Raw genomic sequence first — 57,671 nt, 5'->3', positions numbered from 1 at the left:
GGACAGAATTGCTCAGCTTCCTCCCGTCAATGAACAAGCTCGGCTTGCCCGATGACGGCAAAACAACAAAGGACAATGGCAAGGGTGTATGGGACACATCAGAACCGCGAATATTCAGCAGCCAGGCAATAGAATCAGGCTGTGTCAGAACGCAGGCATCGGCTTCCTTACCCGTAAGAGCAGTTTGAATATCAGCAATCTTGTCAGCAGCTGACCGTCCCGCCAAGGCTTCGCTGTGCAAGGATACTGCGCCGAGTGGAGCATCAGGACGCCCTTCCCAAACAGCGTCGACCGGGTTGCTGTCCAATCCAACCAGTTCAGCCCCAGCCTTGTCGCAGACCGCCTGAAGTCGGCGGACCTCGCGCACCGTATGAAGCATTGTGTCATATCCGAGCCGTTGACCAGGCTTCAAACGTTTGGCCAGCCAGTCAGTCGCCGGTTCAGTGATCAGATGCTGCGCGGGAAAGGTCTGCATATCCACCTGTTCTCGCACCTGAATGGTATAACGGCCATCAACGAAAATAGCAGCATCATCGCCAAGCACAGCCGCCATGCCGGCTGATCCCGTAAAACCGGTCAGCCACTGCAAGCGACAGTCACTTGGCGGCACATATTCACCCTGATGCGCGTCCGCTCTCGGCACCAGAAAGCCGTCAAGGGAGTGACGCTTGAGTTCGGCCCTGAGAAGCGCGGCATGCGGCGCTCCACAGAAAGGATCATTGAGATCATCGAATGTCTGAAACATGAATTGAATCTAAGTTGCCCGGCGCAATCGATCAAGGCAGAAAACATAACGCAAAGGCACTTCAAAGCACGCCAACTTGACAATGCCGCGATGCAGCATTCATCTCGCACATGCGAAAAATGCAGAGCTGTCATGCAAGATAAGCTCTGGTCGCATAACACGAATGGTCTCATATTAGTCATGACGAACAAAGAGGCAGCCGACCTTGTGAGGATGCACTCGACACACAAGATGCTTTGGAGAGATCAATGGCTATTGCAACAACGACAATTGGCGGAACAAGCCGCTCTTCCGAAGGCTTCGTGCGTCGCGCCTTGAGCCGTATGCTTGAAGCCCGCGAAAAGCAGGCTCGCCGCTATGTAAATGGCTATCTTCTGTCCCTCGATGATGCAACGCTTGCATCTCATGGACTGGATCGCCGCGAACTGGAACGCGAAGGCACCGCTGCAATGATCTTCTAAGAAGATCATTTTGAAATGCAAAAAGAGCGCGATGGATCTCTCCATCGCGCTCTTTTTTTGTCTGATAACCAAGGGTCAGGCCCAATCAGGCCTGCTTGCGTCCACGCACCAGGGTCAACGTTAGCCAACCGTCTTTTTCACCACGACGCGACAGGTGGAAACCATGGCAACCATAGGCAAACAGGATACGGGGGCCATCTTCGATACGCAGACCAGACAGCACAAGCGTAGATGTCCGCATCATTTTGGCCGCAATTGATTTGGACATTTGCATGAGTGGCCGAGCCAGAATATTGGCAACCACCAGATCAAACGGCCCAAATTCCCCGAAACGTCGGTCTTCCATGCCATTGGCAGTGAATGTGCTGATCAAAGGGGCAACCCCATTCAACTGGGCATTCTCGGCAGCTGTCTTCGTTGCAATCGGATCGATGTCCGTCAACAGAACGTGCTGCTTTGTGAGCCGCGCTATTGCGATACCAAGAACGCCGGTACCGGTTCCAAGATCAAGAACCTGGTAGTACTCACGCATGGAGAACAACCGGTCGATCTCTTCAAGACACCCAGCCGTCGTGCCATGGTGGCCAGTTCCAAAAGCCAGCGCCGCCTCGATTTCAAGCCCGATAGCGCCGCCAGGGAGTTTTTCCTTGTCATGAGAGCCATGTACAAAGAACCGACCGGCGCGAACCGGCTTCAGACCTTCAAGGCTCTTTGCCACCCAATTGATGTCCGGCAGGATTTCCGCCTCAACGGGCGCACCAAAGGCATCAGACCCGACGCGGTTCAAGACCAGTTCTTTGGCCTCTTCCGGCTCCATCTCGAACATCAAAATTTCAGCCGACCAGATCTTCCCATCCGCCGAAGTTTCATAGATTGTCACCGGATTGCCTTCGTCTTCGAAAACACGTTCCAGCACATCCGCAATGCGCTTGGCTTCCAGCGCTTCGGCAGTGATCCGAACTCTGACGGTCTGCATGATTTCCTCGACTCTCAAACTTAAGTCTGCCGGGGTATATCCGGGCTTTGTTCAAACAGCTAGGCTTCGGATCCATAAATAAGGCATCAAGCCTCGACCAATGCAGCCTTTTGATTGGAACTTGGAGCCAACGGAATCACAATCCGAGCGGTCAACCCACCACCCGGGGTCCCGAGAAGCTCGAGTGAGCCACCATGTGCCAAGGCAATTGCGTTGGTGATCGCAAGTCCAAGACCGAGACTGGCACCACTTTCGATCGGCCGCGCCACATCCCCCCGCTCGAAAGGCTCCATCAACCTTTCACGCTCTTCAACAGGAATACCCGGCCCATGGTCGATAACATCGACGTGCACGAAAGCAGCATCCGCAAGGACAACGTGAATCGACAGCTGATCGTCATAGCGGCGAGCGTTTTCGATAAGATTGGAAAAGGCTCGGATAAGTTCGGTGCATCGCGCTTCCACGGTAAGGCCAGTCGGACAGACCAGAGAAACGGTTACGCCCATATCCTCGTACTGATCAACAAGTCCTTGTAGAAGGCTCGGAAGATCAATCCGGTTCGTTCCCTCACCTGTGCGCCCCTCCCTCAGATAGGACAGAGCGCCATTCAGTTGGGTTTCCATCAAATCCAGATCAGCAAGATTACGAAGCTTCTGATCTTCATCCGTCATAAGCGCGATACGCAATCGCAACCGCGTTAGCGGCGTACGCAAATCATGCCCAATAGCTGTCAGCATGCGCGTTCGCCGTTCAATCAAGTCCTGGATGCGCGCCTGCATCCGATTGAATGCTCGAGCAGCTTGCTGAACTTCCAAAGATCCTGATTCTGCAATCGGCACCGCCTGAGTTGAATCCATGCCGAAACTGGCCACAGCATTCGATAGTTCTTCCAATGGCCGTACCAATGTACGCGCCCGCCAATCCAGCAGCATGACAAGACAGATACTCAACCCCAAAACGAGAAGGAGAACAGGATTACCGTAAACCGGCGGGCCTTCAGGCCGGGTCAGATCGACGCACAAATATGTACCATCGCGAAGACGAAAAAACAGCTGGACCAGTGTCTCATCGCCCTCCTTCGCGCCCCCAAGCCGTGAGGTCAGAAGTTCGATATCATCTCCGAGCGCCCCTTCGCCGTAAGGCCAAAATATTGGAGCTTCCCGCATGGTCAAAGTAGGCATCGAAATATCGTCTAAAAGACTGATACTCAATGTAGGATCAGCCACTTTCATCGATGAGAGGACTTCTTGACGTAAAGATGCATCCGTCTCATTCAAGAGAGTAACAGCCACCACATGCCTCAGAGCAAGATTTCCAAACTCCTTGTCCGGAAAATCTTCTTTTACATGATAATAAACAACCGCGAAGATCAATGCCATGATCACCACTGTGATCATCATGACCATCAGCAACTGCCCCGCAATACGTCTTGGGACCAGTCGGTCAAACAGCGATCTCATACTGACGTCACTTCGGCAATGAATTCATACCCACCTGATCGCACGGTCCGAATAAATTGGTAGGTTGCACCTCCCAACTCGAACTTGCTCCGCAACCGGCTGATCAGAATGTCAATGCTTCGACCTGTCCCGGACTGACCACCGCCATGGGTCAGGTCACTCAACTGCTCCCGGCTCAAAACCCGCCCCACGCGCTGGCACAGGACCTGAAGCAGATCGAACTCGGCCGGAGTCAGGGACACAACCGCCCCTTCAGGATTGGTCAGAAGCCGTAAATTACAGTCCATTCGCCATCCTTCGAAGCCAAGCACTTCGGCGGCCACGGTCGGGCTTGCCATGCCCATATCCATACGCCTGAACATTGCCCGAATACGCGCAATCAACTCACGTGGATTGAAGGGCTTGGCAAGATAATCATCTGCTCCGACTTCAAGGCCAATGACCCGATCGAAATCATCCGACTTGGCAGACACAATAATAATAGGAATGGTGCTCGTGGCTCTCAGGCGACGGCAAATGCTCAAACCATCTTCACCAGGCAGCATTAGATCAAGAATGATCAGATCGAGCCGCGCCCCAATCATGATCCTCTCCATCTCACGCGAATCTCGGGCAAGGCTGACTTTCCAGCCATTCGACGAAAGGTGCTGCTCTATCAGCGCACCAATTTCGGGGTCGTCTTCAACGACAAGAATATGCTCAACACGTGTCATAGCGCCAATATGCAGCTTTCATTTTGATTTTCACCCCTCAATTGATGAAAATGATTTCTGTACTTTTCTATAATGAACTACAGAATAACAAAGAAACATATAATAACAAATCTTAGTAAATTAGTATTCGATAATAAGGTTGAATATTAAAAAACAACGAATAGAATATATAAAGGCAACCAGTTCTTCATTGTCTAAGCATTGATGCAATTGGTGAGTGCTCGCGCGCATTCTTTGGAAATCCCTACCGACACCCCCATTATTCGGCAGGGAAGAAAAGCCGATCATCATAAGATGGTCGGCTTTTTAACGCAGCCCTCGGTATGAGGGTACAGGATTGGGAAAGCTTTAAGAACCTGCCTTGCATCGGTCAAGAACCTTGACAGCACGCAGCCGCTTCAATGCCGTTCGACAAAACTGTCGATCACCTTCTTCTGGCCCGCTTTTTCAAAGTCGATGGTCAGCTTGTTGCCTTCGATCCCGACAATCGCCCCATAGCCAAACTTGATGTGAAACACCCGCTCGCCCTTGGAGAACTCCGAGGCTGCCTCGCTGAAGGACTTGGCCACCAACTCGCCCTCGATGGTCTTTGGTCCCTGTCGCTTGGTGCCCTGCGCGCGAAAGTCGCCCCGTTCAAACACAGCATCCTGCGCAGCCTTGGCTTTTTGAGCGCGCTGCCAGCCTGGCGTAGAGTAAGAGTTCTGGAACGGCTCCTGATTGACGAACCGGGATGCACCCATGCCACTGCGGCCATATCCACCGCCGCCGCCATAACCGCCATAGTTGGAAGACTGTTCGACGATTTCGACGTGATCTTCCGGAAGCTCATCCAGAAAGCGGGATGGGATCGAAGACTGCCATTGGCCATGAATACGCCGGTTTGATGCAAACCAGATCTTGGCCCGCTTTTTCGCACGTGTGACCCCAACATAGGCAAGGCGGCGCTCTTCCTCGAGACCTGCACGGCCGCTTTCATCCAGCGCCCGCTGATGGGGGAACAACCCCTCTTCCCAACCAGGAAGAAACACCGTGTCAAACTCAAGCCCCTTGGCCGAATGCAACGTCATGATCGAAACAGCGTCATGACCTTCTGCCTTGTCCTTGTCCATCACCAGCGAGACATGCTCCAGGAACCCGGCCATGGATTCAAAATCTTCCATCGACCGGATCAGTTCCTTGAGGTTGTCCAGACGGCCCGGCGCTTCAGCGGAGCGATCCAACCGCCACATTTCCGTGTAGCCGCTCTCATCCAGAATGATTTCTGCCATATCCGTATGGGACTTGCCGTCCATCTGCTGGCGCCAGCGATCAAAACTCGCCAGAACGTCCTTTAGGGCATTGCGCGCCTTTGGCCGGATTTCTTCCGTCTGACACAGCTGGTTGGCCGCCTGTATCAACGGCATGCGCTCGGCCCGCGCCAATTCATGCACAAGCTTCAATGTTGCATCACCAAGACCACGCTTGGGTGTGTTGACGATCCGCTCAAATGCCAAATCATCGGCTGGCTGCACAACGCAGCGGAAGTAGGCCATCGCATCGCGAATTTCCATGCGCTCATAGAATCGCGGACCGCCAATGACCCGGTAATTCAGGCCAAGCGTGACAAAGCGATCTTCGAAAGAGCGCATTTGAAACGACGCCCGCACAAGAATGGCCATATCGTTCAGCGCATGGCCATTGCCCTGCAGCGCTTCGATTTCATCGCCGATAGACCGGGCTTCTTCTTCTGAATCCCAACAGGACGCCACCGATACCAGATCATTTTCCGGGTCATCAAAGTCCGTGAACAGCGTCTTGCCCAACCGGCCCTGATTATGGGAAATCAGATGGGAGGCTGCTGCCAGAATATGACTGGTGGAGCGATAGTTCCGCTCCAGACGGATCACAACCGCGCCTTTGAAATCATGATCGAAGCGCAGGATGTTATCCACCTCTGCGCCGCGCCAGCCATAGATCGATTGGTCATCATCGCCAACGCAGCAGACGTTCGGATTGCCCTGCGCCAGCAATCGAAGCCAGAGATACTGCGCAATATTCGTATCCTGATACTCGTCCACCAGCATGTAGCGGAACCGGCGCTGATAGTCCGCAAGCACATCAGGATGGGTCTTGAACAGGGTGATGACATGCAACAGAAGGTCGCCAAAGTCACAGGCGTTCAGGATGGACAACCGGTCCTGATATTCTTCATAGAGCTTGCGGCCCCAACCATTTGCGAAGGCCCGCGCTTCGCCTTCCGGGATTTCCTTCGGCGTCAGCGCCCGGTTCTTCCAGCTGTCCATCATCGACGCGAAAGCCTTCGGCGTCCAACGCTTCTCATCGAGACCTTCGGCCCTGATGATCTGCTTGATCAACCGTAGTTGGTCATCCGTGTCGAGGATGGAAAATCCGGATTTCAGGCCGACAAGTTCAGCATGACGACGCAGGATCTTGACGCAGATCGAGTGGAATGTGCCCAGCCATGCCATGCCCTCGACATTGCCGCCAATGAAGCGCGCGATCCGCTCCTTCATTTCGCGGGCAGCCTTGTTGGTGAAGGTCACCGCCAGGATCTGAGAAGGCTGGGCCGAGCCGGTTGCCAGAATATGTGCAATCCGGGTGGTCAAGACGCGGGTTTTGCCCGTGCCAGCACCAGCCAAGACCAAAACCGGACCATTCAGGGTTTCAACCGCTTGCCGCTGTTCCGGGTTCAGGCCCTCCAGATAATCAGGCGCATGCGACTGTCGCGCTGCCATGGCGCGCGCTGCAATCCCGCCGCCGCCAGAAGCGACCACGGGAGCAAGAACGTGAGCTGCAGCGTTCGAAGGCGCAACATGTTCATCAGAAGAGACCTCACCAGCACCGGGTTTTCCAGCATCAGGCCGCGAAGGTCTGTCTCCTGGAAAGCCATCATCGTCGAACCCTTCGACAAATGTGTCGCCAATGTCGTCGTGATACCCGTTGGGGTCTGCCATATGCGCCGCGCTATGATTCTTGTGTTTTGTATCAAGAACAATATAGCAACAAAACTGACCGTTGCGAGGCGAAGCTTTGAGATTGTGCTGGAAAAGGCCTGCGCGCAGGCACAATAGCAGCCAGCAACAGCCAGCAGCAGTACGACAATCGCTAAAAGATGCCAAACTGGCTGGCTGCCACCTGGCGAACCTGAGGGCCAGCGCGGCCCTCACGCCTTGCTGGCTATCGGCTCATATTGCAGGCTTTTTCAGCCAAAGCCTGATTCCCAGGATCAAGCATCAAGGCAATTGCGGAAACCGCGCAATAGGCTGAGGCAACCGAGCCTTCCTGCCAACCCGGCCAGTAGCTCCAGGTGTCACCTGCACAGAAGAACGGCAAGGTCGGCGTGAAGGTCGTGATCTGCTCATAGACAGCCGGATTTGTCGTCGAGGTATCGGAGGCCCATCCACCAACCTGATTGGGCATGTATTGCCAGGCAATGGTCATGCCGCGATCGATGTAGATGTCCTTCTCGTGGCCCGGATGCAGCAGACCAAGCCCCGCAATTCCCTTGTCGAGCCGCGTTTGCTGATCAAAAGCTGCAAACTCGACGGCACCGCCACCGCGATTGTAAGCCCCTGTCAGGATACCGGTATGGGCCGTAAAGTCCTCTGAGGGGTACCAGATCTGGCTGATGATATCGTCAACCCAGGAAATCCCGCCGTAAATCTGGTCATCGGTTTCCCAGAAACGGTTCTTGCCCTGCCAGCCGACCTTGATCGCAGGCGTCCAAAGATCCGGTGTCGGATCATTGCCACTTGGGGTGAATTTGTTCCAAGCCCCTGTGACACTAAAGGCGTTCAGACCTGCAATGAATTCCGGCGGCATACTGTTGCGATCAAGAATATCATTCAGCAGGGATGGCGCCATGCTCGATACGCAGAAATCAAAGCGCGTCGGTGCATCGGACCAGGTCATTCCCTGATCGCCCCCATCCAACACAACGACCACGCCACCTTCATCCGCCTGGATTCGTGTCGCACGCGTATTGAGATACACAAGATCGCCAACCCGGGTTCCGCGCCCGCCGACCGGCAGGTGGGTGAACATGGGCGCTGTGTCCTGAACATCCTGCAGGAGCAACTGCTGCCAGATCCGGTCCATCCCGCCAATCGGCTGCATCAATGCAGGCTGCCAATCAACATTATAGCTGTTGAACAGGAAGGACCCCGGTGACAACTCCGGATTTTCCTCTGGATTACCGATAAAGCCGGAATCAAAGATCGACTCTATCGGCACGCGCTGACGCAACTTGCCTGCGTCACGCCAACCGCCAGGAACATCCTGAAAGCCAATACGCGAAGAACCGTCATTCATGATCAGGTTGCAAGGGTCATTGGGATCTTGCCGGGCCAGATCACCAAACAGTTGCGAGAGTTCTGCAATTTGAACGGACGTATTGCCCTTCAGTTTACAGGCTTCCATGTTGACCTTGGCAATCATCTCCGCCATCTCGGAAAACAGGCTGAAGGTCACCTGTCCCATTGGAATGGGCTGCCCGCCATTGAACTTCTCACTTTGCATGACATTCGACATGGACTGGAAGAAATATGGCTCCAACCCCACACCGATCTCCTGACACAGGGCGATCAGGTTCTCATGATTGGACGGAATACGGCCCGGCCCTGCATTCAGGAACAACTCGACCGGATCCCCTTCATAACCACCGTCTTTCCAGGCATCATCCATAAACAGGCAAACCTGCTCTTCTGGCGCATCGCTGTCCGGGCGCTCCTGGTAGCGGTCGTCATACATTTTCGGGAATAGTTTCTGAGGATTGTACTTAGAGAACCACCAGTCCTTGTAGTTCTCATCAGACGGCCGTGCGGTCAGGCTGCGTCCACCATACCGGTTATCGGCCTCAAAGACCGCAACCTTGAAGCCAGCGTTGGCCAAAACCAATGCAGTCGTCAATCCGGCAACACCGCCGCCCAAAATCGCAACCGTTTTGCCCTTGCCAAAGTCCTCGGGCAAGTCAGGACGTGTTGTCTCATATCCGGCCCGCGCCGGACTGAACCCGGACAACAGTGGCGGCATGGACAAGCCCCCGGAAAGCGCCGTCAAACCAGTTAAAAAATGTCGTCTGGAAAGACCATTCATTTTACCAATCTCCTTGCTTTCGCCCAAACGTCACGCAACTAAAAGAAGTGTAAATTAATACATCAATCTTTAATTGCGCGCAGACGGTTGTAGGATTAGGCTGTTTTACGAAGAGTTCCATTTACGGACATTGTCTGCGCCGCAAGTATGAGCTTCAAAAAATTCCATGAAAAAACCCGGCCTTGAGCGTCAAGGCCGGGACTAACATTTTCAAAAAAGTGCTCGACAACCGCCTTAGGCAGCGGCCTTTTGATTGGTCACTTCATTCAGGAACGTATCAACAGCCGTTGAGAGTTCGCTGGCAACAGATCCTAGCCGTTCAGCAGACTGATTTACGTCCGAGGACTGCTGCTTGGTCTGATCAATGGCACCAGCAACACCGTCAACATTCTCCGATGCCGTCGCACTTCCATTCGCAGCAAGGTTGATGCTCTTGGTGATCTCGCTTGTGGCTGCATTCTGTTCTTCAACAGACGCGGCAATCGCGTTGGTCACATCCTGAACTTCGTCGATGCGTTCGACAATCGCCTGGATCGCACCCACTGCATTCTTCGTCGAAGACTGAATGTCAGTGATTTGCACCGCAATCTGGTCCGTTGCCTTGGCCGTCTGGTCTGAAAGCTCTTTAACCTCAGCTGCGACTACGGCGAAGCCCTTGCCAGCCTCTCCCGCCCGAGCCGCTTCAATGGTCGCATTCAAGGCCAGAAGGTTGGTCTGCTCCGCAATCGCGCGAATCATACCCACCACTTCGCCAATCTTGTCGGCTGTTTCGGCAAGCGTTGCGACATCCCGGTCCGTAGCCTTGGCGACTTCAGAAGCTTCCGAGGCCATGGTCAATGCCGTGCTGGACTGTCTAGAGATCTCTTGAATTGAGGCTGACAGTTCGGTCGCTGCAGAGGCAACCGTTTGCACATTGTTCGAGGCAATTCCTGTCGCATTATGCGCAGCATCAGCGGCACCGCTGGCACCTTCTGCAATATCGACCAAACGGCGCGCCGTTTCACTTACAGAGCGGGTCTCATTGCCCAGCATTTCCTGAATCGAACCAACGGATGCCCGGAACACCTCAATCACATTTTCCATGTGTTTCTTGCGCTCACTGTCGGCAACCAGGTCTTGCCGAGCGGTTTCCTCAAGCTCTTGACGCGCAATTGAATTTTCACGAAACACAACTGAAGCGCGCGCAATATCACCGATTTCATCTGGCCGATCCGTATAGGCAATCTCAACGTCGAGACGGCCATCGGCCAAGCTGGAAATCGTGTCGCGCTGGTTGCTTAAAATCCGGGACATCGAGCGGATTTGATAACCTACAAACACAGCACTTCCAAGCACACTCAGGACTGCGAAAACGGACAAGATCATGATTTGAGTTTCAAGGCGTCCCACATCAAGGTCTGCAGCATCTTCAGCCCGATGAATCAAGTCGTCAGATAACTGCTTCATCAAATTGAGACGCTCAGTTGCAGTAGCAAACCAGACATCCGGCCCAAGGTCACCAGCATCCATGGTCTGCGGAAGCTTTTGCAATGTTCCCCGCATCGTCATGGCCTCAACAGCTTTCGGCGTGGACAACACTTTGTTCAGCATTTCAATCTGGTCCGGCAAGCCAATTGATTTGTATTCGCCCAAAAATGCTTTTTCACCACCGTAGTTGGCAACAAATTGCAAAAAGGTATCATGGTCAATTTCGCCGGTAGTGCGGAATTCATTCAGCAGGGCCGTGCCTGTAGCACGCTCCAGCCCGCCAGATTCCATAGCCTCGACAAGTGCCAGATAAGGAAACAACTCTGCAGTGATCGCTTCGGAAGGACTGGCCTCAACCGCCACACCGATCAAATGAACCAGAGCCTTAATCTCATGGGAATAGCCTGCAACAACATCCCCAACATCAATCATCTGGTTGTCAATCTGCTGGCGTAAGCTTGAAACTTCGTGCACGGCATCAGAAACCTTTTCAAGCTCCTCGACCACATGTTTATTGGATATTTCAAGCGAAGCAACGTGATCATCGAATGTTGCGATTACCTTGTCGACCAAGGCACGTTGATCAAAAACGGCGGGTCCTTGCTCGGCCATGAAGCCCGACTTCATATAGGTTGCGGTCTTGCCACGCTCCTTTTGCAGCTCATGGACAACATTTCCAGCATCCTCCGCAATCCGGGTCAGTGGTTCCATGAAGGCGTGATGGTGAAGCTCGACGTATTTCTCATAAACGGCAACACCGGCAAAAATCGCCATTGCGACCATCGGCAAAGCCGCCAAAACTGCGATCTGTATTTTTATATTTTTAAACATCAGCGCCCCTCCAGTGCTTGTTCGCACATTACGCTAATAGAGACACGCTCAACCTTTAATATAAATTAAATTCACCGCCTAAACTAAAATATTAAAACACATTATATATTATTATTGACATAACTACGTATAAAAATTTATTGAAAACAACCAAAAGTAGGCGTTATATATAACATCACGTAACCAGAATTCGACAAAATCACGAAAAACAATCATTTCATAAGACAAATACTTAAATTTTACTCGCCCAGAAACCATACCTCGCTTGAATAAGCGATCACACCCCGACTAAGTCGAACCACGCGTCCTCGGAAATCACTCCAACGCCAAACTCCTCTGCCTTTTTCAGTTTGGAGCCTGCCCCCGGCCCGGCAACGACCAGATCTGTTTTTTTCGACACGGAACCAGACACCTTGGCCCCGAAGCGCTCTGCCATTGCTTTGGCTTCATCCCGTGTCATGCGTTCCAAAGATCCGGTAAAAACAACCGTCTTGCCCGCCACGGGACTATCACCAGCGTCTATTTTTTCAGCGTCTTTGGGTGTCACTTCGGCAAGCAGAGCCTGCAGTTGTTCCAGATTGTGGTCCTCGGCGAAGAATTCTGTCACAGCATCCGCCACAATCGTTCCAACACCATCAATGTCATTCAGCTCACGCCACGCGTCACTTGCCGGATCACGTGCTGCAATCATGGCAGCTGAAAAACTGTCCCAGGATCCATAGGCCCGTGCCAGAAGTTTGGCGTTGCCTTCCCCCACATGGCGGATACCAAGAGCGAATATGAAACGATGAAGGTCGATGGACCGACGGTCATTGATCGCTTCAAATAATTTGCGGGCAGACACCGCACCAAATCCCTCGCGACTGCGCAGCTTCGTCAAGGACAGCTTGTCCCGCGCTTCAAGCGTGAAAATTTCGGCAGGACTTGTGACCAGCTTATCAGCATAAAAGGCATCAACCTGCTTGTCGCCAAAGCCCTCAATGTCAAACGCATTGCGGGAGACAAAATGCTTGAGTTTCTCCGTCGCCTGCGCGGGACAGATCAGACCACCGGTACAACGCCGTATAGCATCCTTGCGCCCGGTCTTGGCATTTTCCTCTCGCACCGCATGGCTGCCGCACGCGGGACAGACATCGGGGAAGACAAAGGCCTCTGCATCTGGCAAGCGCTTGGCCAGATCAACATCAACGATCTGCGGAATGACGTCCCCTGCCCGCTGGATCTTGACCGTGTCCCCCGCACACAAGTCCTTTCCCCCGCGCAGTTCTTCGCCGTTCGGGCCAATGCCTTTAATATAGTCTTCATTGTGCAGCGTTGCGTTGGACACAACCACGCCGCCGACGGTGACTGGCTCCAGCTTGGCAACGGGTGTCAGTGCTCCGGTGCGGCCAACCTGAATTTCAATCGCATTGAGAACCGTAAAGGCCTGCTCTGCCGGAAATTTATGGGCAATCGCCCAACGCGGCGAGCGCGATACGAACCCGAGCCGGGTTTGCAGGTCAAGCCGGTCCACCTTGTAGACGACACCATCGATATCATAGCCAAGTGTTGCCCGTGTTTCCTCGATGCCATGATAGACACTGACCAATTCCTCAACGCTCTCGCAGCGGCGCATCAGTTCGTTGACCGCAAAACCCCAAGCCTTGAAAGCCTCGACCATGCCCATCTGCGTGTCAGACGGCATGTCACTCATCTCGCCCCAGGCGTAAGCGAAAAACCGCAAGGGGCGCGAGGCTGTGATGTTTGAGTTCAACTGGCGCAAGGACCCGGCTGCTGCATTCCTCGGATTGGCGAAACTCTTGCCGCCATTGGCCTCCATACGCGCATTCAAGGCAGTGAAATCCGCATGAGCCATATAGACCTCACCCCGGATTTCCACGATCTCCGGCACGTCTCCGACAAGCTGCTGCGGAATATCGGAAATGGTGCGGGCATTGGCCGTAACATTCTCGCCAGTAGACCCATCACCGCGGGTTGCAGCGCTGACCAGTGTGCCGTTCTCATAACGAAGCGACAGGGACAGTCCATCGATCTTGGGTTCAGCTGTAACCGCCAGAGCCCCCATCAGCGGATCATATTTCAAAAACCGGCGCACCTTGCCAACGAAGTCCCGCACATCATCGTCGTCAAAGGCGTTGTCCAGCGAGAGCATCGCAACTTTATGGGAGATCTTGCCAAATCCGGCGGCCGGCTCTGCTCCAACCTGCTTTGAAGGACTGTCGGCACGGACCAGCTCAGGAAACTGCGTTTCGATCGCCCCATTGCGCCGACGCAAAGCATCATACTCGGCATCAGACACAGTCGGTGCATCTTCGCCATGATAGCGCTTGTCGTGCTCTGCGATTTCAACGGCCAGCCGTTTCAGTTCCTGGCCAGCCTCATCCGGCGTCAGGGTCTCAACAGCAATCTCGGCAATCGAAGTGTCGGTCATGGTCACATCACGGGTCGGAAGTTGGAATACTGGAAATGATGGTAGACCAGTCAGGTTCAGGTCGCCAAATAGCGCTATTCAGCGGCTTCCGCGATCAACTTGCTGGCTGCGGCCCGAGCTTCTTCGGTAATCGTGCTGCCTGCCAGCATACGGGCGATTTCCTCGCGGCGGTGATCTTCGTCGATCCGGCGCACCCGGGTGGCAACACGTTCCTTGTCGGCTGCTTCCTTGGCGATCAGGAAGTGTCCGGCGGCGCGCGCTGCAACTTGCGGTGCGTGGGTCACCGTCAACACCTGAACTGTTGCGGCCAGACGCGCCAGACGCACCCCGATAGCCTCAGCAACAGCTCCCCCAACGCCTGTATCAATTTCATCAAACACAAGCGTGGGCGCTGAGCCCTTGTCCGCAAGCGAAACCTTGAGCGCCAATAAAAACCTGGAGAGTTCGCCGCCAGAGGCAACTTTCATGATCGGACCCGGTCGTGTTCCAGGGTTGGTCTGAACATGAAATTCCATCTGGTCGATTCCGGTTCGCCCCCGGACCTCGGCATCACTGCTCAGCTCCACGATGAACCGTGCCCGGTCCAGCTTCAACGCCGGAAGCTCGGCCCCAACAGCTTTTTCAATCGCTCGCGCAGCCTTTTCCCGCTTGGCAGAAAGCCGCGCTGCCTTGGCATCATAGTTCTCACGTGCCTTGACCGCAGCATCTTCAAGCGCGGCCAACTTGCCCTCGCCTTCATCAAGATCGGCCAGATCACCGCTCATGCGATCACACAGGTTTGCCAGCTCATCCACGGGAACAGAAAACTTTCGCCCAGCGGCTCTGAGAGCGAACAGACGCTCTTCAGTGGACTCCAGCTCGCGTGGATCAAAGTCAGTCTCGCGCAGTGAGGCTTCCAGACCGCTTCTCGCATCCTCCAGCGCGTCCAGCGCGGACCCCAGCGCTGCGACCGGAGCATTCAACAGATGCGGCACCTGATCCGCCTTGCGTTCCATTCGGCGCAGCAGACTTGAGAGTTCGGGAATAGGAGATGAATTGCCATTCAGCGTTTCAAACGCATCGCTCAGATCACCCGCGACTTTTTCCGCCTGCATCATGGTGGTTCGGTGAGTCGCCAATTCCAAGTCCTCACCGACGCGCGGTGAAAGCACCTTCAGCTCATCAACCGAAGCCTTTAGATAATCAGCTTCCTGCCGTGCAGCTTCAATCCGGGATCTGTGATCTTTGACTGCTTTTTCAGACGCTCGCAGGGCCGTATAGGCAGACCCGATCTTATCCACATCACCCTGTAGGCCTGCGAAGCTGTCAACCAGCTCCCTGTGGCTTTCCGGGTCGACCAGAGCCCGATCATCATGCTGGCCATGAATTTCGACCAACAGGCTACCAACCTGACGCATAAGGCCAACGCTGACAGGCTGATCATTTATGAAGGCACGGGTGCGGCCATCAGATGTCTGGATACGGCGTAAAATAATATCACCGTCATGCTCGACATCATTGTCCTTGAGCAATTGCCGAACCGCATGGGTGCCAGCCACATCGAACACAGCAGTGACCTGCCCCTGCGCCTCGCCATGACGAACGAGATCCGCATCCCCCCGGCCACCGATGGCCAGGGACAGTGAATCCAGCAGGATGGACTTCCCGGCCCCTGTTTCCCCGGTCAACACCGACATACCAGTCGAAAAATCGAGGTCGAGGCGGTCAATCAGAACGATGTCACGAATGGCCAGCGTCACGAGCATGGGCAAAAGGCTCCGGATCCGGGTATGCAGTCCAATAGATCAGAAGGGATTAATATCCTTGAATGCCTTACTGATCCAGCTCCCGCTATCTTCAGAGGGTTCATATCCCCCCTTGTTCAGCAGGGAGTAAGCATCCTTGTACCACTGAGAGTCAGGATAGTTGTGGCCCAGAACCGCCGCAGCTGTCTGCGCTTCACTGATAACACCCAGAGCATAATAGCTTTCTGTCAGGCGAAACAGCGCTTCTTCAACATGGCGGGTGGTCTGATAATGGATGACCACAGCCTTGAACCGGTTGATCGCCGCAATGTAATTGCGCTTCTGCAGATAGTACCGGCCGATCTGCATTTCCTTGCCGCCCAGCTGATCCTGTACGACACGAAGCTTGGCCGTTGCATCCGGGGCATATTCCGAATCAGGGTACCGCTGCAGAAGCTCTTCAAAGGCTGACCTTGCCTTCTCGGTGACTTCCTGATCACGGGTGATGTCAGGCATCTGGCGGAAATAGCTCTGGCCGATAATATAGAGCGCATAGGCTGCATCTTGATTGCCAGGATACAGCGTCAAGAAGCGGTTTGCCGCACTGATCGCTTCGGCATATTTGCCTCGGGAGAAATCCACATAGGCCATGTTGACCAATGATTTCTTGGCATATTCCGAATAGGGGTAAAGCTTGTCCAGTTCCGCGAATTTCTGGCTTGCAGGCTTGAGTTTGCCCTGAGCCCGCAGCGCCAAGCCTTCGTTGTAAAGCACTTCCGGCGGCGTATCATTGAGCTCGAGATCGTCTAGGTCGTCCTTGGAAGAACAGGCTGCAAGAGCCAGGGGGACCGCCAGGGCCGTCATCATGAGGAAACCTCTAGCCAGGCCACCCCGTCTGTCCGTTAGGCGCAGATCCATCAAATTCACCCCAAGCACTCCTAATCCTGCACGTTTTGCCCACAAGCTTCACGGCAGGTTCAATTGGCAACATTCATAACTGAAGGTGTTTAGCGGAAAAACCATGCCTCCGTCACGTCTCACAGTTGCCATGTGTCGCTTTTTTTGAGCTTTTTTGTGGCAAGCGCAAAAATACGACCCCGCAAGACGCGAAAAGTCAGGTCAAAAACAGGTGTCAGTTCAGGAAACGTCCGGACCGAAAGCCGCTGCAGCAAGGCTTACAGTTTCAGCATGGCCGGCTTCGCGAAAGGCAGGCGCTTCAACGATTTCAAACGCGTCCTTATCGTCAAACAGCTTCACAAGAATGGAGTGGTTCATCTTGTGGCCACCCTTGTAGGACCGGTACTCACCCAGGATAGGCAAGCCAGCGAGGGACAAATCGCCAACCGCATCCAAAGCCTTGTGGCGGGCGAATTCATCGCTCCAGCGTGTTCCTTCAGGGTTCAGAACCTTATCATCGGAAATCGCGACGGAGTTTTCCAAAGAAGAGCCGAGCGCAAAGCCCATCTTCCAAAGCTGTTCAACATCCTTCACATTGCCGAATGTCCGGGCACGGGAAAGCTCATCGCGGAACACGGCAGGCGTCATGTCAGATGCAAAACGCTGACGCCCGATCAAAGGCGTATCAAACTCGATTGTAATATCAAAAAACGATCCGTTATAGGGACGCAGTTCACACCAGGCACCGCCGTTGTCAACGCGCACAGTCTTCTTGATCCGAAGATAACGACGGCCGCGATCAAGACGCTTCAGTCCGATCTGGTCAATGGCCTGAACGAAAGCGGCACTGCTGCCATCCATGATCGGCATTTCAGGGCCGTCAATTTCAACAGTCAGATTATCAACACCAAGTCCATGAAGAGCTGCCATCAGGTGCTCAACAGTCGACATGCCATTAGCCGACGGATCACCCAGAACAGTTTGCAGGGAGGTCTGTGTCACTTCGCTCCAGTGGGCGCGCATTTCAGCTGCATCATCAACATCAGTCCGCTGGAAGACAATGCCAACGCCTGCATCCGCAGGAACCAGGGTAATGGAAGCCGGTTTGCCTGAGTGAACACCGATACCCGTCAGGGTCACCTGATCTGCAAGAGTCGTCTGGCGATCAATATGATGTGTCATGCGGCTACCCGGTTTTGTTGAAGCGGATCGCTAATTCTCTCAAGGGGGCTTGTTCCCCTTACAAATCGTTAACGACCATCAGTTTGCCAGAACATACCCACAACAAGGCCGGACATGAAATAAAGCTTTATTACGCTTTGTAACGTTCATTGCGCCTTCAAGATATTGAAATTCAAATGATTTTCCCATCAAACAGAAACAGCCCGACACATATGTATCGGGCTGCTCTGCCTAGGGAAGTAGGGTTCTTGCGACGAATCAGTTCGCCTGGCGTCTCAGGAACGCAGGGATTTCCAACTGTTCGTCATCACTGACCATCGCAGCTTTAGGGCTCGCGCGGCCGGTGGCGTCCAGCTGACCTGCTGCGCCATGTGCTGCAGGACGTTGGACTGGACGCGGTGCTGGAGCTGCAGCTGCCGCTGGACGTGGTGCCGGAGCAGGTGCACTTACCTGCTGAGCGGGAGCTTCCTGGTATATGGCATCCTGCTCATCCTCATGCTCGTCCTTGCGGCCAAGACCGCTGGCAAGCCTGCGCAAAAGACCCATTGGACGACGCTCGTCGTCATGCTCTTCAAACTCAGCATCGAATGTCTTTGCTGGCTGAGGAGCCTGAGCAACTGCAGCCGAAGCCACCGCAGCTGGCGCAGGCGCCGGGGCTGATGCAGGCATTGGAGCTGGTGCCGTCTGGGACAGGATTTCACGCTGAGCGAACGGCGGGAAATCTTCCACGCGTGGCATGCGCGGCGAAGTCGCATGATGTTCAGCCACTGGCGGAATATAAGGCTTACTGATCGGTTCTGCTTCAACGCGCTGCGTTGGGGCATCTCCATCCAGATTAACAAATGGCGTCTTTTCATTCATCAGCTCTTCAGAAGGCTGATACGGCTTGATCTCAACATCAGGGTCGCTTGCTGCAGCGACTGCCTTTCGAGGAGGCAAAGACAACTCACGCTCAAGACTTGCAACAGCACTTGCTGCAACATCATTTGCCACCGGCTTCGCTGCAAGAGCTGCCGGAGCAACTGGCTTGGAGACGACGACCGGTTCGGCTTCAGACTTTCCCTGCGCGGCCAGTTCTGCCTCGCGGTCAATTCCGGTTGCAACAACAGAAACGCGGATGATGCCATCAAGGTTTTCATCAAATGTCGCGCCGAGGATGATGTTCGCATCGGAATCCACTTCTTCGCGGATCCGGGTCGCAGCTTCATCAACTTCAAACAGCGTCAGATCATTGCCACCAGTGATCGAAATCAGCAGGCCCTTGGCACCCTTCATGGAGGATTCGTCAAGGAGCGGATTCGCAATCGCAGCTTCAGCAGCCTGCTGCGCACGGTTTTCGCCGCTCGCTTCGCCGGTGCCCATCATCGCCTTGCCCATTCCGCGCATAACAGAACGCACATCGGCAAAGTCGAGGTTGATAAGGCCTTCCTTGACCATCAGGTCAGTGATGCAGGCAACACCGGAATAAAGCACCTGATCGGCCATTGCGAAAGCATCCGCAAAGGTCGTCTGCGCATTGGCAATCCGGAACAGGTTCTGGTTCGGAATAACAATCAGTGTATCGACGCTGCGCTGCAGCTCTTCGATGCCAGCTTCCGCAATCCGCATGCGCCGTGCGCCTTCGAACTGGAAAGGCTTGGTCACAACGCCAACAGTCAAAATGCCCTGTTCGCGTGCAGCCCGGGCAATCACTGGAGCCGCGCCAGTTCCCGTACCACCGCCCATACCAGCGGTGATGAACACCATATGGGATCCGGACAGGTGATCATTGATTTCATCGATCACTTCTTCAGCCGCTGCGCTGCCAACTTCTGGCTGCGAACCGGCTCCAAGACCTTCGGTCACCGCAACGCCCATCTGGACGAGCCGTTCTGAATGGTTCATGGCCAGTGCCTGGGCATCCGTATTGGCGGCGACAAAGTCGCAGCCCTGGAGACCAGCAGTGATCATGTTATTGACGGCGTTACCGCCAGCTCCGCCGACACCGAAAACCGTAATACGCGGCTTCAGCTCCTGAATGTCGGGCATCTGCAAGTTGATGGTCATATTGTCCTCGCGACCCTCTGGGGTTCCCCCTGCGGGAGTTCCCTTTTCTTCCCTGATTTCGTCAACCGTTTCCGGCAGTTCTTGTCCTGCGCTCATCTCGTTAGAAGCTTTCCCTGATCCATTGCCCAACGCGGGCAAGATAACCAGATTGCCCCGCCCACCCGGTTCTGCGGTTCCTGTGCTCGAACTGCTCGACCTGGGCGACTTGCGGGTAGATCAGGAGGCCAACAGCAGCGGCAAAAGCCGGGCCCTTTGCAGCCTCCGGTAGACCGGCAATACCAAGCGGCCGGCCAAGACGAACGTTGCGCCCTAGGACCTGGCGCGCAACTTCACTCAAACCCGTGAGCTGACTGGCACCGCCGGTCAATACGATCTGTTTGCCAACACGCCCGGCAAAGCCGGAGGCCGTCAAACGATCTCGCACGAGTTCAAGGATTTCTTCCACGCGAGGGCGAATGACGCGGGTCAAGGCCGAACGCGGGATTTGATTGGGCAGATCGCCATCAACTTCCAGCGGCGGAACCGTGAGCATGTCACGATCATCCGAACTGCTGGCAAGAGGGGATCCGTAAAGGGTTTTCAGACGCTCTGCGTCCTGCAGACGCGTGGCAAAAGCCCTTGCGATATCTGTCGTCACATGATGCCCGCCAACGGCGATCGCATCCAGATGAACCATGTGACCTTCAACGAACACGGACAGGGTCGTGGTTCCGCCGCCCATGTCGATACAGGCAACACCCAGTTCAGTCTCGTCATCCACAAGGGTCGACAGACCACTGGCAAACGGCGTTGCAACCATCGTTTCAACGTGCAGATGACCACGGTTGATGCAGAGTTCAAGATTACGAACAGGGGCCACTTCCGTGGTGACAACCTGCATGTCAACGCCAAGCTTCTGCCCCATCATACCGCGTGGATCGCGCATACCGCGACTGCCATCGAGGGAATAGGAAATCGGCAAGGCATGAGTAACAGCACGCCCCTCGACCACCGAGTGAGAAGACCCGGCTGACAGGACCCGCTGAATGTCCGCTTCCATGACGGATTCTCCCGCCAGTTGAACGCTGGCAGAAAAGATCTCGCTTTGAAGCCTGCCGCAGCTGACATTGGCAATCAAAGACTCAACGGTCACACCCGCCATCCGTTCGGCAGAATCAACAGCCAGACGAATGGCCTGCTCTGCCGCATCCATATCGACGATGACGCCGGATTTGACACCGCGTGAGCGCTGATAACCGTAACCAAGCACTTCGACCGAATGAGACCGACCGGCCAGAATGCCACCATCTTCGCGCGGCGTCAGCTTGGCAATCAGGCAGCAAATCTTGGTAGAGCCCACATCCAGGACGGACATGACAACAGCGCGGCGTCCCGGCAACGGGCGCATGCGCGGAAGATACAGCGAATTCTGAGACCGGCTCATGTGTCGCGCCCCAACTTCACGAGACTTTCCGAGCCATCATGCCCCGATTTCCGGCGTTCAGCCGCTTCGTCCGTCAAGCGGACGACCACCCTGTCCGAAAGACGCATGTCGACGGCAGCAATGTCACGAGCCAGCAGCCCGCTGTCCGCATCCATCTTCACCACATTGGCGAGCGCCGTTTCCATATCGTTTTCGGGCAGGCGAATAGATATGCCGTTTTCTAGCATGAGATCCCAACGGCGTTGTCCGACCAGAAATGCAGCGCGAACCCTCGAGCGCAATTCTGGAACGGTTTTAAGAGCACCCAGGATTTCCCCGGCGCGGCGCTGTGCGCCATGATTCACCACCAACAACAGGTTGGCGTAGCGTCCGTCGACTTCATCAGTGATCACATCGCCATTTTCATTGATGATCGAAACCAGATCGCCGCGTTGCCAAAGCGCGAAAGGCACTCGCTCTTCCAGAGTGACCTGCAAGGTGCCCGGATAAAATTTCGTCACCGCGGCGTTCTTGACCCAAGCGATATTAACCAGCCTGCTGCGCGCAGCTTCTGCATCGAACAGAGCAAGAGACGAACCCTCATGAATTTCCAGAGCCTCAAGGATCTCAAAATCCGTGGTTTCGTGTTGACCGGACAACTTGACAGTTTCGATCCCCAAACCGCCGGCAGACAGCAGGGCCTCGGAGACTTCACGGCCCAAACCGCCCAGAGCAATTCCGTAGGTGATGGTGAGGGACAAAAACGCAAGCGCAGCAACTGAACCTGACCAGCGCGGCAAGTCAGCCAAGCGACCAGCGGCACGCCAAAGAGGTTGGCGATGCAGGCGCGAGACACCACGCCCACGCGGAGCCAGTTCGACTTCCATCGGGGAGAGTTCATCTCGTTCGTGTTTGCGCCTTAACGACAGCAACTTGCGTCCTCTACCATCCAGCTCACCAGCTCTTCAAAGCTGATCCCCTCATAGGCCGCGAGATCGGGCACCAAAGAGGTCGGCGTCATGCCTGGTTGCGTGTTCACTTCAAGACAAATCAGTTCGCCGGTACCGTCTTCCCGCTCGTTGAAGCGGAAGTCCGCACGCGAGACACCACGGCAGCCAAGAGACTGATGCGCCTTGAGTGCCAGTGTCTGTACTTCTTGGTAAACAATCTGTGAAATTTTTGCAGGAAGAGTGTGTTTTGATCCTCCATCCGCATATTTCGCATCAAAATCGTAGAAGCCGGGGCCCGGTAGCTCGATATCGATGACCCCCAGTGCGCGATCTCCCATTACGGCGCAGGTCAACTCCCTGCCGGGGATATACCGTTCGCACATCAAAACGTCGGGATACGGCCAATCAGAGCCCATCAATTCCTGCGGCGGATATGCCAGATCTTCACCCACAATCAGCACCCCGAAACTCGATCCTTCGTTGATCGGTTTGATCACATAAGGCGGTTTCATCGGGTGTTCAGTGCCCACTTCGTGGCGTTTCACAATTAAGTGTTCGGTAACCTTAACGCCCGCTGCAGCCATGACCGCCTTGGCCTTGATCTTGTTCATTGCAAGTGCGGACGCCATCACACCCGAATGCGTATAGGGAATGTCAAGGAACTCAAGAATGCCCTGAATGCAGCCATCCTCGCCAAAAGGGCCATGCAGTGCGTTGAACACAACGTCAGGCGCAAGCTCCTTCAAAACCGCAGCAATGTTGCGATCAACATCCACCCGGCTGACCTGATAGCCCGCCCTTTCCAGCGCATTGGCACAATCTGCGCCAGACGACAGACTGACCGGGCGCTCATTAACCCAGCCGCCCATGAGAACGGCAACGTGTTTTCCCGACATTCAGGTCACTCCAGTTAAATTTGATCGCCATTTCCAAATCAGAGCAGCGTGATCCACGCTTGTTGATCGCTCTGGCGAATCACTTGGCTTACGAATGCTCCAGAAAAGGAGCGATTGCCCCCTCGGCCCCAGGTTGCCCAAGCCGCTTGATTTCCCATTCAAGCCGGATACCTGAATGTTCAAACACGCGCTTGCGAACAGTTTCCCCGAGCAATTCCAGATCATGCCCACTCGCTTCGCCTGTGTTGATCATGAAGTTGCAATGCATCTCGGACATTTGCGCACCGCCAATGGTCAACCCACGACACCCCGCAGCATCGACTTCCTTCCACGCAGACGTGCCAGCGGGATTCTTGAATGTGGATCCACCGGTCTTTTCGCGGATAGGCTGAGCCTTTTCGCGGTGCGCAACCACCTCAGCCATTTCCTGGCGGACCGTATCTTCGCTGGCCGGCTCGCCTTCAAAAACAGCTTCGGTAAAAATCAGGTCCTTGGACGCGCCCGAATGCCGGTAGCCATATCCCATGTCGGCATTCGTCAGCACATGACGCTTGCCTTGCCGATCTATCCCGGTCAATTGCACCATGCGCTGACAGGTCTCGGTCCCGTGTGCTCCAGCGTTCATACGCAAGGCACCGCCAATGCCGCCCGGAATGCCGGTGTAGAACGAAAACCCGCCCAGACCCGCCTTAGCAGCAGCCTCAGACAGCCGCTTATCAGGCACTGCTGCCCCGACTTTCAAGCGATTGCCCTCAAGGATCTCAACACCACCGAACCCCTTGGCGCTGAGGCGTATGACAACACCTTCAAGCCCGCCATCGCGGATTAGCAGATTGGAACCAAGCCCAACAGGCAGAACAGGAACGCTTTCTGGCAGTTTGGCCAGGAACGCTGAAAGGTCTGCTTCATCAGCAGGTTGGAACATAAGCTGCGCCGGTCCGCCAATGCGAAACCAGGTGACAGCCGACAACGGCTGATTGGCCGTCAACTTACCCCGGATGCCATCAGCAAGGCCGGGGTGAAGGTCCAATAGGTTCAGAAAACTCAAGTTCCGTCCCCTTGCAGCCGCTTCAATCCATCCGGCAGCGCATAGGCCCACTGGGATATATTACCTGCCCCAAGGCAGATGACATAATCGCCAGGCTCGGCAAACTCATGCACAAGGTCAGACAGTTTCTCAGGCCCGTCGATCGCATGGGCTGAACGGTGACCACGGGTCTTCAAACCGGATACCAGATCAAGGTGCCCTGCGCCTTCGATCGGCTGTTCGCCAGCGGCATAAACAGGCGCGATGATGACCGTGTCTGCATCATTGAAACAGCTTGAGAAATCGTCGAACAAGCTTTCCAGTCTGGAATAGCGATGCGGCTGCACCACGGCAATCACCTTGCCTTTGCTCGATTCACGGGCAGCATGGAGCACAGCGCGAATTTCTACAGGGTGGTGAGCATAATCATCAAAGACCTCAATCCCTCCCGCAGTGCCAGTATGGGTAAATCGCCGTTTGACACCGCCAAAGTTAGCCAACCCGCTGCGAATATCATCAAGGCTGACACCAAGCTGCAGGGCAATCGCCACCGCTGCTGTTGCATTGGACACATTGTGCAGGCCCGGCATCGGCAGAACCAAATCCTTCAGCTCTGCATCATCGCCACTACGCCTGTCCCGAATGGCCAGAGAGAATGTCGAACGCCCACCATCCATCGATACATCCGTAAAGCGGACATCAGATTGTGGGTTGGAGCCATAGGTGACAATCCGGCGGTCTTCGATTTGACCAATCAATGTCTGAACTTCCGGGTGATCCAGACACATGACAGCAAAGCCATAGAACGGCACATTCTCGACGAACTGCCGGAAGGCAGCGCGAACGCCTGCGAAATCGCCATAGTGATCAAGATGTTCGGGATCAATGTTGGTCACAACCGCAATGTCAGCAGGCAGCTTGACGAACGTGCCATCGCTTTCATCAGCTTCCACCACCATCCAGTCACCATCGCCCATGCGCGCGTTGGTGCCATAGGCATTAATGATACCGCCATTGATCACGGTCGGATCCATATGGCCAGCATCCAGCAAGGCAGCAATCATCGATGTTGTCGTCGTTTTCCCATGGGTGCCACCGACAGCAATCGCCTGTTTGAAGCGCATCAGTTCGGCCAGCATTTCTGCTCGCCTGACCACCGGGATCAAACGCTCGCGCGCTGCGACAAGCTCAGGGTTGTCCTTTTTGATCGCTGAAGACACCACCAGAACCTCGGCGCGGCCAAGATTTTCAGCCGCATGTCCAACAGCAATGCTGATCCCATTTTCGCGCAAGCGCTTGACGTTGGCATTCTCAGCCATGTCCGAGCCCTGGACCGTATATCCAAGCGTCTTGAGCACCTCTGCAATGCCGCTCATGCCGATGCCGCCAATTCCAACGAAGTGAATTGGACCAATATCCTGAGGCATCTTCATGATGCGTCTCCTTTAGCAGTGTGTTTTCCGGCAGCGACCTGCTCAACCAAGTTGGCCAAACGAACGACAGCGTTGGGTTTACCTTCACGAAGAGCGGCGTTGGCGGCCTTTTTCAAAGTCTCAGGTGCCGTCATCAAGCGGATGAGATCATCCGCCAAACGCTGTGGTGTCAGATTTTTCTCCTGAACAGGCCAAGCGCTGCCAACAGCTTCCAGTGTTCTGGCATTGACCAATTGGTCCTGATCCAACGCACCGGGAAAAGGAACCAGAATGGCGGGACGACCAATGACGGCCAGTTCGCTGACCGTCGAAGCGCCAGAGCGACTGATCACAAGGTGGCTGTCGGCAATGCGCTGCGGCATGTCGGTGAAAAACGAATGAAGCTCGGCTTCCACTTTCAATTCCACATAGGCCTTGCCGACACGTGACAAATCTTCAGGACGGCATTGCTGCACCAGTTTGATCCGCTTGCGCAATGCGTCAGGTAGTTTCGCAAGAGCCGCTGGCATGGCATCGGAAAAGAACCGCGCGCCCTGGGACCCACCAAAGACAAGCAAATGGAACCGCGTCTCTTCGCTCAGCATCGGATAAGGCGCAGCAGCCACCGAGATCACAGCATCGCGCACCGGATTTCCGGTCAGCGCGCATTTGACATCCAGCGCAGACTTCAATCCCGCAAGAGGCAGGCTCGTTGCGATTGCGGTTGCTCCCTTCGCCAGGAGTTTGTTGGCACGCCCCATCACACCGTTGGCTTCATGCAGAACGCTTGGCGTGCCAGTCAGTCGGGCCGCAAACATGGGCGGAAACGTCGGATAGCCACCAAACCCGACAACAACACGCGGCTTGAGCTGCTTGATAATACGACGGGCCTGCAAGGTTCCGCGCAGAAGGCTCATCGCCGTTTTGGCAAGAGCTATTGGATTTTTCCCACGCAGGGTCTCAGATTCAACAATATGAACTTTGCGTGCCGGAAACTCCGTGCCGAATTTGTCAGCGCGTTCATCCGTTGCCAGCTCCACCAGATAGCCACGCCGCCCCAATTCACTGGCAAGCGCCTGGGCTGGAAACAAATGGCCACCGGATCCCCCGGCTGTCAGTAAAATCGTGTCGGTCATGGGTTTCTTCAACTCAGGCTCACATTAGGCTCGATGGAGACAATCTGCTGACGGTGACACCATCGCCCTGTGACGGTCGGGGTCGTTTACGGGTCAAAGCCAGGATCGTTCCGGCAACCATTGCAGAGGACATCAGCGACGACCCACCGTAGGAAATAAATGGCAAGGTCATGCCCTTGGCAGGTATCAGGTTCAGGTTCACAGCCAGATTGATGGTTGCCTGCAAACCGAACAGAACCACCAGGCCGGCGGTCGCAAGACGCCCGAAAGCATCTTGATCCCGACTGGCATGAGATAGCCCGCGAATCACGATGAACGCGAAAATCGACACCAGAAACAAGCAAATGATAATCCCGAATTCCTCGGCGACGACCGCGAAAATAAAGTCCGTATGGCTATCGGGCAGGATGCGTTTCACCGTTCCCTCCCCCGGACCACGGCCAAACCAGCCGCCAGCCAGAAAGGCCTCCATGGCAGTATCAATCTGATAGGTATCACCAGTGCTTGGGTCCAGGAACCGGTTCACGCGTCCGGTCACATGGGGCAGGAAGAAATAAGCAGCTGTCAGCCCCCCCACACCGGCGACGCCCAGTCCGGCAATGGCAAACCAGGGCAATCCATTCAAAAAGAAAAGACTGGCCCAAACCATGCCCAGCAACATTGTCTGCCCGAAATCCGGCTGCGCAATCAGCAAGGCCGCACACATGGCGAACAGCAGCACAGCGAACAGAACGCCCGGAACTTCCCGACGACGGCCAGATTCGGACAATAGAAAAGCAATCAGAACCACGAATGCAGGCTTCAAAAATTCCGAGGGCTGCAGCGAGAAACCAAGAATATAAATCCAGCGTCGAGACCCCTTGGCTTCCATACCGAGGAACAAGGTCGCGACCATCAACACAAGGGCTATCACAAACACCAGCAAAGCCATGCGCCGAACCATGCGCGGCGTCATCAGAGACCCCGCCAACATGATGCAAATGGCTGGCACCAGAAACAGGGCTTGCCGTTTGACGAAGAAAAACGTTTCAACGCCGATCCGTTCCGCCACAGGTGGACTGGCAGCAAATGACAGCACCACACCACCAAACATCAACAGCAGAAAGGCTGCGAGCAGATAATGATCAACTGTCCAGAGCCATTCGGCGAAGCGACTGCGATCTGCGCGACTGACCATCAATCGGCTCCCTGGCTTATCTGAACCATGTCGAGGTCACGCACAGCGGCAGCAAAGGCATCGCCCCGCAGCTCAAAATTCGCAAACTGGTCAAACGAAGCACAGGCAGGAGACAAAAGCACGGCAACTTCAGCCGCACCGTCGAGCGCCGCATCACTGGCAGCATCAACAACAGCCCGGTCAATTGTATCGCTCACAACCACATCAACCTTGCCGTTGAGAGTTGCGGCAAACTCATCCGCCGCCTCCCCAATCAGATAGGCTTTTGCAATCTTGCTGAAGAACTGGTCCAGAGACGCGATGCCGCCTGCTTTGGGCTTGCCGCCAGCAATCCAGTAAATCCGGTCAAAGCTGTCGAGCCCACGTGCGGCCGCATCAGCGTTGGTTGCCTTGGAATCATTGATAAACAGCACACGGCCAGATCGTGCGACCAGCTCCATGCGGTGATGAAGACCGGGAAAACTGCGGAACGCTGCAACAATCGCCTCGCTCTCGAATCCAAGAGCCCGAAGTGCTGCAAATGCCGCGGCTGCATTTTGCCCATTATGCTGTCCGCGCAAGCTATCGATCCCGGCCAGATCACCCACCTTCACCTGCGCCCCGTCGCGCGCCTCATATAGAGATGTGCCTTTGACAAAGACCCCATCAGGCAAATCCAAATCCCCGGAAATCCGGCGAACCGGCATACGAGCCAGGTCTTGCCGGTCTGCTATCTCCGCAGACAGGCCATCATCGACGCCAACCACGGCAATCCGGCTGCCAGCGACGAGCCGTTCCTTGATCGCTGCGTAATTTTCCATCGAGCCATGCCGATCCAGATGATCCGGCGACAGGTTCAGATGAATGCCAACACTGGGATCAAGACCCGGCGACAGATCAATTTGGTAAGATGAGCATTCGATTACATGATGACGCCCGGACTGAGGCGGCTCCAGATCCAGCACCGGAATTCCAATGTTTCCGCCGAGCTGTACATCTGCACCGAGTGCATTGAGCAAATGGGCAATCAGAGCAGTGGTGGTAGACTTGCCATTCGTTCCCGTAATCGCGATCAAAGGTGCATCCGGACAAAGCATCCGGCGCTCACGACAGAACAACTCGATATCACCGATAACCTCGATGCCCGCGTCCTTTGCCAAGTCAACCGTCCAATGTGGGACGGGATGCGTCAAGGGAACACCCGGGGCCAAGACCAGTGCATCGAACGAGGACCAGTCGGCATCCCTCAAATCAGCCGCGTTCAGACCTTCCTGCCTGGCAGCAACAACGCGCACGTCTGCATCATCCCACACGGTGACCTCAGCGCCGCCAGCGAGCAGCGCTCGCGCGGTCGAAAGGCCTGATCCGCCGAGGCCGAACAGCACCACATGTTTGCCAGAAAAGGAAGTGACCGGGATCATACCTGCCTACCTCAGCTTCAAGGTGGCAAGGCCGACCAATGCCAGAACCACGGCAATGATCCAGAAGCGGATCACAACTTGAGATTCTGTCCAGCCGAGATACTCGAAATGGTGATGGATCGGAGCCATTCGAAAGACCCGTTTGCCTGTCAACTTGAAGGACACCACCTGAACGATCACAGAGACAGCTTCCAGCACAAACAAGCCACCGATGATCGCCAGAACGATCTCGTGTTTGGTCGCAACGGCAATCGCACCGATCATGCCCCCAAGCGCAAGAGACCCCGTGTCCCCCATGAAGATGGCAGCAGGAGGCGCATTGAACCAGAGAAACCCAAGCCCTGCTCCAATTACAGCGCCCGCGATCACCGCCAGTTCACCCGTTCCGGCCACATGATGGATCTGAAGATAGTTTGCAAAAACCGCGTTGCCCGTCAGATAAGCAATCAAGGCAAACGACGCACAGGCGATCATCACCGGCACGATGGCCAAGCCATCAAGACCATCAGTCAGGTTCACCGCGTTGCCCGCACCAACCATTACAAATGCCGCGAATGGAATGAACATGATGCCAAAGTTAAGCGTGAGATCTTTCAGGAACGGAAAGCCGATGGACGTTGAAAACGGCGCATTGTCCAAAGTCGTCACAGCATAGGCAGCCAGCCCGGCAATCAGAAATTCAAGCCCAAGTCTTGCCTTGCCTCCAAAGCCCTTGTGGGACGATTTGGTGACTTTCAAATAGTCATCATAAAAGCCGATGGCTCCGAACCCGACGGTCACTCCGATCACGATCCACACATAGGGATTGGACAGATCAGACCAAAGCAGCGCTGCGACCAGAGCCCCTGACAGGATCATCAGGCCGCCCATAGTCGGCGTGCCCTTTTTGGTCAGCAAATGCCCGGCAGGCCCATCTTCCCGAATAGGCTGGCCATGGCCTTGCCGGAGCCGCAAGCTGGCAATGATTTTCGGTCCGAACAGAAACACGAAAAGAAGCGCGGTCATGATCGCACCTCCCGTTCGGAAGGTGATGTACCTGAAGACGTTCAGGGCAGAGACTTGGTCGGCAAATTCGCCGAGAAAATAAAACATTCAGCCGTCCTTATGCCGCCTCGGTGTCGTCCTCGAGCGGAAATTCTTTTTTCAATGCATCCACCAGCGGTCCCATGCGGGTGCCAAGCGATCCTTTGATCATGATGACATCGCCGGGGCGAATGTCGGCAAACAGCATGTCTTTGAGACCAGACGCTAGATCTGAATAAGCACCACGCATCGCCTTGGGCAGCACGGTCCATAGCTCATGCATATAATGACCGGCGCAAAATACGAGATCGATCTCAGCGTCTTTAAGCGGCGTCATCAGATCAATATGAAGCGCGCCACTGTCCTCTCCGAGTTCGAGCATATCACCGATGACTGCGATCCTTCGGCCAGGACGCTTCACAGGCGTTTCACCCATTACCGCCAGGGCTGCTTTCATAGAGGCAGGATTGGCGTTGTAGCTGTCATCGACAAGGAAAGCGTGTCCGCCGCCAAGTCCCAGGCGGCTCATCTCACCACGCCCTTTGGGAGCGTGCATATCGGCCAGCGCAAGGCCTGCCATGGCAAGGTTAGCCCCCACCTCGACAACCGCAGTCAACACCGCAAGGCTGTTTTTGACGTGATGCCGTCCGGCCGCACCAATCTTGTAGGTAATCTCCTGTCCGAGAACCCGTGCATTCACGCTTGATCCACCGGCCTGCTGAATGTGTTTTTCCAACACTGTATCTGCGGTCTCGGTTTCACCAAATGTCTTGATCCGCGGAACCCGGGCAGCACCTGCGAGGAATGCCAGCAAATCAAATTGGTCATTGTCACGATTGAGGATGGCCACCCCATCCGGTTCAAGACCCACGAAAATCTCTGCTTTCGCCTGAGCAATGCGCTCAACGGAGCCGAAATACTCAAGATGGACCGGCTCTACGGTCGTGATGATGACCGCATTGGGCCGAACCATTTTGACAAGTGGTGTGATTTCACCCGCGTGGTTCATGCCAATTTCAAAGACACCATATTCGGTATCCCTTGGCATCCTTGCCAATGTCAGAGGCACACCCCAGTGATTGTTGAACGAGGCAACAGAGGCATGAACCTTGCCGGATCGCTCCAGACACAGACGCAAGGCTTCCTTCGTCCCGGTTTTACCGACGGAGCCGGTCACACCAATGATTTTTGCCTCGGTGCGAGCGCGCGCGGCAATCCCAAGCTGCCGGAGCGCTTCGAGCGGATCCTCAACGACAACATAACGACCATCTGCAGGCAGATCAGCCAGACGGTCAGAAGCCACCAAGGCCAATGAAGCACCAGCTTCAAATGCAGCAGCAACAAAGTCATGACCGTCAAACCGATCACCGATGATGCAGATGAACGCTTCACCGGGTTCAAGCGTTCGACTGTCGATGGAAATGCCGGTCACGGTATCTGCCGCATCGCCGCGCTTTTCACCGCCGGTCGCTGCCAGAAAGTCATCAAGTGTCCAGAGCGGCTCGCTCATTCATGGCCTCCCATGGCTATGGCCTTTACCACGGCCTCGTGATCGGAAAAGGGAAGTACCGTGTCGCCGACAATCTGGCCCGTTTCATGACCTTTTCCAGCGACACACAAAACATCTCCTTGCTGAAGGCGGCTTATCGCTGTACGAATTGCTTCCCCGCGGTCTGCGACCTCAAGTGCATCCGGTGCCCCCTCCAGAACAGCCTTGCGGATCAGTGCCGGATCTTCGCTGCGTGGATTATCGTCGGTGACAATCACAAGATCAGCTTTTTCCGCAGCAGCTTGCCCCATCAAGAGCCTTTTGCCCGGATCACGATCTCCACCGGCTCCAATGATGACCGAAAGTTTTCCATCAGTGAAAGGGCGAAGAGCCGCCAGAGCATTCTCGAGCGCGTCGGGCTTATGCGCATAATCAATCACGACCATGGCACCATTTTGAGTGCGTCCCGCAAATTCAAGACGCCCTGGTGCCCCCTTCAGATTTTCCAGAGCTCGCAGAACAAGCCCTGTTTCATGACCAACGGCGATGGCCAGGCCTGCGGCGATGAGTGCGTTTGAAACCTGGAAGCGCCCAATCAGAGGCAGCGTAACAGTAAACTCACCGCGCGGCGTTTGCAGGTTCAGCACCTGACCGAACCCTGCCTGGCGCAAACCTGTCAGCGTGATGTCCTTGCCGGTCTCCCCAACGGTAAACAGGTGCAAACCACGTTCCTGAGCGATTGCGATTACACGATCTGCATAGGCTTCACCCGGATCAACGACAACAGCACCGCCATTGGGCAGAAGATCCTTGAACAAACGCAGCTTGGCGCTCAGGTAGTCCTCGATGGTGGAATGATAGTCCATATGATCGCGACCAAGGTTGGTAAACCCAGCCGCTGCGATCCTCACACCGTCGAGGCGATGCTGATCAAGACCATGGCTTGAAGCTTCCAGCGCAACATGCGTGACACCATCATTTTCAAGCTTGTGAAGCTCGGCGTGCAACGCGACGGGATCCGGTGTCGTCAAGCCACCATAAACCCGTCCGTCTGCAGTGACGGTTCCGATGGTGCCCAGACTTGCAGCCGCATGACCGGCGGACTGAAAAATCTGGCGCACAAAATGCGCGACGGATGTCTTGCCGCTGGTGCCGGTGACAGCCACCAGGATCTGGGGTTGGCCAGAATGAAAATGCGCTGCCAGCAAGGCCAGCGCGCGGCGTGGGTCTGAGCTGCCCATGACAACCACATCGCCCGGCAATTCAGATTGCAATCGGGCAACGGCTTCAGACGCGCACAAGACAGCAACAGCCCCAGCCTCGACAGCGCTCCCGGCAAATTTGGTTCCATCCACCTGAACACCCTTGAGAGCGGCGAACAGAAAGCCCGGCTTCACCTCACGGCTATCAGCAGTCAGGCCGGAAATAGCGAGATCCCCGAAACCATTCGGCAGATCCAGGTCCGGAGCGGTCAAGCCCGAAGCGAGTTGGTCAAGTTGCATATCAAACGTCAGCCCGGTTTGTGCATCGTCTAAGGTCCCTTGGAACTGGATAACGGTTGCGACCCCGCCAGCATCCCCAGACCGTTAATAGGATATTTTGATCGCCTCTTCCCCCTTACCGAAGCGCGGCATCACACCCAGCATCGGCGCTGCCCGGCGAATGATCGCCCCCACAATTGGGGCTGCGTTCATGCCAGCCGTTGCAGGTAGGCCTTTACGCTCAGGCTTGGGCTCATCAATAACCGCAAGAACGACATACTGTGGATCATCCATCGGGAAGGCCGACAAGAACGAATTACGCCGCTTGTCATTAACATATCGGCCATTCTCGATTTTCTCAGCCGTACCTGTTTTGCCGCCAACTGTGTAACCTGGCACATCCGAACGACGACCGGACCCTGAAATGACGTTCAGGCGGAACAGATAGCGCAGAGCCTGACTGGTTTTCTCCGAGATAACCCGGCGGCCCAATGCCTCGGCCTCTTTGCGAGAGCGTGGCAGGAAGGTCGGAGGCAACAAGGTCCCACCGTTCACAAGAGCCGCAGCTGCGACAGCCGTTTGCATAGGCGTAACGGAAATACCGTGCCCGAAAGAGATCGTCATAGCGGCCAGTTCGTTCCACTTAGGTGGCAGAAGCGGCGTTGCATTTTCTGGCAGTTCGGTGTTGAGACGGCGCGTCAGGCCAAGGCGCTCCATGAACTCGCGCTGCTTGTTGATGCCAGTCGCCAGCATCATCTTGATGGTACCGATATTGGACGAATACCTGAAAATTTCGGACACGGTCAGGATACGGTTTTGGCCATGAAAATCCGTGATCGTCCGGCCATGGGCCCGGATCGGACGTGAGGCATCAAAGCTATCGTTGATCGCAACCTTACCGGAATCAAGAGCCATCGCCATGGTGAACGTCTTGAAGACGGAGCCCATTTCATAGACCCCGCCAGTTGCCCGGTTCAAACGGTTTTGATCGAGAGCCTGCGATCTGTCATTTGGATCATAATCAGGTACCGACGACATTGCGACAACTTCACCAGTCTTCGCATCCAGAACGATACCAACAGCAGCAATTGCCTTGAACCGATCCATGGCCTTGACCAATTCATCGCGCACCACGTGCTGAACCCGAAGGTCCATGGCAAGCTTAACCGGCTCCATCGTCCGATCAGAAGCGAAACCGAGCTCCCTCAGATCCCCCAACCATTCCTTATCGATGTATTTTTCAATGCCGGTCAAGCCAGCGTTGTCGACATTGACGGAACCAACAATGTGGCCCGCCGTTGGCCCGCCAGGATAAAAGCGCTGACTTTCGGATAGAAAGCCGATGCCCGGCAAGCCAAGGTTATGAACAGCGTCAGCCTGCCCCGGCGACAATTCGCGCTTCAGCCAGACGAAACCGGCACGGCTGTCGAGGCGACGACGTACCACAGCCCTGTCGAGACCCGGCAGTACCCGCATCAGCCCTTCAACAGCCTCATCGACATCCAGGATGCGGCGAGGTTCTGCATAAAGAGAAGCAGTCTTGATATCCGTCGCCAGGATCTCGCCATTGCGGTCGATTAGATCCGGACGAGAGGCGGACACGGAATCCTGAGCTGAAACCCAGGCTGCGGAAGGTGCCTCTTCCATGCCAGCCAGGATCACAAGCTTGGCACCGATCGCCAGGTAGACAAAGGCAAAGGCCATCATGGCAACATACACCCGGGACTTCACAGCCCCCGAGGAAATAGACCCCCCTGTCGCCCGCTGACGACGTGGACGCACCTGCAAGAAGGAGATGGTTTCTGTTGTTGTGGTCACTTATCTCCCCCTTATCTCACGGCCGTTGAAGAGCCGGCGTATCCGCCCATATGATCCGACCCGCCAATAGGCTCCAGCATGACAGGACGCGCAGGCAACTCTTCAGCCCTGACGATCTGATGAACATCAAGCGGCTGAAGCTCGAGGTATTCATTGTAACGTTCAACCAGGCGCTGAAGCCGCTCTGGCTGATTGAGAACACTCCATTCAGCCCTTAAATTGCGGAGCGTCTCGCGCTCGGCTTCAATTTCGCGCTGGAGTTCCGACACATACGACGCAGACTTTTTGGCAGCGAGTTTCATATCGTAGACGGCAGCGGCGCAAACCACGACAAGAAGTATAAAAAAGATGTTGATGTAGCGAACCATGGTCTCAGCCCCCTAGCCCGTTGAACTCGGCAAGCCGCGGCACACCAATGGAATGAATATCAAGATCTCGCGCATCAGCATCTGTTCGGCGTCCTGCACGAAGCTTTGCAGATCGGGCACGTGGATTGAGACCAGCCTCGTCTGCAGTTGGGTCGACAGCCTTACGGGTCAGCATCTCAAACGTGGCTGGCGGCACATCTTCTTCCGGCATGTGCCGGGAGCCGCCGCCGCGCGTTTTGCAGCGGTCAGCAAAAAAGCGTTTTACCAGCCGGTCTTCCAGTGAGTGGAAGCTCACCAGAACCAAACGTCCGCCTGGCTTCAGGATCTGCTCGGCGCTTCCCAATGCCTTGGCCGCCTGATGCAGTTCAGCATTCACATAAATCCGCAAGGCCTGGAAGGTGCGTGTCGCCGGATGGATTTGTGCCTTTTTGGGAGACCGCCCGAGAACCTTCTCAACCAGCGCAGACAACTCAGCGGTTCGGCTAAACGACTTGACCTTGCGCGCATTATCAATCGCATGAGCCACCGTTGTGGCCCGCTTTTCTTCGCCCAGAAGACCGATGATCCGGATCAGGTCTCGCACAGGCAGCTCATTGACAACATCGGCAGCAGACGGCCCGGCCTGCTCCATACGCATGTCCAGCGGTCCATCGCGCATGAAGGAGAACCCGCGCTCAGCCTGATCAAGCTGCATGGAAGAAACACCCAGATCGAGCACCACACCATCAACACCGTCGTATCCACAGGCACGCACATGTTTGTCGAGATCGGCAAATTGCCCTGCAACGAGCTTTAGCTTGCCATCAGAAGCCTTTACCAGTTCCTGGCCGCCAGCGATGGCATCCGGATCCCGGTCAATGCCAATAACCTGCGCACCGCGCTCAAGCAGGGCACGACTGTAGCCACCAGCACCGAAAGTGCCGTCCACAATGATCTCGCCTGGCTGTGGCGCAAGATTGTCCAATACAGGCTCAAGGAGAACCGGCACATGGCGCGCTGGTCCGCCAGCGTCATGAGCAGAGCCCAGTTCGCCGAGCGCCATCATGCCGGATCTCCTGGCAGTTGAACCGGAGCAATTTGCCCCGACAACATCGCAAGCGCGCGCTTGGAGGCCTCAGCGCGGTACTCGCGAAATCTCTCTGGTTGCCAAATCTGGAATTTATACCCGAGCCCGGCAAAGGTCACTTGGTCGGTTACGCCGGTCTGCTCTCGCACCAGGTCTGAAATCATCATGCGCCCGTCACTATCAATCTTCGGTGTTTCGCTCGCCCCAAAGAGAGCAACGGCCAATGCATCATGGTCCGGGGACAACTTTGAAAAAGCATCCAGCCGGGCTTGAATCTCACCAAGCAACTCATTGCCACCAGCATCCACCGCCGCCGTATGGGGCGAGGCAATGCAGTAGAGGCCCTCAAATCCGTCGCGCGCCAAAACCGCACGGAAAGGCGCAGGGATCGAAACACGACCCTTGGCGTCCAGCCGATTGGTAAAATGCGAAACGAAACCGGCCATAAGATCCTCTTTGCAGGTTTCTCAACCTGATGAAGCCCAACTTGACCCAAAACGATTTGGACAGCCTGCGGTCAAAGACAGCTGACATGGGAGCCTTTGGCTCCGACACGGTTCACCGCCCCATATTCTGGGTCTTTATGGGATAACATGGGATTTCATGGGAGGTCAATGGAATCTACTGGATTCCGGCCATCCAGCGCGCCCATTCATCCCTTACGTCAAACATGGCATTGCATGGTTAACGAAGCCTTGACAACAAAGAAGAATCGGAATCCAGAAACCGCAAAATAGGCCTTTGATCAGACCACGCAGAAGCCTGGCGACACTGCGCAAAACTGTGGACAGGTTCATGTCTGGGAGATGCTGCCTCAAGAGCAGCAGGATCAAGTTAAATGCCAGTCGGCCTATAAGCCGGGTTCTGTAAGGCACGGGACCGAAATCCCGCACGCGACAGCTATTCATCTGGGACGTCCGTTGCCGAACGCCTCTCGCAACCTACCCGGGTGACTGGTCCAGAAACAAACCTGAGCTCAAACCGAAGTTCTTGCCCGCGCCACCCCTATTCGGTTTTGCTCCCGGTGGGGTTTACCGTGCCGCCTTCGTTGCCGAACGCGCGGTGGGCTCTTACCCCACCCTTTCACCCTTACCCCGCCAACAGATTCAAGACCTGCATCCGGGGCGGTTTGCTTTCTGTGGCACTTTCCCTAGGGTCACCCCCGCCGGGCGTTACCCGGCACCGTGTTTCCGTGGAGCCCGGACTTTCCTCCCCCGCGGCCTTTCGGCACTTGCGGCAGCAGCTGTCCGGCCGACTGGCTCCGCTGCATTAGGTGGGATTGCGATTAAGGTCAAGCAAGTGAGGCCGATGCCGTCCCTGCAAACGTTGAATTATTATCCTCCTTCAAGCAATTCACTCAGCGCTGTCGCGAAGGCCTCGATTTGAGCCGATGTCGCCGCTGCAAAACCAATGATCAGACCCGGCTCGACAGGACGATCAAGGAAGCACGGACTTAAGGGCGAAACAGCAAAGCCACGTGCCTGCAGCTTCTTTGCCAAAAGCCCATCGTCCAGAGCTCCGCGAAACCGAACAGCAATCTGAACATTTCCGGTTGGTATCTCAACAAAAAGGGCATTGCCGAGCCGTGATTTCAGCGCTTGAACCAATGCCCTGCCCCGCACCTGATAAAGCTGGCGGATACGCTTCAAATGCGCCCGGTATTCGCCAGACGAAATGAAATCGGCGAGAGCAATCTGCGCATGTACATTGGCAAGGCGTCCGGTCTGCCGGAAAACTCGTCGCAGGCCATCAGCCAAATGATCCGGCACAACACAATAGGACACGCGAAGACCAGGCAGCAAGCTTTTGGAAAATGTGCCCAGATAGATCACCTCATCTGCCTGCGCCAAACCTTGCAACGCTGCGATGGGCCGCCCCTCAAACAAAAACTCGCTGTCATAGTCATCTTCCAGGATAATCGCTCCCCGCTCCCGTGCCACCTCCAGCAGTTTGAGACGACGCGCCAACGTCATTCGGCTGCCGAACGGATAGCTGTGGGATGGTGTGACGTAGATCAGCTTGGGCGAAGATCCATGATCTGCCATCGCATCAACCACAGCCCCGTCATGATCGACAGGCATTCCATGCACAGACAAGCCAGCACCGACAAAGGCGGTCCGTGCGCCAAGATACCCAGGATCCTCGATCCAGGCGAGATTACCGGGGTCCGCAAGAGCCTGAGACAAACCGGAAAGTGAAGCCTGCATGGACCCTGTGACAATAATCTGATGCGGCTCAGCCCTTACACCCCGCTCGCTGGCAAGATATTCAGACAAGACATGGGTCAATTCTGGATGACCTGTTGCATTTTCATAAAGCAATTCAGGTTGTGAGGTTCTGCGCGCTGCGCGGCGTAAAAACCGCCCCCAAAGATCATGCGGAAAAGAATCCAGTGCCGGTGCACCTGGCTGCAACGCCCCATGGCGAAAAGCCCAATTATCACCGCGCAAATCGGCAGCAAGACACGCCCCCCGTGCAGATAGCTTTGCCGAACCTGAAGCACTGGGCAGGCTGCGGCCTTCGCCCTCCAAAACCGCACTGTCCGAGATGATACGCGCCCGTCCGGGCCCTACCGTCACAATGGATTCTGCCTGAAGCAATTCGAAAGCCACATTGACAGTGTTGCGCGAAACGCCCAGGCGGTTTGCCAGATCACGAGACGACGGCAAGACCATACCCGGCTTGAAATGCCCATTGCCAACAGCCGAACGAATGGCCCGATAGATCTGCTGGCCAAGCGGAACAGATGCCTGGCGGTCAAGACTCACAAGCCCGTCCAATATATCTGGTACTTTCATTTTTCCATATCCGGATCTTTTGTAGATCCAGATTATACAGCAAAGCATCTCACGACAAGTTCAAACCAGAGACGCGAGACACCTCATGACACAAGACAACAAGGCTTCAAAAAACCGCCCAGGCTATGCACAAATTCGCCAGATGAACCGTGGCAGCTACGATCGGGAGTTGGCTTATTCCATTTTGGACAAGGGCCTCATCGCCCATGTTGGCTTCATTTCGGAAGACAGACCAATGGTTATACCCATGGTCTACGCCCGCATTGACAATGTCCTTTTTATCCACGGCGCAAGCACGACCCGCATTATCAAACAGCAGAGCAATGGGACGCCAATAACACTCACTGTGACACTCCTTGACGGCCTCGTGGTCGCACGCTCCGCGTTCCACCTGTCCATGAATTATCGTTGCGCGATAGTGCATGGGTCTGCGCGGCCAGTCATGAGTGGTCAGGAAAAGACAACAGCAATGGCTGCGATCACAAATCACATGCTGCCAGGTCGCTGGAGTGAAAGTCGGCCTATGCTCGCCAAGGAGCTCAAAGGCACCGGTATTCTGGCTGTGGAGATCCAAGACGTCGCCACCAAGGTGCGAACCGGACAGCCTGTTGATGACCCGGAAGATCTCGAACTTGATATCTGGGCCGGCGTCGTCCCTGTCACAACCGCAATTGCAGAACCTTTGGCTGATCCGCTGATCAAGGATGATCTGCCGGTCCCCAATTCCATCAGGAATGCAAAACAGAAATTTGCTTGACCTCAGCACCTCAGGCACAAAAAACCCCGCGCCACTGGCGCGGGGTTAAACCCGATGGGAAGCTGTCAGAAAATTTAGCTGGAAGACAGAATGGTCTTCACTTTGCGGCAATACCGACGGCTGACAGGGTTCATCCGCTTGGCATAATGACCTGCATTATAGCGCAGGATCGTGCCGCAGACATCGCCAGAGGCACGCTGATGGGCACCTGCCAGATATTTCATACCCCATTCAAGATTCGTCTTCGGATCGTAAAGCGCTCTGGTTGACCCACGGTATCCCATACCTCGCGCAGTGGCTGGCTTGATCTGCATGAGACCAACTTCACCGGCACTGCCACGGGCACGCGGATTAAAGTTACTCTCGACCTGCACCACTGCCTTGGCAATTTTAAGCGGAACGCCGTGTTTGCGAGCAGCCGTTTTGATCATGCTAGCATAAGAAGACCGACGCGCAGATGTCTTCTTGCTGCTGCGGGACGCCGTCTTTTTGCCTTTCAGTGAGGCAGCCTGCTCCGTTCCATTCTTTGAGGCAGTTGTAACATCCTTGCCCGCATTGATGACCCGAATGACATCGCCCTGGCTGCGCCTTGAATCAATGGCCTCTTTGGGCTCAGCGCCATCGCTCTTGCGAACCTTAAGCGGCTCTGGGCGCACGAGCTCGGAACCTGATGAGGATGCATGAGACGAGCTAACTGCTGCCAGTGTTGTGAACGCCAGGCATGCAGCCAAGAGAACAGTATTTGTCGACTTAAACATTCAGTCGAGACCTTTTTTGTCTAGAAAATTGGATATCGCTTTGCTGACCGGAGAAATGACCGGGCTATTGGACGAAATTCAGCCCCTAATAATCACGATATATTTCAATATATAACAAACAAATGCCGGTAATTCGGGCAAATAATGCGTAATTTCTGCAGAAACAGGCATAATTGCGGCATAAATAAAACAAAATATGACAATAGTATATCATTACCGTGTCACTTGGCATTACTGCATGTCGCAATGCAGCATACAAAATTCAGCCTGTCCCCGTCTGAAGCATGGCACCGATACAACAGACTTAGGACCACAGTTCTCTAAAGACGAGGCAGTCCGGACAGCAATTTGTGCAAAGTCTCAACGGTGGATTGATCAACCACTCCGTCAACCTTACCTGCCCGAAAATGACGCTGAAAAGCAGTCACTGCATCTCTGGTCTTGTCGTCGAACTCGCCCGATATGTCGACGTCATAACCATAGATCGCAAGCATGGACTGCACCGCTTCCACAGGCTGGCCAGTCTCTCCGAACTGCATGAACAAGCCAGCGCTCTCCGCCGCAGGTTCCACATAATGGCCAATGCCATTCTCAGCCAGCCGGTCCCATGGGAATTTTTCGCCCGGATCTTCCTTACGCGCTGGTGCAATGTCTGAATGCGCCAGCACCATCCAAGGGGATATGGCGTGTCTTTGGCAGATATCAGCGCATAGGCTCATGACCGCCTCGATTTGCAGATCGGGAAACTCCCGATAGCCCCATTCATGGCCCGGATTAACAATCTCAACTCCAATCGATATGGAGTTGATATCGCGCTCGCCTTTCCAGAAACTCTGGCCTGCATGCCAGGCTCTGCGCGCCTCCGGCACGCACTGCAGAACACTGCCGTCTTCATGCACGAGATAATGCGCAGACACTTCTGCACGCGGATCGCAAAGACGGCGCAATGCCGCCTCCCCATCTTTCATCCCCGTGTAGTGAAGGATCAACATGTTGACCGAGGCACCCTCAGGCCGTTCACCGTGGTTCGGCGAGGGGTGAATTCGAGCTTTTACACCCGTGTCCGTTGCTGCGCTCACAGGCCTCTCTCCGCACTGATCTGGGCCCAGGCCACATTCAAGGCAGCGAGCCGGTCATTTGCAATCCGCACAAACGCCTCTGGAACACCTCGGGCAATCAATCTGTCCGGATGCGTTTCCTGAACTTCACGGCGATACCAGGCCTTGAGCTCCCCATCGCTTGCTTCAGGGCCAAGCCCGAGCACCGCGTAAGGGTTGCCATCTTCGCGCACGTGGCGCGCCATAATCCGTTTAAATTCCCGGTCATCAATGCCGAACACTTCTGCAACACGCGAAAGATAGCCAACTTCACTCTCGTGAACGAGGCCATCTGCCTTGGCAATGTGAAAAAGGCCATCGAGAATGTCGATCAATGTAAGACGATCATAAGGAAACAAATCGGCCAGTTTCTTGGCATAAACATCGAAGCCCGCAACATCTTCCTGCGCAAGATTGAACAACCTGGCAACATTGCGTTCCTCGCCAGCAGGAACCTCAAAAAGCTCTTGAAAAGCAAAAATTTCATCGGCAGTCACAACACCATCAGCCTTGGCCATTTTCGCTGACAAGGCGATCATCGCAACCGTAAAGCCAACCGTGTTGACCCCTTCAGGTTTTTCCAGGACAAGCTGGACAAGCCGATCAACGATCTGAGCGCCACCAGATCCGATTGCCGAGACGATGCTGGCAAGGCTGCTCCAAACGTTCAAGTCACACTCCTCGTCGAGGCCTTAAGAAAACCAATCACCCAAAGGGCGATGGAATCAAAACCAGCCCGGAACACTGTCGGTCTTATCGGGAGAACTTCGCAAGTGGAAGCCCGGCAAAAGGGCCATATTGGCGCGCCTTCGCACAAACAAATTCAGGGTTGCAAGACAGCCAGATTCACGATGGTTAAACCAATAAACACTAACCTAGCATCAATTGTCATTTTTGCAGAGAAGCCTAGCACATGAAACTAGCTATGAAGCGTGGGAATATATTGCTTTTCCTGTTCACAGCTTCGCTCGTCTTTTTGCTCGCAATGAGTATCTATATGACGAACCGTGGACTCAGCCACTGGCTCCTCAGTAACAATATAAATCAAACGCTTCAGCAAATTAGCAACGCAATTTCCTCCACCGGAAGCTCACAGGAATTCGCGACCCTGTTCAAAGTCAGGAATGCGCAGGATCCAGGTCCCTCGTCCGGAATGCGCTTGTCCAAAGGCAACACGCCAGAGGTTTCACCCAAAGCCCTCACAGCCAATCCTGCTACCGAAGTTTCAAACTTGCTCAACGCATCCCTGTCCGGAGCGCTGGCCCCCTCAGAATTGATCTCTGTCTACATCGCCTCTGAAAATGAACTTTCCCAAAGTCCGATCTTTTCTCCGCAGCTGAAGCAATTTGTCAAAAACAGCGGACTTTCAGAGGCCAGCCTCAGTCAAACTCTTGCCCAGCTTCCAAAGGCAACCGCCCCCTTCACCGAATTGGGCATGGATTGGCTCGGCCAGAAGAACCGCAGATCGTTTGTCATCGTACCGCATTTCTTTGCCGGGCAGCCTGACGGTGCCATGATCATTGTCGCTGATCATTCGCCCCAAATCAGCAATCTGGCGACGATTACAGGTGTTGGAAGTATCGTCATTTCCGTTCTGTGCCTCGCCTCTTTCTCACTCGCAGCACTTCTGCTGTGGATGCGATTTCATGACCAGATCAAGAAAAACCAGGACATTGAGTATCTCGCCCATCACGACCCTTTGACGGGACTGCCCAATCGCGCGGTCTTTAGCGCAAAGCTGAATGAATCCCTTCGCCAGGTTCAGGCAAAGGCGACCAACATGGGCGTAATGCTGATCGACGTCGATAAATTCAAGGCGATCAACGACACTTACGGCCATGGAACCGGCGACATCTTCCTTCAGGTCATTTCAGACCGCCTGCGCTCCGTCTTTGGCAATCATCTGGTGGCCCGCCTCTCCGGCGATGAATTCGCTGTGATGATCAAGTCCGTTTCCGATGTTGCTAGGTTGACCAAACTCGCATCCGATATGATTGCCGCCACCAAAGCGCCCTGCGTGATCGATGGCAAGGAGCTGAAAATGTCTCTCTCCATCGGCATTGCGCGGGCAACAGACGGCAACTGGCGTGCTTCACGACTGCTGCATTGCGCCGATCTGGCCCTTTATCGCGCCAAGCACTCCGGTCGTTCGACCTTCTCTTGGTATACAGCGGACATGGATGTTGACGCACAAAAGCGGAAGGAAATCGAAGCCGATCTGGTCAAGGCCCTTAAATTTGATCAATTCGACATCCTCTACCAGCCGCAGTATTCCCTCATCGACAATAAATTGAAGGCTTACGAAGCCTTGATAAGATGGGAGCATCCCTCCAAAGGCACGATCTCACCTGACAATTTCATTCCTGTCGCTGAGGATTGCGGCTTGATCGAAGCGATTGGTGATTGGGTTCTCGTCCATGCCTGCAAGGAGGCCGCAAGCTGGGAAGATACCAGCCTCTGCGTGGCGGTGAATGTGTCAGCCGATCAATTCATTCCCGGCGTGACAGAGCAAAAGGTTGCCGAAGCCCTGCGCTTGAGCAAACTCGCGCCCGAACGCCTGGAAATTGAAATTACCGAAAACATCCTGATCGCAAACACGAAAGCGGTCGTTGAAACGCTGAAAAACATTCGTTCAATGGGTGTTTCAATCGCAATGGACGACTTCGGGACAGGCTATTCATCGCTGAGTTACCTGAGCCGGTTCCCGTTCGACAAAATCAAGATTGACCACAGCTTCATCAAGAACTTGGGCAAGAGCACGTACACTGATGCGATTGTGACATCAATCGTTGGCATCGGTCGCTCACTCGACGTCTTGATCACCGCTGAGGGCGTTGAAAACGCGGAACAGGTAACGCTCCTGCGCGCAGCCGGCTGCAATCTGGTTCAAGGTTTCTTGCTCGGCAGACCGGCCTCAGTGAAGTCCCATGAAACCCTCAGGGCGCGGCAAGCTCAGGATCCGATGCTCATAGATCCGCTGGCACGCCAACTCCACAGCAGAATCCCCGAAGCAGCCGAGCCGATCCAGCTCAGTGAGCCTGCACCGCACAAGGAAACCACTGACAAAGCCGTCAAGGATATGGAACTCTTGCTCCGGGACGAACAGTAACCAGGGCAAGCCCGACAACTGCCGTTTGCCTCCCCCGGAGCATTAAATAGCCCGCTGATTGACCCTTTCGGACAATTCCTTGGCACTCTCTTTGCGTTCAGAATATCGATCAACCAGATAGTCCGAGCGTCCGCGCAAGAGCAATGTGAACTTCACCAGCTCCTCCATCACATCGACGACACGATCATAAAGAGCAGACGGCTTCATCCGGCCATCTTCTTCGAATTCCAGAAACGCTTTTGGCACAGATGACTGATTGGGGATCGTCACCATGCGCATCCAACGACCAAGAACCCGCATCTGATTGAGTGCATTGAAGGACTGGGACCCGCCAGAGACCTGCATGAGCGCAAGAACCTTGCCCTGTGTCGGGCGAACAGCGCCAAGGCTCAAGGGTATCCAGTCAATTTGAGCCTTCAAGATGCCGGTCATTGCCCCGTGGCGTTCCGGCGAACACCAGACTTGTCCTTCCGACCAGGCACATAGATCGCGCAATTCCTGAACCTTGGGATGCTCTGGACCTTCATCATCGGGAAGTGGCAAACCGGACGGGTCAAAAATTTTCACATCGGCCCCAAACCGCGTCAGAAGGCGTGCAGCCTCCTCGCTCAAAAGGCGGCTGTAGGATCGCTCGCGCAAGGATCCATAAAGCAGCAAGATCCGGGGGGGATGATCCATCTCTGAGGCAGCAAACAATCGCGCTTCATCAATTTCAGGAAGAAGGTCGGCGCTCAACGCAGGAAACGCAGCATCCGGCAAAGAACCATCACTCACTTGCTTGCCTCGCCATTCACAACATCGCCGTCTTCCTTCACAAACCGTCCAACGGCCTCGACATCAAGAAGTTCCAGGACTTTTTCAGACGGCCGACAAAGGGCAACGCCCTTGTCACTCACAACGATAGGACGATTGATCAAGATTGGATGCTCCATCATGAAATCAATCAGCTGATCATCACTCCAGGTATCAGATGCAAGCCCCAGCTCATCGAACGGTGTTCCCTTCTGGCGCAGAAGATCACGCGCAGAGATGCCCATCCGCTGGATCAGCTGAACCAATTCATCTCGGCTTGGCGGGGTCTTGAGATATTCAATGACCGTCGGTTCCTCGCCCGACTTCCTGATCATCTCCAGGGTGTTGCGGGAAGTCCCGCAGTTTGGGTTATGATAGATGGAAATGGCCATCGTCTCAGCAGTCCTCTTGGTTCAGGCGGCTTGATACGCCGCAAATTTCCGGATGCCCACCGCAACAGTCCTCGGTCAAAAAACCAAGCAGCCCGCGCATTTTTTCAAAGGCAACCGAATAAACAATCCGGCGACCCTCCCGGCGAGTGACCAGAAGGCCTGCCCGCTCGAGCGTGGTGAGATGAAAAGACATGCGCGTTGGCGCAATGGCCAGCGTTCCAGCGACTTCCCCCGAAGCCAGCCCATCCGGACCCGCTTGCATCAAGAGCCGGAAGGCCGCAAGGCGATCTCCCTGCGCAAGGGCCCCAAGGGCTTTTACAGCATCAGCATCATTCATATTTCGATACTACAAGAAATTTTGTATTATACAAGAATGAAAAGACAAAAATCGAAGTTACGATTTAACTAAAACTGCATGGGGATTATATTACATCGCAGCGGCGGCGCGGGCTGCCTGATCATAATTGCCAGAAACAAGGCGAAGAGTGGCTGCCAGTTTAGACAGCTCATTCTCATCAAGACCAAGCGCCTTCATTGGCTCAACCAGCAAGGCTTCCCTCAGGCGTCGGTACTCGAGACATGCGTTTTCACCCGATGCGGTGATCTTCGCGATCTTTTCCTTGCCCCGCCGCCCAGATTCAACCAAGCCACTTTTCTCAAGCTTTTTGAGAGCATAGGTCACAGTGTGGGTATCTTCGATATTCAGCACCAGGCAGAGATCAGCCAAGGTCTTCACCCTGCCCCGATGATTGACAGAGTGCAAAACCTGCACGTCCAGGGCGCTCAAACCTTCGCTGCCGCTTGCCGCCATACAACGCACCATCCAACGCTGATAAGCATTGACCATCATGGTCACGGCAAATTCAATCTCTGACAGCGCGGGCATCGCCCCCGAAGCCAGATGAGAGGCTGAGACCACAGGGCCGATGCTGTTGCGCGCCGCTGGAATGTCATCACTCATATCTGCTCCCTCACGATATCGCCCGGCTTCGCATTGCCGAATCTTTTCTGGCGTATCCTATGCAATTTATCGCATTTGGCGGGAATACCAACCAGTCAGAAACAATCCAATTTGGCTCCCATTGTCAGCCTATCAAGCAGCTTTCCTATTTGGACAGCATACTCTCCGGCAACCAGAGCGCCAGACCTGGAAAGGCAATAATCAACACGACAGCAAGCACCATCAGAAGGAAAAACGGCAGAGCCATCCTGGCCACCTTGAAGATGTTGTAACCTGTCATGCCTTGCAGAACGAAGAGGTTGAAGCCAACCGGCGGCGTGATCTGGCTCATTTCAACCACCAGAACCAGATAAATGCCAAACCAGATGAGATCCAGACCAGCCTGCTGAACCATCGGCAAGATGACAGATGTGGTCAGCACCACAACCGAGATACCATCGAGAAAACAACCAAGCACCACGAAGAACACCGTCAGTGCCGCCAACAACTGCAAAGGCGAGAGCCCAAGAGAGCCGATCCAGCCAGCAAGCTCGCGCGGAATGCCGGTAAAGCCCATGGCGACCGTCAAGAAGGCAGCCCCTGCCAGAATAAAGGCAATCATGCAGGATGTGCGCGTTGCCCCCATCAAAGCATCCATGAAGCTCTTGCGGTTCAATGTACCCGAAGCCCAGGACAGCAAGAGAGACAGAACGACACCGATGGCAGCAGCTTCCGTCGGCGCGGCAAGGCCTGCGTAGATCGACCCGATCACGCCAGCAATCAGCCCGATCACCGGGAACAAACGCCGTGTGGCTTTCAACCGCTCGACAAACGGAACAGGCTCTTCCTGAGGCGGCATCTTGGCCCGGTTCAGGCTCGCCCAGATGGCAACATAGCCCATGAACAGAAGACACAGCATGGCGCCTGGCAGAATACCTGCCATGAAAAGCCGCGCGATGGACTGTTCCGTTGCAGCGCCATAGACAATCAGGATGATGGACGGAGGGATCAGGAGACCAAGCGTGCCGGAGCCCGCAAGGGTTCCGATTGCCATAACCTCGTCATAGCCGCGCCGTTTCAATTCTGGCAGCGACATTTTCCCAATCGTCGCCGTGGTGGCTGCAGAAGAACCTGAGACGGCCGCGAAAATGCCGCAGCCCAGAATATTCACATGCAGCAAACGCCCTGGCAGGTTTCGCATCCAGGGAGAAAGGCCTGCGAACATGTCTTCGGACAAGCGCGAGCGAAACAGGATCTCACCCATCCAGATGAACATGGGCAGTGCCGTCAAGTCCCAGGAGTTGGCAGCCCCCCAGACCGTGGTGGCCAGAACCGCCCCGGTGGGCGCTGACACCAGCAACATCATGGCAACAAGAGCCACGGCAAACAGCGCCACAGCAACCCAGATGCCGGTGGCCAGTGCCGCCAGCATGCCAATGCCAAGACAAAAGGCAATGAGGGAAAGGTCCATTATTCCACTCCCTCAATCGCATCGCCGCGCTCTGCAACGGCATAACTTGGTGATCGCCCTAAAAGTACGCCCAAAAGGTCATCCGCCAGGGAAATGGCAAACACCGTAACGCCAAGGGTCATCACCGATTGCGGGATCCACAAGGGCACTGGAATAATGCCGAATGACACCTCGTGATAAAGATAACTATCGTAGGCAAGCAAGCCTGCATGCCAACTGAAATAGGTCAGAAGAGCCAGTGAAACCGCAAGGCACCAGAACTCAAAAAACCGGGTGAATTTTGGCGGCACCAGTTGCAGGAGAATGGAGACCCGGATGTGATCCCCCATGCGCATGGTCGAGGCCAGCGCCAGAAACGAGGCTCCGACCAACAAGAACCCGGCGAACTCGGCAAGTGATGGCACCAGCAGCCCCAGAGGCTCCATGCCTAACAGCTTGCGTCCGCCATCAATCAGGCGTCCGAGAACCTGGGCCACAACCATAAGGGCGATGGTAACGAGACAGGTGGCCGCAAGACCGCCCGCGAGCCGATAAAGCCCGTCAAGAAAGGCACGCATTGGCAGGGTCTCCAGTGCAGGGAAGATTATAAAAAAGAAGCCTGACCCGGGTTTCATGAATAAGATCATGAACCTGGACCAGGCTTGCTCTAACAGTGCTTACTTGGAAAACGCTTCCACGATGGCAACGCCATCAGCACCGGCACTTTCCTGCCATTCACCAACCATGGTCGCGCCAATTTCCTTCAATGAAGCCTGCAAGGCTTCCGAAGGAGCAGCAACCATGATGCCATTGTCCTTCAGGATCTTGGTCTTCGAAGCTGTTTCTGCCTTTGATGCTTCCCAACCACGTGTTTCCGCTGTTGCAGCAGCTTCCAGAACAACGGCCTTTTCAGCGTCAGACAGAGCGTCAAATGCGCCCTTGTTGACGATCACCATGTTCTTAGGCAGCCAAGCCTGCGTGTCGTAGTAGTGATCCAGGTAATCCCAGGCTTTGGAATTTGCACCCGTCGACGGCGACGTGATCATCGCTTCAACACGGCCCGTGGAAAAAGCTGTCGGCAAATCCGGAACTTCGACCTGGGTCGGAACCGCACCAGCGAGCTGCGCCAAGCGTTCGGTTGAGGCGTTATAGGCACGGAACTTGAGGCCCTTCAGGTCATCAATCGTGTTGATGTCCTTCTTGGCGTAGATGCCCTGTGGTGGCCATGGCACTGTGTAGAGAAGCTGCAGGCCCTGCGCTGCAAGCTTTTCTTCCAATGCAGGCTTTGACGCCTGATAGAGTTTCCAGGCCGCATCATAAGAAGCGGCCATGAATGGAACACTATCAACACCGAAAACCGGATCTTCGTTGGAAAGGCGCGAAATCAGCACTTCCCCAATGGGAGCAAGTCCCTTGCGGACAGCGTTCTTGATTTCCGGGTGTTTGAACAAGGAACCTGCGGAATGAACCTGGATAGCCAGGGATCCGTCAGTCTTCTCGGTCACTTCTTCAGCAAACTTGGCAATGTTCTGAGTGTGGAAATTGCTATCGCCATAAGGCGTCGGCATGTCCCATTTTGTCTCGGCCGATGCCATTGTCAAACCGGCAAGACCAAAAGCAGCAGCAGCGACCAAACGCGCGCCCGCCACCGAAATACGACCTGTATGCAGCATTTTATTCTCCTCTTGGAAGCGGGACTTTGTCCTCGTTTACACCGCCTGACTGTTTCATCCAGACTGTGATAGCCCTACGCTAGCCGCACAATTCACAAACATCAACAATTTATCGACAAATTATCAAAATGACTTAAATCTGTCGAAAAAATCCATATGGAGAGCAATGTTATGGCCACGAGTTATGACGTCCTGGTTCCCGGCTCCAGCCTTGCATTCGAGGGCGGTTTTTTTGGCATTTCCTCAATTGTGTTGATTGAGGCCGCTGGGAAGCGCGCCCTTTTCGATTGCGGACACGGAACCACCCGGCGCCTCCTGCTGGAAGCTTTGGCGCGCAAAGACCTGAAACCTTCCGACATAGACCTTCTGATTTTCTCGCACGCCCATTTCGATCATGTCCTCAACATGGATGTCTTCCCGAACGCGCCCATTCTCATGAGCCAGGACGAGCGGGATTACATCGAAGCGCCCTTTGAAGATGACCCTGCAACGCCGCGCTACATGCCAGCGCTGCTTGCCCAGCGCGACGTTCAGCTGGTCAATGGCCAAGCAGAAATATTGCCGGGCGTCACTCTCTTCCCGACACCTGGTCACGCGCCGGGACATGTCTCGCTGGAATTGACAACGAATGGCAGTCCCGTTGTTCTGGCAGCTGATGCCCTGAAGACCGCCCGTGAAGCCCTCTCCGGCATCCCCGACATGGAAATTGATCCGCAAAAGCGCGGCAAGGCATCCATCCAGCAGGTGCTGCGCAGAGGCCGGACCATCGTCCCTGGCCATTTCCCAACCCTTTACAAGGATGAAGCCGGTGCAATCAGCTGGACCGATGTTCAGGAACTGCCCCTCCTGATCCGCTAAGATCAAAGGGATGATCACGATCAAAAAAGCGGGACTGTGCTTCTTTAAGATCCAGTTTTATGTGCCTGAACCCTCGGCGTGTATGAATAGCCAGCAAAGCAATCATATGTCAGCATGTGATTTGATAAAGCCCGCTCGGTTGATTCAGATTATACGGGAAGAATAAGAGGCCCGCACAAGCAGATGTCACTTGAAGAACATCACACAGAGAATATGGGAAAGAGGCTTTGGCGCACTCCAGATCGCCACCAATTCGCCCTCAGTGCCGTTCTCATCATTGGCGCTGTTCTGCGCCTGTGGCATCTGGACAGAACCAGCCTGTGGTATGACGAGGCGGTATCATGGAGCCAGTCGAACGGCAGCTTGGCGCACCTCGTCACCAGCGTTGCCTCCGACAATTATCCTCCACTGCATAATCTCCTGCTCTGGCTCACCATGCCCGTTTTGGGCGACACTGAATTTGCACTGCGTCTTCCCTCGGCGGTGGCTGGCATTGTCTCTATCTGGCTGATCTACGAGCTGGGCAAACTGGTGTTCGATCAAAACACCGGGCTGCTTGCCGCTCTCCTGCTCGCGCTGTCTCCATTTCACATCTGGTTTTCGACAGAAGCCCGCATGTATGCCTTGTTCGCCTTCACGGGACTGGCGTTTCTGATTGCGCTCTTCAAAACGCTTCAAGGTGGGCGGTTAATCTGGCCCCTTTTGACAGCTTTCTTCGGGGCGGCCTTTCTCTACAGCCATATCTATGCAACCTTTGCCATCGCATGTGTCGGCAGTGTTCTTCTGCTGCAACTGGCATTGGGACACGCCGAGCCAGACAAGATAAATCGGAAAGCGCAACTGCGCGCCCTCGCGGCTCTGCTCGCTGCGACCTGCCTGTTCCTGCCTTGGCTCGTCATTCTTGCAACCCGCGCAAAGGATGTGGTCAGCAATGGCTTCTGGATTGCCACTCCTGACTGGCAATTCCTCACCGTCATGGTCAGGGACATGGCCGGTTCGGAATATCTGTTTCTGGCGCTTGTCGCGCTCTGCCTTGTTGCAATTCTTCCCAAGACACAAAAGTCAGCCCAATCTGGAGCAAGGCGGAACGAAGTCTGGCTTTTGGCGGCCTATTGTTTCGGATCATTTGTCATCGCCTATGCCTTGTCGATCCTGCTCAGGCCGATTCTGTTCGACCGCTATCTTATCGCCTCCTGGCCAGTATTGCTGCTGCTCTCAGCAGCTGGTGCTTCACGACTTGGCACAAGGATCGGACCCATTGCCCTCATGGCCCTGACGTTCTGGCTGACGGCTCAACCGCTGTCTTTTACCCTGGCGGAAAAAATCAGACCGCAGTGGCGTGACATAACCTACATCTATATTGAAGGCAGACAGGATGAGGCCCCTCTCCTGCTTCACAAGGGCTTTGCCCTGCCTGCTCTGACCTATTATCTACGCGAACAACAAGCCGTCCAAACGCTGGATAACACAAACAACCTGACAAGCCTGCTCAGCCTGAAAGGTCCGGAAACCTGGCTCTTGTTCGCCCACAGCAGTCAGGCTGAGATGGACGCTATTCTCGGCCAGAGCCCGCCCTTTTATATTGAGACCGGCAGATGGCGATCCTTCGGCTGGGGCGAAAGTGGCCTGACCCTCATCCGCCTCTCAAACGAAGCCAATTCAGTGAAGTAAAGTTGCCGGAGCACCACTGCGGACAACGGCCTCAATATTTTCATTTATAATTTATCGACATTTTGTCATCGTTATTCTAAGCTCACTCCACACCAGTTTTCAAAACCAGGGCAAAAGACACCTGGAACCGACAAGAGGGTTACTGAAATGACGGCAATGTGGGATTTCTGGATCGACCGCGGTGGCACCTTTACCGACATCGTCGGAAGAGCCCCGGATGGCAGCATTCACCCCCACAAGGTTCTGTCAGAGAACCCGGAAGCCTATCGCGATGCCGCCATCCAAGGCATTCGTGAACTGATGGGTATTGAGACCGGCGCGCCAATCCCAGCTGGCCAGATTGCAACCGTCAAGATGGGCACAACAGTGGCGACGAACGCACTGCTGGAGCGCAAGGGCGAACGCACTGCGCTGTTCATCACGGAGGGCTTCCGCGACGCTCTGGAGATCGGCTATCAGGCCCGTCCGGATATTTTCGCCAAGGAAATCATCAAGCCCGAACTGCTGTATGAAGCAGTCCACGAGATCAGTGAACGTATTCGCGCCGACGGCACGCTTGAAAAGCCGCTGGATAAAGCCGCAGCTAGCAAAGCCCTGCAGAGCGCCTATGATGATGGCATCCGCTCCATCGCTATTGTCCTGATGCACGCTTACGCCTACCCGGACCATGAAGTTACGCTCGGAAAAATCGCCGAGGACATCGGCTTCCCGCAGATCTCAATCTCACATAAAGCCTCGCCGCTGATGAAGTTGGTTGGCCGTGGCGATACCACCGTCGTCGATGCCTATCTGTCGCCGATCCTGCGCCGCTATGTGCAGCAAGTTCAGGATGAGCTGGGCGCAGGCCCACGCCTGATGTTCATGCAGTCCTCCGGCGGCTTGACGGCAGCCGACCTGTTCCAGGGCAAGGATGCGATCCTGTCCGGCCCTGCAGGCGGCGTTGTCGGTGCTGTTGAAACCTCCCGCATGGCCGGTTTCGACAAGATCATCGGCTTCGACATGGGCGGCACCTCCACCGATGTCTGCCATTACGATGGCGACTACGAGCGGGCTTTTGAGACCGAAGTCGCCGGTGTGCGCATGCGCGCGCCGATGATGATGATCCACACGGTTGCGGCCGGTGGCGGCTCGATCCTGCATTACAAGGACGGCCGTTTCCAGGTCGGGCCGGACAGCGCAGGCGCAAACCCCGGACCAAGCTGCTATCGCCGTGGCGGTCCTTTGACCGTGACCGATGCCAACTTGATGACTGGCAAGCTCGCCCCAGATTTCTTCCCGAAGATCTTCGGACCGAACCGAGACGAACCGCTTGACGATATCGCGGTTAAGACCAAATTCGCCGAGATGGCATCTGAAATTGGCGATGGCCGATCAGCAGAAGTTGTCGCTGACGGTTTCCTGAAGATTGCCGTCGAGAACATGGCCAATGCCATCAAGAAAATCTCGGTGCAGCGCGGTTATGATGTCACCGACTACGCCCTGACCTGCTTCGGCGGCGCGGGCGGACAGGCTGGCTGCCGGGTCGCCGACAGCCTCGGCATGAAGACCGTGATCCTGCATCCGTTCTCCGGCATTCTGTCGGCCTATGGCATGGGCCTGGCTGACATTCGCGCCAACCGCCAGATGGCTGTCGTGAAGACCCTTGAAGAAGCCCTTCTGCCCGCACTCGCCAAACTGCGCGGCGAATTGGCAGCCGTGACAGAGGCAGAACTCGAAGCCCAGAGCATTTCAGCAGCAAACCGCGAAACCCGCACCATCGCGCATCTGCGCTATGACGGCACGGACACGCCGCTGCCAGTGACTCTTGGCGGCGTTGCGGAAATGCGCGCAGCTTTTGAAGATGCGCACAAAAAGCAGTTCGGCTTTGCCTATCAGGAAAAGCCGGTTGTCGTTGAGGCGTTGGAAGTGGAAACATTTGGCGGCGGCGCAGGCATTGCCGAGCCAGATCATACGCTCAGCTCCGATGATGCTGCTGCGACAAAGACCACGCGTTTCTTCTCAGATGGCGACTGGCATGACGCCAGCATCTATGCCCGAAACGTCCTGAAGCCAGGCATGCGCGTTGCCGGCCCTGCCCTGATCATCGAACCCCACGCCACCATCGTTGTGGAACCGGGCTGGGATGCGCAAATCAACGCCAAGGATCATGTGATCCTGAACCGAGTTGTGCCGCTGGAGCGGGCAGATGCCATCGGCACCAAAGCCGATCCGGTCATGCTGGAGGTCTTCAACAACCTCTTCATGTCCATCGCCGAGCAAATGGGCGTCACGCTGCAGAACACGGCCTATTCGGTCAACATCAAGGAACGGCTGGACTTCTCCTGCGCGGTGTTCAATGCAGACGGCGCTCTGGTTGCCAATGCGCCGCATATGCCAGTGCATCTGGGTTCCATGGATCGGTCCGTGGAAACCGTGATCAAACTCAACAAGGGCAAGATCAAGCCCGGCGATGTCTTCGCCCTGAACGCGCCCTACAACGGCGGCACCCATCTGCCGGACATCACGGTCGTCTCGCCGGTGTTTGACGATGAAGGCCAGGAAATCCTGTTCTGGTCCGCCTCCCGAGGTCACCACGCAGATGTCGGCGGCTCGGCTCCCGGCTCCATGACCCCGCTGGCCACCACCGTCGATGAAGAAGGTGTCCTTTTCGACAACTTCAAGATCGTTGATGAAGGCCGGTTCTGCGAGGCAGAGCTGGTGGATCTCCTGACCGATCACAAATACCCGGCCCGTAACCCGCACCAGAACGTGGCCGATCTGTCGGCGCAGATTGCCGCCAATGAAAAAGGCACCCAGGAACTGCGCAAGATGGTCAGCCATTTTGGCCTCGATGTAGTCCAAGCCTACATGGGCCATGTTCAGGACAACGCTGAGGAAAGCGTGCGCCGGGTCATTTCTGCGCTGACAGACAGCGAAACTGAATACCCGACCGATCAAGGCTCTATCATCAAGGTCAAGATCACCGTCGACAAGAACAAGCGCGAAGCCACGGTCGATTTCACCGGAACGTCCGGCGTCAAGCCGAACAACTTCAACGCCCCTGAACCTGTCACACGCGCCGCAGTGCTCTATTGCTTCCGCGTGATGGTCGAAGGCGATATCCCGATGAATGCGGGCTGTCTGAAGCCAATCAACATCATCCTGCCGGATGACTGCATGCTGAGGCCATCCTATCCAGCAGCCGTCGTCGCCGGGAATGTGGAAACCTCACAGCATGTGACCAACGCGCTGTTTGCAGCTCTTGGGGCCATGTCGAACAGTCAGGGCACGATGAACAACCTGACCTTCGGCAATGACACCTATCAGTATTATGAAACCATCTGCTCCGGATCTCCGGCAGGCCCAGGTTTCAACGGCACCGATGGCGTCCATGTCCACATGACCAATTCACGCCTGACCGATCCGGAAATCCTTGAGTTCCGCTTTCCGGTGCTTTTGGAAGACTTCCACATTCGCAAAAGCTCTGGCGGCAAGGGAAAATGGCATGCTGGCGATGGCACCAAGCGGACACTACGCTTCCTGGAACGCATGGACTGCGCCATCCTTGCATCGCACCGAACCCTCAAGGCAAAGGGCATGCTAGGCGGCGAAGACGGCGAATTGGGTCGCACGGAAGTCCGCCGTCTGGATGGCAAGGTTGAAGTCTTGAAAGGCTGTGACCAGACCATTCTGGAAGCCGGAGAAGCTGTCACCGTAATCACCCCGACCGCAGGCGGGTGGGGCAAGGCCTAAAGGCCTGTCTCAGAGAACGATACCACCTCGGCCGAACACCTGTTCGGTCGGGGAGGTCAATCGATCAAGTGGATCATCATAGTATCTGACCTAGATACCAGGGTCTGCCCAGGGTCTGCACAGCCGACGTTTTAGAGAGCATGGAGCTCTATCGGGCTTTCTTGAGAGCCTTTTTGGCTTGTTTCAATTTCGCCTTTTGCTTCTTCAGCTTGGCCAACCGGTTCTTCACCTCCTTGCGAAGCTCCTTGGCAGTCGGCCTGGACTTGTTTTCCCCAGCCCCGAGTTTATCAGACGCGGTTTCTTCAGGCTTGGCTTCCTCGACCTTCGTTTCCTCCGGTTTTGGCGCTACGGCTTTCTCTTGAACAGCCTTTACTGGCTTTACCCGGACTTCAGAAACCGGCTTCGATGCCTTTTCTTTTTTTACGGTGTTGCCTGCCGCACCTGCATTATTCGCTATTAATTTTGCATTTTCAATCAGCAGCTTGGCGCGCGATGGCCCAACGCCTGGAACTGCGAGAAGATCGTCCATCGGCATGCTGATCAGCTTTTCAGCCGTATCGACACCTTTTCCGGCGAGGGTCGCCGCAAGGGTAGGTCCAACACCCTTCACCTCAGAGATTGATGACATATTATTTCCTTAAAACTACACTTCCATATAAAACAATCAGAGTTTGAGTAGAGCATTGAAGCCGCTTGAAAATGGCAATGAGAGGATGTCCTCCAGCAGAGTTGCCAGCCAGCGGCACAGCTGATGCGTCAAGCTGTGTTCTTCAAAGCCTCTCTGGCTGCTTCAAGCTTGCCTTCCTGTTTCGCCACTTTCTTCATGCGGCTTTTGATTTCTTTTTTCAGCTCTTTGATTTTGGATTTCTTCGAAATGGTCCCGGTCTCCTATTCTACAGTGCTCTAAGGTTCAGAAGCATTCAGCCAGACTGCTGATTTTTAGTAAGAAACTCGCGGATAAAGCCTCGGATT

Annotated in this window: 46 protein-coding genes and 1 other RNA gene (2 of these 47 cut by a window edge); 6 read left to right on the top strand and 41 right to left on the bottom strand. The window is 55.0% G+C overall.

The window, feature by feature from the left end; genetic code table 11:
- On the bottom strand, positions 1-745 hold the 5' end (the start) of the coding sequence (locus tag V6575_RS11475; protein ID WP_340274470.1) for an aminopeptidase P family protein. 1,070 nt of this gene lie to the left of the window's left edge; 745 of the gene's 1,815 nt are visible here — the first part of the coding sequence; the start codon lies at positions 743-745; the stop codon falls past the left edge of the window.
- A gap of 248 nt (positions 746-993) precedes the next feature.
- Here V6575_RS11475 and V6575_RS11470 point away from each other — a divergent pair, with 248 nt between their 5' ends.
- Positions 994-1,206, top strand: coding sequence for a hypothetical protein (locus V6575_RS11470; protein WP_340274469.1), 213 nt, complete (start codon positions 994-996; stop codon positions 1,204-1,206).
- An 85-nt stretch (positions 1,207-1,291) separates the two neighbouring features.
- Here V6575_RS11470 and V6575_RS11465 read toward each other — a convergent pair whose 3' ends face one another.
- From V6575_RS11465 to pdxR, 28 genes are all read right to left on the bottom strand, one after another.
- The gene (locus V6575_RS11465) at positions 1,292-2,182 is read right to left on the bottom strand and encodes a 50S ribosomal protein L11 methyltransferase (protein ID WP_340274468.1); all 891 of its coding nucleotides are present in this window, start codon (positions 2,180-2,182) and stop codon (positions 1,292-1,294) included.
- Positions 2,183-2,268: 86 nt separating this feature from the next.
- Positions 2,269-3,642: an ATP-binding protein gene (locus V6575_RS11460; protein WP_340274467.1), complete on the bottom strand. Its 1,374-nt coding sequence runs from the start codon at positions 3,640-3,642 to the stop codon at positions 2,269-2,271.
- The gene (locus tag V6575_RS11455) at positions 3,639-4,355 is read right to left on the bottom strand and encodes a response regulator (RefSeq protein WP_340274466.1); all 717 of its coding nucleotides are present in this window, start codon (positions 4,353-4,355) and stop codon (positions 3,639-3,641) included. Before V6575_RS11455 ends, V6575_RS11460 begins: the two co-directional genes overlap by 4 nt.
- 398 nt (positions 4,356-4,753) lie before the next feature.
- Entirely contained in the window at positions 4,754-7,309 is a 2,556-nt protein-coding gene (locus tag V6575_RS11450; protein ID WP_340274465.1) for an ATP-dependent helicase, read from the bottom strand.
- A gap of 223 nt (positions 7,310-7,532) precedes the next feature.
- Complete coding sequence (locus V6575_RS11445; RefSeq protein ID WP_340274464.1) at positions 7,533-9,449, bottom strand: flavin monoamine oxidase family protein; 1,917 nt, start codon at positions 9,447-9,449, stop codon at positions 7,533-7,535.
- 234 nt (positions 9,450-9,683) lie between these two features.
- Positions 9,684-11,747, bottom strand: coding sequence for a methyl-accepting chemotaxis protein (locus tag V6575_RS11440; RefSeq protein ID WP_340274463.1), 2,064 nt, complete (start codon positions 11,745-11,747; stop codon positions 9,684-9,686).
- A gap of 277 nt (positions 11,748-12,024) precedes the next feature.
- Complete coding sequence (ligA, locus tag V6575_RS11435; RefSeq protein ID WP_340274462.1) at positions 12,025-14,178, bottom strand: NAD-dependent DNA ligase LigA; 2,154 nt, start codon at positions 14,176-14,178, stop codon at positions 12,025-12,027.
- Between the two features lie 74 nt (positions 14,179-14,252).
- The gene (gene recN, locus V6575_RS11430; protein ID WP_340274461.1) at positions 14,253-15,923 is read right to left on the bottom strand and encodes a DNA repair protein RecN; all 1,671 of its coding nucleotides are present in this window, start codon (positions 15,921-15,923) and stop codon (positions 14,253-14,255) included.
- A gap of 39 nt (positions 15,924-15,962) precedes the next feature.
- Entirely contained in the window at positions 15,963-16,769 is an 807-nt protein-coding gene (locus tag V6575_RS11425) for an outer membrane protein assembly factor BamD (protein ID WP_340274460.1), read from the bottom strand.
- Positions 16,770-17,039: 270 nt separating this feature from the next.
- Entirely contained in the window at positions 17,040-17,981 is a 942-nt protein-coding gene (lpxC, locus tag V6575_RS11420; protein ID WP_340274459.1) for a UDP-3-O-acyl-N-acetylglucosamine deacetylase, read from the bottom strand.
- A gap of 258 nt (positions 17,982-18,239) precedes the next feature.
- Positions 18,240-20,027, bottom strand: coding sequence for a cell division protein FtsZ (gene ftsZ, locus V6575_RS11415; RefSeq protein ID WP_340274615.1), 1,788 nt, complete (start codon positions 20,025-20,027; stop codon positions 18,240-18,242).
- A 100-nt stretch (positions 20,028-20,127) separates the two neighbouring features.
- On the bottom strand, positions 20,128-21,450 hold the full coding sequence (ftsA, locus tag V6575_RS11410; RefSeq protein ID WP_340274458.1) for a cell division protein FtsA: 1,323 nt from the start codon (positions 21,448-21,450) through the stop codon (positions 20,128-20,130).
- On the bottom strand, positions 21,447-22,361 hold the full coding sequence (locus tag V6575_RS11405; protein WP_340274457.1) for a cell division protein FtsQ/DivIB: 915 nt from the start codon (positions 22,359-22,361) through the stop codon (positions 21,447-21,449). The genes ftsA and V6575_RS11405 overlap by 4 nt, the downstream gene beginning before the upstream one ends.
- Entirely contained in the window at positions 22,349-23,275 is a 927-nt protein-coding gene (locus tag V6575_RS11400) for a D-alanine--D-alanine ligase (protein WP_340274456.1), read from the bottom strand. Before V6575_RS11400 ends, V6575_RS11405 begins: the two co-directional genes overlap by 13 nt.
- A gap of 88 nt (positions 23,276-23,363) precedes the next feature.
- The gene (gene murB, locus V6575_RS11395) at positions 23,364-24,323 is read right to left on the bottom strand and encodes a UDP-N-acetylmuramate dehydrogenase (RefSeq protein ID WP_340274455.1); all 960 of its coding nucleotides are present in this window, start codon (positions 24,321-24,323) and stop codon (positions 23,364-23,366) included.
- A complete protein-coding gene (gene murC, locus V6575_RS11390) occupies positions 24,320-25,735 on the bottom strand; it encodes a UDP-N-acetylmuramate--L-alanine ligase (RefSeq protein ID WP_340274454.1) in 1,416 nt (471 codons plus the stop codon). Before murC ends, murB begins: the two co-directional genes overlap by 4 nt.
- A complete protein-coding gene (gene murG / locus V6575_RS11385) occupies positions 25,732-26,850 on the bottom strand; it encodes an undecaprenyldiphospho-muramoylpentapeptide beta-N-acetylglucosaminyltransferase (RefSeq protein ID WP_340274453.1) in 1,119 nt (372 codons plus the stop codon). Before murG ends, murC begins: the two co-directional genes overlap by 4 nt.
- Before the next feature lie 19 nt (positions 26,851-26,869).
- Positions 26,870-28,027 (bottom strand): FtsW/RodA/SpoVE family cell cycle protein, encoded by a 1,158-nt coding sequence (locus V6575_RS11380; protein ID WP_340274452.1) that lies wholly within the window; start codon positions 28,025-28,027, stop codon positions 26,870-26,872.
- Complete coding sequence (gene murD / locus V6575_RS11375; protein WP_340274451.1) at positions 28,027-29,427, bottom strand: UDP-N-acetylmuramoyl-L-alanine--D-glutamate ligase; 1,401 nt, start codon at positions 29,425-29,427, stop codon at positions 28,027-28,029. Before murD ends, V6575_RS11380 begins: the two co-directional genes overlap by 1 nt.
- Before the next feature lie 6 nt (positions 29,428-29,433).
- A complete protein-coding gene (gene mraY, locus V6575_RS11370; RefSeq protein ID WP_340274450.1) occupies positions 29,434-30,519 on the bottom strand; it encodes a phospho-N-acetylmuramoyl-pentapeptide-transferase in 1,086 nt (361 codons plus the stop codon).
- A 10-nt stretch (positions 30,520-30,529) separates the two neighbouring features.
- A complete protein-coding gene (locus V6575_RS11365; protein ID WP_340274449.1) occupies positions 30,530-31,960 on the bottom strand; it encodes a UDP-N-acetylmuramoylalanyl-D-glutamyl-2,6-diaminopimelate--D-alanyl-D-alanine ligase in 1,431 nt (476 codons plus the stop codon).
- A complete protein-coding gene (locus V6575_RS11360) occupies positions 31,957-33,441 on the bottom strand; it encodes a UDP-N-acetylmuramoyl-L-alanyl-D-glutamate--2,6-diaminopimelate ligase (RefSeq protein ID WP_340274447.1) in 1,485 nt (494 codons plus the stop codon). Before V6575_RS11360 ends, V6575_RS11365 begins: the two co-directional genes overlap by 4 nt.
- 84 nt (positions 33,442-33,525) lie before the next feature.
- Positions 33,526-35,238 carry a peptidoglycan D,D-transpeptidase FtsI family protein gene (locus V6575_RS11355; protein WP_340274445.1) on the bottom strand — a complete coding sequence of 571 codons (1,713 nt, stop codon included), beginning with the start codon at positions 35,236-35,238 and terminating at the stop codon, positions 33,526-33,528.
- An 11-nt stretch (positions 35,239-35,249) separates the two neighbouring features.
- Positions 35,250-35,606: a cell division protein FtsL gene (ftsL, locus tag V6575_RS11350; RefSeq protein ID WP_340274444.1), complete on the bottom strand. Its 357-nt coding sequence runs from the start codon at positions 35,604-35,606 to the stop codon at positions 35,250-35,252.
- Positions 35,607-35,610: 4 nt separating this feature from the next.
- The gene (gene rsmH / locus V6575_RS11345; RefSeq protein ID WP_340274443.1) at positions 35,611-36,651 is read right to left on the bottom strand and encodes a 16S rRNA (cytosine(1402)-N(4))-methyltransferase RsmH; all 1,041 of its coding nucleotides are present in this window, start codon (positions 36,649-36,651) and stop codon (positions 35,611-35,613) included.
- The gene (locus V6575_RS11340; RefSeq protein WP_340274442.1) at positions 36,648-37,118 is read right to left on the bottom strand and encodes a division/cell wall cluster transcriptional repressor MraZ; all 471 of its coding nucleotides are present in this window, start codon (positions 37,116-37,118) and stop codon (positions 36,648-36,650) included. The genes rsmH and V6575_RS11340 overlap by 4 nt, the downstream gene beginning before the upstream one ends.
- A gap of 391 nt (positions 37,119-37,509) precedes the next feature.
- Positions 37,510-37,931: RNase P RNA component class A (gene rnpB, locus V6575_RS11335), an RNA gene on the bottom strand.
- Positions 37,932-38,006: 75 nt separating this feature from the next.
- The gene (gene pdxR / locus V6575_RS11330) at positions 38,007-39,470 is read right to left on the bottom strand and encodes a MocR-like pyridoxine biosynthesis transcription factor PdxR (protein WP_340274441.1); all 1,464 of its coding nucleotides are present in this window, start codon (positions 39,468-39,470) and stop codon (positions 38,007-38,009) included.
- An 85-nt stretch (positions 39,471-39,555) separates the two neighbouring features.
- Here pdxR and V6575_RS11325 point away from each other — a divergent pair, with 85 nt between their 5' ends.
- The gene (locus V6575_RS11325; RefSeq protein WP_340274440.1) at positions 39,556-40,227 is read left to right on the top strand and encodes a pyridoxamine 5'-phosphate oxidase family protein; all 672 of its coding nucleotides are present in this window, start codon (positions 39,556-39,558) and stop codon (positions 40,225-40,227) included.
- 74 nt (positions 40,228-40,301) lie between these two features.
- Here the strand turns inward: V6575_RS11325 and V6575_RS11320 are convergent, their stop codons facing one another.
- The 3 genes from V6575_RS11320 to V6575_RS11310 form a co-directional block, all read right to left on the bottom strand.
- Positions 40,302-40,796: a lytic transglycosylase domain-containing protein gene (locus V6575_RS11320; protein WP_340274614.1), complete on the bottom strand. Its 495-nt coding sequence runs from the start codon at positions 40,794-40,796 to the stop codon at positions 40,302-40,304.
- 509 nt (positions 40,797-41,305) lie between these two features.
- A complete protein-coding gene (locus V6575_RS11315) occupies positions 41,306-42,064 on the bottom strand; it encodes an N-acetylmuramoyl-L-alanine amidase (RefSeq protein WP_340274439.1) in 759 nt (252 codons plus the stop codon).
- A complete protein-coding gene (locus V6575_RS11310; RefSeq protein WP_340274438.1) occupies positions 42,061-42,753 on the bottom strand; it encodes a TerB family tellurite resistance protein in 693 nt (230 codons plus the stop codon). Before V6575_RS11310 ends, V6575_RS11315 begins: the two co-directional genes overlap by 4 nt.
- 326 nt (positions 42,754-43,079) lie before the next feature.
- On the opposite strand from V6575_RS11310, the gene V6575_RS11305 reads away from it, so the two are divergent.
- Positions 43,080-45,191 (top strand): putative bifunctional diguanylate cyclase/phosphodiesterase, encoded by a 2,112-nt coding sequence (locus tag V6575_RS11305; RefSeq protein WP_340274437.1) that lies wholly within the window; start codon positions 43,080-43,082, stop codon positions 45,189-45,191.
- A 42-nt stretch (positions 45,192-45,233) separates the two neighbouring features.
- Here V6575_RS11305 and arsH read toward each other — a convergent pair whose 3' ends face one another.
- The 7 genes from arsH to V6575_RS11270 all read right to left on the bottom strand — a co-directional run bounded on the left by arsH (position 45,234) and on the right by V6575_RS11270 (position 50,438).
- On the bottom strand, positions 45,234-45,926 hold the full coding sequence (arsH, locus tag V6575_RS11300) for an arsenical resistance protein ArsH (protein ID WP_340274613.1): 693 nt from the start codon (positions 45,924-45,926) through the stop codon (positions 45,234-45,236).
- A 35-nt stretch (positions 45,927-45,961) separates the two neighbouring features.
- Positions 45,962-46,375, bottom strand: coding sequence for an arsenate reductase (glutaredoxin) (arsC, locus tag V6575_RS11295; RefSeq protein WP_340274436.1), 414 nt, complete (start codon positions 46,373-46,375; stop codon positions 45,962-45,964).
- A gap of 4 nt (positions 46,376-46,379) precedes the next feature.
- Entirely contained in the window at positions 46,380-46,712 is a 333-nt protein-coding gene (locus tag V6575_RS11290; protein WP_340274435.1) for an ArsR/SmtB family transcription factor, read from the bottom strand.
- A 90-nt stretch (positions 46,713-46,802) separates the two neighbouring features.
- The gene (locus tag V6575_RS11285) at positions 46,803-47,336 is read right to left on the bottom strand and encodes a winged helix DNA-binding protein (protein ID WP_340274434.1); all 534 of its coding nucleotides are present in this window, start codon (positions 47,334-47,336) and stop codon (positions 46,803-46,805) included.
- A 145-nt stretch (positions 47,337-47,481) separates the two neighbouring features.
- Positions 47,482-48,786, bottom strand: a complete 1,305-nt coding sequence (locus V6575_RS11280; RefSeq protein WP_340274433.1) for a TRAP transporter large permease — start codon at positions 48,784-48,786, stop codon at positions 47,482-47,484.
- The gene (locus tag V6575_RS11275; protein ID WP_340274432.1) at positions 48,786-49,343 is read right to left on the bottom strand and encodes a TRAP transporter small permease; all 558 of its coding nucleotides are present in this window, start codon (positions 49,341-49,343) and stop codon (positions 48,786-48,788) included. Before V6575_RS11275 ends, V6575_RS11280 begins: the two co-directional genes overlap by 1 nt.
- A 99-nt stretch (positions 49,344-49,442) precedes the next feature.
- Positions 49,443-50,438: a TRAP transporter substrate-binding protein gene (locus tag V6575_RS11270; RefSeq protein ID WP_340274431.1), complete on the bottom strand. Its 996-nt coding sequence runs from the start codon at positions 50,436-50,438 to the stop codon at positions 49,443-49,445.
- 171 nt (positions 50,439-50,609) lie between these two features.
- Here V6575_RS11270 and V6575_RS11265 point away from each other — a divergent pair, with 171 nt between their 5' ends.
- From V6575_RS11265 to V6575_RS11255, 3 genes are all read left to right on the top strand, one after another.
- A complete protein-coding gene (locus tag V6575_RS11265) occupies positions 50,610-51,296 on the top strand; it encodes an MBL fold metallo-hydrolase (protein WP_340274430.1) in 687 nt (228 codons plus the stop codon).
- A gap of 183 nt (positions 51,297-51,479) precedes the next feature.
- Positions 51,480-52,967: a glycosyltransferase family 39 protein gene (locus V6575_RS11260; RefSeq protein ID WP_340274429.1), complete on the top strand. Its 1,488-nt coding sequence runs from the start codon at positions 51,480-51,482 to the stop codon at positions 52,965-52,967.
- 147 nt (positions 52,968-53,114) lie between these two features.
- Positions 53,115-56,699: a hydantoinase B/oxoprolinase family protein gene (locus V6575_RS11255; protein WP_340274428.1), complete on the top strand. Its 3,585-nt coding sequence runs from the start codon at positions 53,115-53,117 to the stop codon at positions 56,697-56,699.
- 148 nt (positions 56,700-56,847) lie between these two features.
- Here V6575_RS11255 and V6575_RS11250 read toward each other — a convergent pair whose 3' ends face one another.
- Positions 56,848-57,327: a helix-hairpin-helix domain-containing protein gene (locus V6575_RS11250; protein WP_340274427.1), complete on the bottom strand. Its 480-nt coding sequence runs from the start codon at positions 57,325-57,327 to the stop codon at positions 56,848-56,850.
- 292 nt (positions 57,328-57,619) lie between these two features.
- Positions 57,620-57,671, bottom strand: partial view of a hypothetical protein gene (locus V6575_RS11245; protein ID WP_422785564.1) — the final stretch only. Its footprint extends 140 nt past the window's final position; only the last 52 of its 192 coding nucleotides appear in the window; its start codon lies off the right edge, out of view; the stop codon is at positions 57,620-57,622.

The sequence above is a fragment of the Roseibium algae genome (assembly GCF_037783265.1).
Taxonomy (GTDB): Bacteria; Pseudomonadota; Alphaproteobacteria; order Rhizobiales; family Stappiaceae; genus Roseibium; species Roseibium algae.
This window is presented reverse-complemented; position numbering and strand designations above follow the sequence as displayed.

What these genes read in the sequence shown, in the direction of transcription:
- V6575_RS11470 (WP_340274469.1), top strand. Translation starts at nt 994, where the DNA reads ATGGCTATTGCAACAACGACAATTGGCGGAACAAGCCGCTCTTCCGAA.
- V6575_RS11465 (WP_340274468.1), bottom strand. Translation starts at nt 2,182, where the DNA reads ATGCAGACCGTCAGAGTTCGGATCACTGCCGAAGCGCTGGAAGCCAAG.
- V6575_RS11460 (WP_340274467.1), bottom strand. Translation starts at nt 3,642, where the DNA reads ATGAGATCGCTGTTTGACCGACTGGTCCCAAGACGTATTGCGGGGCAG.
- V6575_RS11455 (WP_340274466.1), bottom strand. Translation starts at nt 4,355, where the DNA reads ATGACACGTGTTGAGCATATTCTTGTCGTTGAAGACGACCCCGAAATT.
- V6575_RS11450 (WP_340274465.1), bottom strand. Translation starts at nt 7,309, where the DNA reads ATGGCAGACCCCAACGGGTATCACGACGACATTGGCGACACATTTGTC.
- V6575_RS11445 (WP_340274464.1), bottom strand. Translation starts at nt 9,449, where the DNA reads ATGAATGGTCTTTCCAGACGACATTTTTTAACTGGTTTGACGGCGCTT.
- V6575_RS11440 (WP_340274463.1), bottom strand. Translation starts at nt 11,747, where the DNA reads ATGTTTAAAAATATAAAAATACAGATCGCAGTTTTGGCGGCTTTGCCG.
- ligA (WP_340274462.1), bottom strand. Translation starts at nt 14,178, where the DNA reads ATGACCGACACTTCGATTGCCGAGATTGCTGTTGAGACCCTGACGCCG.
- recN (WP_340274461.1), bottom strand. Translation starts at nt 15,923, where the DNA reads ATGCTCGTGACGCTGGCCATTCGTGACATCGTTCTGATTGACCGCCTC.
- V6575_RS11425 (WP_340274460.1), bottom strand. Translation starts at nt 16,769, where the DNA reads ATGATGACGGCCCTGGCGGTCCCCCTGGCTCTTGCAGCCTGTTCTTCC.
- lpxC (WP_340274459.1), bottom strand. Translation starts at nt 17,981, where the DNA reads ATGACACATCATATTGATCGCCAGACGACTCTTGCAGATCAGGTGACC.
- ftsZ (WP_340274615.1), bottom strand. Translation starts at nt 20,027, where the DNA reads ATGACCATCAACTTGCAGATGCCCGACATTCAGGAGCTGAAGCCGCGT.
- ftsA (WP_340274458.1), bottom strand. Translation starts at nt 21,450, where the DNA reads ATGAGCCGGTCTCAGAATTCGCTGTATCTTCCGCGCATGCGCCCGTTG.
- V6575_RS11400 (WP_340274456.1), bottom strand. Translation starts at nt 23,275, where the DNA reads ATGTCGGGAAAACACGTTGCCGTTCTCATGGGCGGCTGGGTTAATGAG.
- murC (WP_340274454.1), bottom strand. Translation starts at nt 25,735, where the DNA reads ATGAAGATGCCTCAGGATATTGGTCCAATTCACTTCGTTGGAATTGGC.
- murG (WP_340274453.1), bottom strand. Translation starts at nt 26,850, where the DNA reads ATGACCGACACGATTTTACTGACAGCCGGGGGATCCGGTGGCCATTTG.
- V6575_RS11380 (WP_340274452.1), bottom strand. Translation starts at nt 28,027, where the DNA reads ATGGTCAGTCGCGCAGATCGCAGTCGCTTCGCCGAATGGCTCTGGACA.
- murD (WP_340274451.1), bottom strand. Translation starts at nt 29,427, where the DNA reads ATGATCCCGGTCACTTCCTTTTCTGGCAAACATGTGGTGCTGTTCGGC.
- mraY (WP_340274450.1), bottom strand. Translation starts at nt 30,519, where the DNA reads ATGTTTTATTTTCTCGGCGAATTTGCCGACCAAGTCTCTGCCCTGAAC.
- V6575_RS11365 (WP_340274449.1), bottom strand. Translation starts at nt 31,960, where the DNA reads ATGAGCGAGCCGCTCTGGACACTTGATGACTTTCTGGCAGCGACCGGC.
- V6575_RS11360 (WP_340274447.1), bottom strand. Translation starts at nt 33,441, where the DNA reads ATGCAACTTGACCAACTCGCTTCGGGCTTGACCGCTCCGGACCTGGAT.
- ftsL (WP_340274444.1), bottom strand. Translation starts at nt 35,606, where the DNA reads ATGGTTCGCTACATCAACATCTTTTTTATACTTCTTGTCGTGGTTTGC.
- rsmH (WP_340274443.1), bottom strand. Translation starts at nt 36,651, where the DNA reads ATGATGGCGCTCGGCGAACTGGGCTCTGCTCATGACGCTGGCGGACCA.
- V6575_RS11340 (WP_340274442.1), bottom strand. Translation starts at nt 37,118, where the DNA reads ATGGCCGGTTTCGTTTCGCATTTTACCAATCGGCTGGACGCCAAGGGT.
- pdxR (WP_340274441.1), bottom strand. Translation starts at nt 39,470, where the DNA reads ATGAAAGTACCAGATATATTGGACGGGCTTGTGAGTCTTGACCGCCAG.
- V6575_RS11325 (WP_340274440.1), top strand. Translation starts at nt 39,556, where the DNA reads ATGACACAAGACAACAAGGCTTCAAAAAACCGCCCAGGCTATGCACAA.
- V6575_RS11305 (WP_340274437.1), top strand. Translation starts at nt 43,080, where the DNA reads ATGACGAACCGTGGACTCAGCCACTGGCTCCTCAGTAACAATATAAAT.
- arsC (WP_340274436.1), bottom strand. Translation starts at nt 46,375, where the DNA reads ATGGCCATTTCCATCTATCATAACCCAAACTGCGGGACTTCCCGCAAC.
- V6575_RS11290 (WP_340274435.1), bottom strand. Translation starts at nt 46,712, where the DNA reads ATGAATGATGCTGATGCTGTAAAAGCCCTTGGGGCCCTTGCGCAGGGA.
- V6575_RS11285 (WP_340274434.1), bottom strand. Translation starts at nt 47,336, where the DNA reads ATGAGTGATGACATTCCAGCGGCGCGCAACAGCATCGGCCCTGTGGTC.
- V6575_RS11280 (WP_340274433.1), bottom strand. Translation starts at nt 48,786, where the DNA reads ATGGACCTTTCCCTCATTGCCTTTTGTCTTGGCATTGGCATGCTGGCG.
- V6575_RS11275 (WP_340274432.1), bottom strand. Translation starts at nt 49,343, where the DNA reads ATGCGTGCCTTTCTTGACGGGCTTTATCGGCTCGCGGGCGGTCTTGCG.
- V6575_RS11270 (WP_340274431.1), bottom strand. Translation starts at nt 50,438, where the DNA reads ATGCTGCATACAGGTCGTATTTCGGTGGCGGGCGCGCGTTTGGTCGCT.
- V6575_RS11265 (WP_340274430.1), top strand. Translation starts at nt 50,610, where the DNA reads ATGGCCACGAGTTATGACGTCCTGGTTCCCGGCTCCAGCCTTGCATTC.
- V6575_RS11260 (WP_340274429.1), top strand. Translation starts at nt 51,480, where the DNA reads ATGTCACTTGAAGAACATCACACAGAGAATATGGGAAAGAGGCTTTGG.
- V6575_RS11255 (WP_340274428.1), top strand. Translation starts at nt 53,115, where the DNA reads ATGACGGCAATGTGGGATTTCTGGATCGACCGCGGTGGCACCTTTACC.
- V6575_RS11250 (WP_340274427.1), bottom strand. Translation starts at nt 57,327, where the DNA reads ATGTCATCAATCTCTGAGGTGAAGGGTGTTGGACCTACCCTTGCGGCG.